The organism is Cohnella endophytica, assembly GCF_003628305.1.
Classification (GTDB): Bacteria; Bacillota; Bacilli; order Paenibacillales; family Paenibacillaceae; genus Cohnella; species Cohnella endophytica.
The window spans coordinates 173,014-230,684 of record NZ_RBZM01000009.1; the positions used below are offsets into that span (position 1 = coordinate 173,014).

The 57,671-nt window shown below is 53.6% G+C and carries 36 protein-coding genes (1 of these 36 running past the window's edge); 6 read left to right on the forward strand and 30 right to left on the reverse strand.

Features of this window, described 5'->3' with window-relative positions; all coding sequences use genetic code 11:
- The 13 genes from D7Z26_RS21040 to D7Z26_RS21100 form a co-directional block, all read right to left on the reverse strand.
- Positions 1-94, reverse strand: the 5' end (the start) of a protein-coding gene (locus D7Z26_RS21040) for a hypothetical protein (protein WP_233567092.1). It extends 704 nt beyond the left edge of the window; the window shows 94 of its 798 coding nt (coding positions 1-94); the start codon lies at positions 92-94; the stop codon falls past the left edge of the window.
- A gap of 67 nt (positions 95-161) precedes the next feature.
- Positions 162-1,406 carry an MFS transporter gene (locus D7Z26_RS21045; RefSeq protein WP_120979000.1) on the reverse strand — a complete coding sequence of 415 codons (1,245 nt, stop codon included), beginning with the start codon at positions 1,404-1,406 and terminating at the stop codon, positions 162-164.
- 99 nt (positions 1,407-1,505) lie between these two features.
- Complete coding sequence (gene gcvPB, locus D7Z26_RS21050; RefSeq protein WP_120979124.1) at positions 1,506-3,065, reverse strand: aminomethyl-transferring glycine dehydrogenase subunit GcvPB; 1,560 nt, start codon at positions 3,063-3,065, stop codon at positions 1,506-1,508.
- A gap of 31 nt (positions 3,066-3,096) precedes the next feature.
- Positions 3,097-4,494 carry an aminomethyl-transferring glycine dehydrogenase subunit GcvPA gene (gcvPA, locus tag D7Z26_RS21055; RefSeq protein ID WP_120979001.1) on the reverse strand — a complete coding sequence of 466 codons (1,398 nt, stop codon included), beginning with the start codon at positions 4,492-4,494 and terminating at the stop codon, positions 3,097-3,099.
- A 27-nt stretch (positions 4,495-4,521) separates the two neighbouring features.
- Complete coding sequence (locus D7Z26_RS21060; RefSeq protein ID WP_120979002.1) at positions 4,522-5,304, reverse strand: SDR family NAD(P)-dependent oxidoreductase; 783 nt, start codon at positions 5,302-5,304, stop codon at positions 4,522-4,524.
- Complete coding sequence (gene ebgA, locus D7Z26_RS21065) at positions 5,297-8,434, reverse strand: beta-galactosidase subunit alpha (protein ID WP_120979003.1); 3,138 nt, start codon at positions 8,432-8,434, stop codon at positions 5,297-5,299. Before ebgA ends, D7Z26_RS21060 begins: the two co-directional genes overlap by 8 nt.
- Before the next feature lie 48 nt (positions 8,435-8,482).
- Complete coding sequence (locus D7Z26_RS21070) at positions 8,483-9,295, reverse strand: carbohydrate ABC transporter permease (protein WP_120979004.1); 813 nt, start codon at positions 9,293-9,295, stop codon at positions 8,483-8,485.
- Positions 9,292-10,269 (reverse strand): carbohydrate ABC transporter permease, encoded by a 978-nt coding sequence (locus D7Z26_RS21075; RefSeq protein ID WP_120979005.1) that lies wholly within the window; start codon positions 10,267-10,269, stop codon positions 9,292-9,294. The genes D7Z26_RS21070 and D7Z26_RS21075 overlap by 4 nt, the downstream gene beginning before the upstream one ends.
- 21 nt (positions 10,270-10,290) lie before the next feature.
- Positions 10,291-11,571 (reverse strand): ABC transporter substrate-binding protein, encoded by a 1,281-nt coding sequence (locus D7Z26_RS21080; RefSeq protein WP_120979006.1) that lies wholly within the window; start codon positions 11,569-11,571, stop codon positions 10,291-10,293.
- 135 nt (positions 11,572-11,706) lie between these two features.
- Positions 11,707-12,924, reverse strand: coding sequence for a response regulator transcription factor (locus D7Z26_RS21085; protein WP_120979007.1), 1,218 nt, complete (start codon positions 12,922-12,924; stop codon positions 11,707-11,709).
- Positions 12,899-14,653: a cache domain-containing sensor histidine kinase gene (locus tag D7Z26_RS21090; protein ID WP_120979008.1), complete on the reverse strand. Its 1,755-nt coding sequence runs from the start codon at positions 14,651-14,653 to the stop codon at positions 12,899-12,901. Before D7Z26_RS21090 ends, D7Z26_RS21085 begins: the two co-directional genes overlap by 26 nt.
- A gap of 142 nt (positions 14,654-14,795) precedes the next feature.
- Entirely contained in the window at positions 14,796-16,499 is a 1,704-nt protein-coding gene (locus D7Z26_RS21095; protein ID WP_120979009.1) for an amylo-alpha-1,6-glucosidase, read from the reverse strand.
- Between the two features lie 228 nt (positions 16,500-16,727).
- Positions 16,728-17,615, reverse strand: a complete 888-nt coding sequence (locus D7Z26_RS21100; RefSeq protein ID WP_120979010.1) for an AraC family transcriptional regulator — start codon at positions 17,613-17,615, stop codon at positions 16,728-16,730.
- A gap of 111 nt (positions 17,616-17,726) precedes the next feature.
- Here D7Z26_RS21100 and D7Z26_RS21105 point away from each other — a divergent pair, with 111 nt between their 5' ends.
- The gene (locus D7Z26_RS21105) at positions 17,727-18,860 is read left to right on the forward strand and encodes a Gfo/Idh/MocA family protein (protein ID WP_120979011.1); all 1,134 of its coding nucleotides are present in this window, start codon (positions 17,727-17,729) and stop codon (positions 18,858-18,860) included.
- A gap of 6 nt (positions 18,861-18,866) precedes the next feature.
- Here D7Z26_RS21105 and D7Z26_RS21110 read toward each other — a convergent pair whose 3' ends face one another.
- From D7Z26_RS21110 to D7Z26_RS21145, 7 genes are all read right to left on the reverse strand, one after another.
- Positions 18,867-20,483: a response regulator transcription factor gene (locus D7Z26_RS21110; RefSeq protein WP_158602388.1), complete on the reverse strand. Its 1,617-nt coding sequence runs from the start codon at positions 20,481-20,483 to the stop codon at positions 18,867-18,869.
- A gap of 2 nt (positions 20,484-20,485) precedes the next feature.
- On the reverse strand, positions 20,486-22,225 hold the full coding sequence (locus D7Z26_RS21115) for a sensor histidine kinase (RefSeq protein ID WP_120979013.1): 1,740 nt from the start codon (positions 22,223-22,225) through the stop codon (positions 20,486-20,488).
- Positions 22,222-23,706 carry an extracellular solute-binding protein gene (locus D7Z26_RS21120; RefSeq protein ID WP_120979014.1) on the reverse strand — a complete coding sequence of 495 codons (1,485 nt, stop codon included), beginning with the start codon at positions 23,704-23,706 and terminating at the stop codon, positions 22,222-22,224. Before D7Z26_RS21120 ends, D7Z26_RS21115 begins: the two co-directional genes overlap by 4 nt.
- A gap of 143 nt (positions 23,707-23,849) precedes the next feature.
- Positions 23,850-24,686 carry a carbohydrate ABC transporter permease gene (locus tag D7Z26_RS21125; protein ID WP_120979015.1) on the reverse strand — a complete coding sequence of 279 codons (837 nt, stop codon included), beginning with the start codon at positions 24,684-24,686 and terminating at the stop codon, positions 23,850-23,852.
- 11 nt (positions 24,687-24,697) lie between these two features.
- Positions 24,698-25,588, reverse strand: a complete 891-nt coding sequence (locus tag D7Z26_RS21130) for a carbohydrate ABC transporter permease (RefSeq protein WP_233567094.1) — start codon at positions 25,586-25,588, stop codon at positions 24,698-24,700.
- A 52-nt stretch (positions 25,589-25,640) separates the two neighbouring features.
- The gene (locus D7Z26_RS21135) at positions 25,641-26,978 is read right to left on the reverse strand and encodes an ABC transporter substrate-binding protein (protein WP_233567096.1); all 1,338 of its coding nucleotides are present in this window, start codon (positions 26,976-26,978) and stop codon (positions 25,641-25,643) included.
- A 656-nt stretch (positions 26,979-27,634) separates the two neighbouring features.
- Entirely contained in the window at positions 27,635-29,899 is a 2,265-nt protein-coding gene (locus D7Z26_RS21145; RefSeq protein ID WP_158602389.1) for a DUF4832 domain-containing protein, read from the reverse strand.
- Between the two features lie 416 nt (positions 29,900-30,315).
- On the opposite strand from D7Z26_RS21145, the gene D7Z26_RS27340 reads away from it, so the two are divergent.
- Positions 30,316-35,847, forward strand: a complete 5,532-nt coding sequence (locus D7Z26_RS27340) for a DUF4832 domain-containing protein (protein WP_158602390.1) — start codon at positions 30,316-30,318, stop codon at positions 35,845-35,847.
- Between the two features lie 70 nt (positions 35,848-35,917).
- Here D7Z26_RS27340 and D7Z26_RS27545 read toward each other — a convergent pair whose 3' ends face one another.
- The 5 genes from D7Z26_RS27545 to D7Z26_RS21205 form a co-directional block, all read right to left on the reverse strand.
- Entirely contained in the window at positions 35,918-38,839 is a 2,922-nt protein-coding gene (locus tag D7Z26_RS27545) for a DUF4832 domain-containing protein (RefSeq protein ID WP_199731753.1), read from the reverse strand.
- Between the two features lie 576 nt (positions 38,840-39,415).
- Positions 39,416-40,465, reverse strand: coding sequence for a LacI family DNA-binding transcriptional regulator (locus tag D7Z26_RS21190; protein ID WP_325050467.1), 1,050 nt, complete (start codon positions 40,463-40,465; stop codon positions 39,416-39,418).
- Positions 40,466-40,507: 42 nt separating this feature from the next.
- Complete coding sequence (locus tag D7Z26_RS21195) at positions 40,508-42,043, reverse strand: glycoside hydrolase family 31 protein (RefSeq protein ID WP_120979019.1); 1,536 nt, start codon at positions 42,041-42,043, stop codon at positions 40,508-40,510.
- Positions 42,044-42,699: 656 nt separating this feature from the next.
- Complete coding sequence (locus D7Z26_RS21200; protein ID WP_233567098.1) at positions 42,700-42,918, reverse strand: cold-inducible protein YdjO-related protein; 219 nt, start codon at positions 42,916-42,918, stop codon at positions 42,700-42,702.
- 180 nt (positions 42,919-43,098) lie between these two features.
- Complete coding sequence (locus D7Z26_RS21205) at positions 43,099-43,938, reverse strand: AraC family transcriptional regulator (protein ID WP_120979020.1); 840 nt, start codon at positions 43,936-43,938, stop codon at positions 43,099-43,101.
- Positions 43,939-44,066: 128 nt separating this feature from the next.
- On the opposite strand from D7Z26_RS21205, the gene D7Z26_RS21210 reads away from it, so the two are divergent.
- Entirely contained in the window at positions 44,067-45,419 is a 1,353-nt protein-coding gene (locus D7Z26_RS21210; protein WP_120979021.1) for a glycoside hydrolase family 30 protein, read from the forward strand.
- Between the two features lie 14 nt (positions 45,420-45,433).
- Positions 45,434-47,632 (forward strand): beta-glucosidase BglX, encoded by a 2,199-nt coding sequence (gene bglX / locus D7Z26_RS21215; RefSeq protein ID WP_120979022.1) that lies wholly within the window; start codon positions 45,434-45,436, stop codon positions 47,630-47,632.
- 114 nt (positions 47,633-47,746) lie between these two features.
- Here bglX and D7Z26_RS21220 read toward each other — a convergent pair whose 3' ends face one another.
- The 4 genes from D7Z26_RS21220 to D7Z26_RS21235 form a co-directional block, all read right to left on the reverse strand.
- A complete protein-coding gene (locus tag D7Z26_RS21220; protein ID WP_120979023.1) occupies positions 47,747-48,706 on the reverse strand; it encodes an alpha/beta fold hydrolase in 960 nt (319 codons plus the stop codon).
- Positions 48,707-48,766: 60 nt separating this feature from the next.
- Positions 48,767-49,636 carry a sugar phosphate isomerase/epimerase family protein gene (locus tag D7Z26_RS21225; RefSeq protein ID WP_120979024.1) on the reverse strand — a complete coding sequence of 290 codons (870 nt, stop codon included), beginning with the start codon at positions 49,634-49,636 and terminating at the stop codon, positions 48,767-48,769.
- Positions 49,633-50,631 carry a Gfo/Idh/MocA family protein gene (locus D7Z26_RS21230; protein WP_120979025.1) on the reverse strand — a complete coding sequence of 333 codons (999 nt, stop codon included), beginning with the start codon at positions 50,629-50,631 and terminating at the stop codon, positions 49,633-49,635. Before D7Z26_RS21230 ends, D7Z26_RS21225 begins: the two co-directional genes overlap by 4 nt.
- A gap of 459 nt (positions 50,632-51,090) precedes the next feature.
- On the reverse strand, positions 51,091-53,139 hold the full coding sequence (locus tag D7Z26_RS21235; protein ID WP_120979026.1) for a Na+/H+ antiporter: 2,049 nt from the start codon (positions 53,137-53,139) through the stop codon (positions 51,091-51,093).
- A gap of 197 nt (positions 53,140-53,336) precedes the next feature.
- Here D7Z26_RS21235 and D7Z26_RS21240 point away from each other — a divergent pair, with 197 nt between their 5' ends.
- Positions 53,337-53,741: a CBS domain-containing protein gene (locus D7Z26_RS21240; RefSeq protein WP_120979027.1), complete on the forward strand. Its 405-nt coding sequence runs from the start codon at positions 53,337-53,339 to the stop codon at positions 53,739-53,741.
- A gap of 205 nt (positions 53,742-53,946) precedes the next feature.
- On the opposite strand, the gene D7Z26_RS21245 is transcribed toward D7Z26_RS21240, so the two are convergent.
- Positions 53,947-56,463, reverse strand: coding sequence for an S-layer homology domain-containing protein (locus D7Z26_RS21245; RefSeq protein WP_120979028.1), 2,517 nt, complete (start codon positions 56,461-56,463; stop codon positions 53,947-53,949).
- Positions 56,464-56,636: 173 nt separating this feature from the next.
- Here D7Z26_RS21245 and D7Z26_RS21250 point away from each other — a divergent pair, with 173 nt between their 5' ends.
- Complete coding sequence (locus tag D7Z26_RS21250; RefSeq protein ID WP_120979029.1) at positions 56,637-57,482, forward strand: DUF4362 domain-containing protein; 846 nt, start codon at positions 56,637-56,639, stop codon at positions 57,480-57,482.
- Positions 57,483-57,671: the final 189 nt, after the last annotated feature.

Genomic DNA, 57,671 nt, shown 5'->3' on the forward strand with positions numbered 1-57,671 from the left:
AACGGGCCAAGTTGACGATCGTCACGATGAGGCAAACGATTAGCAGAAGCAGCATTAAGCTAATCCACAATCTAACTCTAGTTATTTTCTCCATATCGTGGCAACCTCGTATCGCGATTCTCTTCTCTCCATCTTGAGTATAGTGAATAATCGCGTTAAGGTCACTCTCGAATACGGGAATCGTTCGAGCGGGATCCGGCCGAGAGACGAGGTCTTACCCAAAGAGAGTAAAAAACGAAAGCAAGCGACAGCGCGATCGCGGTCAACAAGAAGGGCGTCCGATAGTCGCGTCCGGCCAGAAGCCTCCCCGCAAGCAGCGTCGCCCCGGAGGATCCGACGCTTCGGAAAACCGAACGCATCCCCGCGAACAAATCCCTTTCCCGGTCCTCGAACGTCGACATCAATTGGCTATCGGCCAGATTGGACAGCATCGTCGTCCCTCCCCCGCGCATCAGGAACAAGAAGAGAAAAATCGTCGTCGGAAACTGACAGTAAAGTAGTCCGAAAAACAAAACGTTCCCGATAAACGCGAACGTCAGGGAAGCGCTCTGTCCGAATCGCTCGGAGACGTAGGGCGTAAGCAACGAGCAGAAAAACAGAATTAATCCGTTGGCCGCGAGGAGCAGCGACATTTTGTCGTCCGTCCAATCCAGCCTAAACTTGACGATGACGTTCAGGAACGATCCGGTTAACGCGAACGCACCGCCAAGCAAGGCTAGGAACGAGGAAAACAGCCAGATCGTTTTTCCCGGTAGCTTCCCCTTCAGCTTGAGCCTCTCCGTTTTACGTAAATTCGCTTTTTCAGAGGAAGTTCTCTTCTCGGAAGGTAGCCACAACCCCCGGATCGTTCCCAGAACCAATAGAACGAGACAAGCTAGCAGCAATTGATTCCGGTAGCCCCCTCCCGTTGCCATGACAACCGATATGTTCCCTGCCGCCAACGTCCCCGCCCCGGCAAACGCCGTAAATACGGCGAACATGAGCGAATAAGCTCTCGTCTCGTCTTGGCGCGACGAACAGTAATGAAACAGCAACTGGGTTTCCGTCGTTTCGACCAAAGTAAGGCCGACCGAGACGAGGGTTTGCGCCGCGAAAAAACCAAGCAGATTCCCGCTCGAGGCATAGAACGCATTGCCGGCCGCGATGAACAAAATTCCCGCGACCAATAGCCGCTTCCGTCCCATTCTTCGCGCCAGCAGCGAGACGGGAATCGCCGAGACTCCCATGATCAGAATGCCTACGGAAGCCAGCGTTCCGATCTCGTTCTCCCGTAACCCTTGGGACAGCAGATGCAAGTTGAGGACAAGCGCATACATGCCGATTCCGATTCCGTACAACGCTTCGGTCATGAGGAACCGGCGCACGCCGACCGGCAAGCGAAGCAAGTCGAGCAAATAAGCGGTCATCCGAATCCGTCACTCCTTTTCATGCTTCCAACGCTTCAAGGCTTCCTACAAATGCGAAAGGCTCCTCGCGGAGCCTTCCGATTGGCGATGTCGCCTTATTCAATTCGGTTGGGTTTTCTTCAAGTAGGATCGCCAAGTGATGCACCACGTCTTCGGATCGTCCAAGGACGACTCGTCGTTCCGATGCACGGTGCTGTTGTGCGGAGCGGATTTGACGATGTCCGGATTCGTGTAAGCTTCGTTTGAAATATGCTCCAAAGCTTGGATATACTCGTCCAAGTCCTCCTTGGAGTACGATTCCGTCGGCTCCAACGTAAACGGCTGAGGTACGATGTAAGGATGATGCGACGTCCAATAGTGAAGCCCGAAATCGCACATCCGGCGCGTAATATCCTCCGTCGTCACTCCCGTTTCCTCCGTAAGCCGCTGCCAGCTGTAACGGACCTGTTCGAGTCGCCGTCCTTTGATATACGGCGCGCTCGCCCCGCGAATCCGCAATATTTTGTGATACAAATAGTTATTGTTCAGCACCGCGATGCGTGCGACGTCCTTCAGCCCTTCCGCGCCCAGGCTCATGATCCAAGCGTAAGAGCGAAGCACCGTCTGCGCGACGCCGTAGAAGCTGCGGACTTTGCCGATGCTTTCGTGCGGTTGACCTTGGAGCTCGTATCGGCTGCCATCGAACGTCACGAGCGGACCCGGCAAGAAACGCTTGAACGGTTCCGCCACGCCGAGCGCTCCGGTCGCCGGACCGCCGCACATGTGCGGCGCCGCGAACGTCTTATGCAGGTTAAAGAAGCACATATCGAAGCCCGCTTCCTTCGCCCGGGTAATGCCGAGCAGGCCGTTGGCGTTCGCTTGGTCGTAATAGCAGACGCCTCCCGCCGCGTGAACGACGTCCGTGAACTCTCTGATCCGGGGATTGTAGATTCCCGTGTCCTCCGGATTCGCGACGACGAAACCGGCCGTGCGCGGGGATACCGCCTGTTTCAGCTTCTCCAGATCCGGGAAGCCGTCCTCGTCCGGATGCAGCGTGATAATCTTGTACCCTTTGACCGCCGCCGTCGCCGCTTGGGAAGGGTGGGAGAAAATCGTCGTGATGATCTCGTCCCGTTGATCGCCCTCTCCCCGCGAATCGTGATAAGCGCGTACGATCGAAGCCATCGCGAGCAGCGCTTGCGTGCCGCTGCTCGGTTGGAACGTGAAGGCGTCCATGCCGGATATCTCGCGCATTGCCAGATCCAGCTTGTGGAAAATTTCCAGCATGCCTTGGACCGTGCCCGTATCCTGCAATGGATGAAGCTCCATCATATGCGGTGTCCGGATGAGCATCTCGTTAATGCGCGGAATGTATTTCATCGTGCACGTCCCTTGCCCGATCTCCACGTTCAAGTCGGAGCCGAGCGTTTCTTGGGACAACCGCAAGTAATGCCGCAGAACTTTCGCTTGGCCGATCTCCGGCAGCTTGGGCGCTTCCGCTCGCCTCATGGACGCCGGGATCAAGCTCTCGCTTTCTCCCACCGCGCCCGCAATGCCCGCTTCCGTCCGAGGCGGAATAACGCCTCGCTCGCCCGGCCTGTGAAGCTCGAATACGACGGGTTCGTCCCACTTCGCTTGATGGAAGTTCCGCACCTTATGGTCCCTGCGGATACGCTTCATAGGAGTCGATTGTTTCGGCTTGTTCGAATCGTTATGCACGGACGATCCCCTCCATCTCTGCCGCAAGCCGGTCCAGGTCCGCTTGGGAATGAATTTCCGTTACGCAATACAGGGCGCATTGTCCCCATTCGGGATAACTTGCGGACAAATCCTTGCCTCCGAATATGCCGGCGTCCAGCAGCTTCGCGTTAATGTCCGCGACCGTCAGTCCCGTGCCGTTGAAGTCGACGACGAATTCCTTGAAGAAATCCGACTCGGGGAATCGCAAGGATACGCCCGGGATCGCCGCAAGCTTCTTCGCCGCGTAACGCGATTTCTGCATAATCGTCCCGCCCAGCTCGTGCATGCCATGCGGGCCCATTAAGGACAAGTACACGCCTGCCGTTATGCCCCATAGGGCGGTCTGGGTTCCGACCGACTCCTTCCCCTTCTCGCGAAGGGCGAAAGACGTACGTTCGTAAGCGACGTCGCCGAAGCCGTATTCGCCCTCGACTTCGGTCGGCACGATGCCGAACAAGCGGGACGGGTATTCCATGACGAACGTCTCGTCGTCGTGCGTCGCGATAAAGCCGGCTTGCCCGCCGCCGTAGTTCATGTGCATCCCGAGCGGCTGCAGATCCCCGCACACGATGTCCGCGCCGTAGCGGCTAGGCGGTTCCAATACTCCCAGCGAGATCGGATCGACTCCGACGATCGAGATGGCTTGGACGGAATGCGCCAGCTCGGAAATTTCGTTCCCGCGGTCTTCGATCATGCCGAGATAACTCGGCACCTCGAAATAGACGGCGGCAATATCGTCGGACAACTTAGCGCGCAGATCGGCCAAATCCATTTTACCGGTACGAGCATCGATCTCGACAAAACGAAGCTCCATGACCGGCGTGCAATAGTTATGAATGATCATCGCTTTATCGGGATCGACGGACTTCGGCAGTAACGCCACCGAACGGCCCGTAATGCGACCCGCCATCCGAATCGCCGTCGACGCGGCTTGCGCCCAATCGAAGGTCGGAACGTTAACGACGTCCATGTCGACCAGCTCGGCGACGAGGCTTTGGTATTCGAATAACGTCTGGAAGCGGCCATGATCTTCATAAGGTTCGCCCGCGTATGCGGTCACGAATTCAGAACGTTGATTAATCTCGTCGCAGATGGCGGGAATGAAGTGCTGCCAGCAGCCTGCGCCGAGGAAGTTAACGTAAGCTCCCGCATGCAGATTCCGGGCCAATAACCCTTCGACATGCCGACGAAGCTCGTATTCATCCATCGCGGCGGGGAGATTCATCTCCCGGTTCAGCTTCAGGCTATCCGGAATCGCGTCGTGAAGCTGCTCGACCGATTCGAGGCCGATTTCTTCCAGCATCGCTTGCCGAACCTCGGGAACCGTGTTCGGTATATAAGGATGGGCATAAGTTCTGTTCTCGGACATGGTAACGCCTCCGTTCCTCTAATCTCGTTAAGCAATGCCTCCGCCGTCGACGACGAGCACGCTGCCCGTTACCCATGACGACAAGTCGCTGGCCAGGAACAGCACCGCGTTCGCGATATCGCGCGGAGTCCCCAGTCGCTCCAACGGACGTCCGCTTGCGGAAGCGACGAGGAACGCCGCCTCGTCCTGCTTCAACTGCTTGGCTTCGTCGCGCAATAGCGGCGTGTCCGTGTCGCCCGGCGACACGCAATTCACGCGAATGTTTATCTTGCCGTGATCGATCGCCATCGCTTTGGTCAAATTCACGACGCCGGCTTTGGCCGCGCAATAGGCCGCCGCCCGATCGCCGCCTTTCAATCCCCAACCGGAGCCGGAGTTAATGATGCTTCCCCCTCCGCCTTGTTCCATGATCGGAATCACGTATTTGGACAGCATGTATACCCCTTTGAGAGTAACGTTCAGAACGAGATCCCAATCGCTCTCCTCCAACTCTACGACCGTCTGGCGACGGATGATTCCCGCGTTGTTGAATAGAATGTCGATCCGTCCGCATAACGCATGGATAGCGGCGGCAACGTGTTTGCAATCCGAAGACGAAGAGACGTCGCAGCGATAGAAGTCCGCCTTGCCGCCGTTTTCCCGGATTCGGGATACGGCTTGTTCTCCCAAGGTTTCGTTAATATCCAGCATAATGGCATGCGCTCCGAACGAAGCCAACAACTCCGCCGTAGCAAGGCCGATCCCGGAAGCTCCCCCGGTGACGACCGCTACTTTGCCGTTCAAATTCAACACATCAAACGAATTAAGCATCGCTAGTTCCTCCTCGTGTGCTGATTTGTTCCGCTTCAACTGCCAACCGGCGGCTCAATTTCTCCGGTGCCGAGTCTCCTGCCATAAAGGGCGTCATAAGAATACGGAATCGGAACTCCTCCGATGCGACCGCGTATGCCGGCAATTGCGCCGGTCCGCAGCTGTTGCTGCCCAAGCCGTTCTGACGGTAGTCCAGATTCAGCGTGACGAACTCTCTCGGAACGAGATCGCTCATATGCTTCGCCGTTTCCAGGTCGCGATCCGTATGTCTGCCGGCGCTGAATTCGAGCGTCGGCGAGCCTGCGGCCAGCAACCCGAGCCCGGATTCGTCCGTCATGGATACCCAGCGAACGTCGGTGCGGTTGCCGTTCTCCTGCGGATAGACGTAGGGAGTGAACAGCCCGTCGACGGAATTGACGTACACGCCGAACCGGCTAGCCTGCTTGCTGTCGGAATAGTTTTCTCCCGGACCTCGGCCGTACCATACGACCCGGTCCATATCTCCGGGCAATTCCATCTGCAACCCGATCTTCGGCAGCATCGCCGGCGGCTTGCCTTCCGGAACGCCGTGGACATCGATGACGATCAACCCGGATCCGGTGACGGTATAGGATGTCTCGCAACGGAAGCCCCAATCGTAAACCGGAGGAGCAACGCGCGACGTCCAGCTTGCCCGGACCGTCCCTTCGTCCAAGCGGCTCCAACGGAAATCGTCGATTCGCTCCGCGAGCTTGTCGAGATGAGCTTTGCGCCAGTCGGCCACGACGTACATGTCGTTGTCGATCGGCGCGCGCCAGAAGTTCAGCTTTGGGCCTGCGCTCAACAGCGACTTGCCGTTCATTCGCAGAGAGGCGATTCCCGCCCGCGATCGGTTGAAGGTCGCTTGAAACTCATCGTTGGAAACTAGCAACTGTCCATCGACTTCCGCGCTATTCAAACGTTTCCCGCTGACCCGTGCCCGTTCTTTCGACGCCAAGCCCAACCGTTCCGTTACGACCGGCAAAGCAAATTGAGCCCATGCTACCTCGTGTCCCTGCTCCGCCCAAGCGTGATCCGCCGCAAGCGAGAACGAGAGATTCAACCAGCGTTCCGGCGAATCGGAAGACTTGACATCCCCCGCTGCGTCAAACGAAACCTCTAACTCTGCATATTCCCCGGCAGCGATCGTAGGCAACGCCAGAACGCCGCTTCTAACAGGACGGCCGTCTTCCGTCACGCTCCATGTCGCGCGCAAGTGATCCAATGTGGCAAAATCGTAGCGGTTGACGACTTTCACTCGGCCTCCGCCGAGATGCTCGACCCGGACCGGCTCGATGATTTTCTTGTACTCGATCAGTCCCGGAGACGGCGTGCGATCCGGTCTCACGAGCCCGTCAATGACGAAGTTGCCGTTGTTCGGCTCGTCGCCGTAATCTCCGCCGTATGCGTAGTCGGAGCGGCCGTCCGCGCCCTTCGTCCGAAGGCCGTGATCGATCCATTCCCAGACGAAGCCGCCCTGCAAACGCCTGTAGGCGTCGAACGTATCGAAATATTCTTTCAACCCGCCGGGTCCGTTCCCCATGGCATGGGCGAATTCGCAAAGGATATGCGGCTTGGGATGATCCTCCATCCGGCCGAAGCCCTCCATCTTCTCGACGGAGGAATACATCGTGCTCACGACGTCGCACACTTCCGCTTCGCGGTCTTCCTCATAATGGATCAACCGCGTAGGGTCGGCTTGCCGGCACCATTCCGCCATCGCCCGGAAGTTGCAGCCGAAGCCGGACTCGTTGCCGAGCGACCAGAAAATGACGGACGGATGGTTCTTGTCCCGCTCCACCATTCGGCGCATGCGGTCGACGTACGCTTCCTTCCATGCGGGATCGTCGCTTAAGCGCGAGATATTGCCCAGAAGCTCGAAGCCGTGCGTTTCCAAATCCGTTTCTTCCATCACGTACAAACCGTACTCGTCGCATAGCTCGTAGAACCTTGGGTCGTTCGGGTAATGCGCGGTTCTTACCGCGTTGATGTTATGCCGCTTCATCATCAGAATATCTTCGGTCATCGCGGCCAGCGACACCGTCCGTCCCGTGTCGGGATGATGGTCGTGCCGGTTGACGCCCTTCAGCAAAATCGCTTTGCCGTTCACGAGGAATTGGCCGTCCTTCACTTCGACGCTTCGGAATCCGACGCGCTGCGCCACCGATTCGATCGTAAGCCCGTCTTGATCTAATAAACATAACGTCAGATGGTACAAGCGAGGCGATTCCGCGCTCCACAATGCGGGGGCGTCTACGGAAACCGCGAACTCCGCCAACGATCCTTCATTTGCACGCTCCGTCGTCTCGGCGATGCAGACTCCTTCCGCATCGAGCAGCCGGAGCCTTACCCGAGCTCCTACCTGCGCCGCCTCACCTTCCAGCTCAACCCGAACGGAAAGCACGGCGTTGCGGTAACTCTCGTCCAATTCCGTAACGACTCTGTAATCGGCGATGCGAACTGCGGACGGCTCCGCGATGAGATACACGTCCCGGAAAATGCCGCTCATCCACCACATGTCCTGGTCTTCCAAATAACTGCCGTCCGACCATTGATACACGCGAACGGCCATCCGGTTAATGCCTTTAACGATAAACGGCGTTAAATCGAATTCGGAGGTCAGCCGGCTTCCTTGGCTATAACCGACGAAGCTTCCGTTCACCCACAAATGGAACGCGCTATCCACTCCGTCGAATTTGACGGAAACGACTCTTTCGTCCCAAGTATCCGGCAATTCGAACTCCCGAACGTAACTGCCGGTCGGATTATCGTTAGGAACCCGCGGCGGATCGACGGGGAACGGGTAGTACAAATCCGTATAATGAGGATTGCCGTAGCCCTGTAGCTGCCAATGCCCCGGAACCTTGACGTCGTCCCACCCGGACGTCGCGTAGTCGTTCTCGTAAAACCGTTCCGGAGCCCGGTCAGGCCCTTCCGAGTAATGAAACTTCCAAATTCCGTTCAAGGATTTAAACCAAGGGGAGCTCCCCCGGTCATAGCTTAACGCCTCCGAACGATCGGAGAACGGGACGAAGTAAGCTCGGCTTCTCGCCCGGTTGCGCTCCAGCACCTCGAGGTTATCCCAATCACGCTCTATTTTGCCGCTGCGCATCGTTTCTCTCTCCTCTCGAATCTCTCTCTATTTTTCGCGATACCGAACCTATCCCTTAATTCCCGTACCCGCGATTCCCCCGACGATAAAACGCTGTGCGAAGAAGAAGACGGCCAAAGGAGGAATCGAGATCAAGACGGTGATCGCCATGATCGATTGCATATCTACGCCGTACATGCCTTTGAATTGCGACAAGCCGAGCGTTAGCGTGTATTTCATCTGGTCGTTCAGGAAAATGAGCGGTCCCAAGTAGTCGTTCCAGCAGTTCATCATCTGGAATACGGCTACGAGTATAAGCGAGGGTCCCATGAGAGGGACGATGATTCTCGCGAAAATGCCCATTTTGCTGGCTCCGTCGATCGTAGCCGCCTCGTCCAGCTCGCGGGGGATCGTCAGAATGAATTGCCTCAGCAAAAAGATAAAGTAAGCCGACCCGAACCATGACGGAACGATGAGCGGTTTGAGCGTATTGATCCAGCCGAGATAGTTGAACTCCATGTATTGGGGAATCATCGTGACTTCCCATGGAATCATCATCGTCGCCAGCACGACAAGGAACAGAAAGTCCCTTCCTTTGAACGCGAACCTCGCGAAGCCGTAGGCGACCAGAGCGCACGAGATCAGTTGGCCCAACGTGGACATCAACGTTACGACGACCGTGTTTCGCAGAAAGACGTTAAAAGGTTGAACCGTCCACGCCTCGGCGAAGTTGCTGAATTTCCAAACGGAAGGAATCCACTTCGGCGGAAACAGGTACAGCTCCGTCTGCGATTTCAGCGCCGTCGTGACCGCCCAGAACAGCGGGGCGATGAATAGAAGCGAGCAGAAAACCAACAGCGCGTACACGAACGGCTTTCTCATCCCGATCGCCTCCTAGCGTTCCGTTTCGGCTTGCGCTTCATTTCTCCCTCGTAGAACACCCAGGCCTCGGACGATTTGAATACGAGGAACGAAAGCCCGAGCACGATCAGGAACATAAACCATGCGTTCGCCGCGGAATAACCCATCCTGAAATACTTGAACGCGTTCTCGTACATGTACATCGCATAGAAATAGGTCGATTTCATCGGGCCGCCCCCGGTCAGCACGAGCGCCAAGGTCAGCTGTTGAAACGCCGCGATTATCGAAGTGATGAGGTTGAACAGGATCGTCGGACTGAGCATCGGAACCGTGATGCTGACGAACCGCCTAAGCGTGCCCGCGCCGTCGATCGAAGCCGATTCGTACAAGTCTTTGGGGATGCCCTTCAGTCCCGCCAGGAAAATCAGCATCATCGCGCCCTGTCCCCACAAGCTTGCAAGCACCATGGCGACCAAGGACCAGCGTGTATCGTTCAGCCAATCGGGGCCTTGTACCCCGACCAAGGAAAGGAAAAAGTTCAGAATACCGTATTCGCCGCTGTAAACCCATGACCAGATCATCGCCAGCGCGACTCCCGATATGACGGAAGGCAAGTAAAACGCCGTCCGGAAAAAGGCGTTGCCCCTGGTGCTCTGGTTCAGCAGGATGGCGAGTCCCATGGCCACGATAATATTGAGCGGAACGAAAATCGCCGCGAACTTAAGCGTAATTCCGAAAGACTTCCAGAACAGCGGATCTTGCGTGAACATTTCGGTGTAGTTGCCGAAACCTATAAAATGAACCTGGCCGACGATCGGCCAATCGAACAGGGAGATGACGAGAGAAAACAACAACGGTCCTAAAGTGAAAACAAGGAATCCGACGATCCAGGGGAAAATGAAGAGGTAGGGCGTTACCCTACCCCTTCCGCGTTTCCTTGCAGGCTTGAGGCTGGCCGCGCTTTCCCCCGCTTGGCGCGGGTATGTGTTAGCCATCTCTCTACCTTCTTTCTTGGTTTATTTCAAGAAGCGCTGGCTGTCTTTCACCGCTTCGTTTAAAGCATCCTGCGCTACGCTGCCGTGCACGACCGCTTCCACGGCCGCCGACAATTGACGGTTGACCTCGTTCCACTTCGCGTTCAGCAAGAACGCCGGCGTGTTGTCGGAACGTTCGAGCATCGTGTAGAAAGGCTTATACAAAGGATCCTGATCCTTCTTCAGCTCGTTGACCACGCTGACCCGAACGGGCAGATCGGCGGTGCGCATCTTGATCGCTTCGTCGGAGGCATAATATTTGATGAACTCCCACGCGAGCTCCTTCTGCTTCGAATCCTTGGCGATGGACAACGCGGACTCCGCGATGACGCCTTTGACCGGTTTTCCCGGGAACGCGGGCATTTCCACCGTACCGACGTCGATACCCGCCGCTTTGAACGATTCGAGCGGCCAAATTCCGCTCTCCCACATGGCCAGCTTGCCGGCTTTGAAAATATCCTCGCCGCTTTGTTGGCCTTTGCCTCCGACCAGTACCGCGGAACCGTTCTTCACGAGATCGCCGAACATCTGGATCGATTCGGCGGTTTCTTTGCTGTTCATGTAGCCGTCGATCGTCTTGCCGTCGTCGGAGATGAACGAGCTGCCGTTGCTCCATACGAAGCCTTGCAGGTCGTACGTATCGTTCGAAGCGCGAACTCCGAACCCATACTGCTTTTGGGCTTTGTCGGTCAGTTTCTTCGAAATGTCCTGGAAGTCGCTCCAGGTCCAGCCGTCCTTCGGATAAGGAACCTGCGCGGCGTCGAAAAGCTTCTTGTTGTAATACACGACGCGCGTCGTGAAGCCTACCGGAATGCCGTAAAGCTTATCGTCGATCTTGCCGTAATTGAATAGTCCGGAATAGAAATCGTCCATGTTGAGACTCGCGTCTTGCGAGGCATAGCTATCGAGCGGCTCCAAGGATTGGTGGTACGTCGGGAAATCCCACATGTACATCACGTCCGGAGGATTGGTGGCGCCGAATCCCGCGGCTAGCTTCTGATCGAAACCGTCCGCGTAAGCTTCCACCTGAACCTTCGTTCCAGGGTGATCTTGCTCGAACTTCTTGGCGATGTCTTGCTCGATCTTCAGGGCGTCGCCCGTATCCCAAGTCGCGAAGCGGATCGTCTTCGATGCCGCGGAAGTTCCGCCGGAAGAGCTCGCGGTCGCGGAAGGTTGCGCGCCATCGTTGTTGCCGCCGCATCCCGCCAACAGGCTAACGGACATGGCCGAAACCAGGACAAGCATGGAACTTTTTTTTCTCATTCGAGCAGCCTCCCCTAACTGTTTATGAAATAGATTGAACCGCTTTCATTGTTATTGTAGCTAACATGAAAGCGGTTCAAAACCGACAAGTATTCGATCATTTGCGCGTTTTTGTTAGGTTGCCGCCCCGGGGTGTCATTCTGTTCGGGACGCGCCGTCTTTTTGTTGCGCGCGGTAGTGGCTAGGCGTCGTACCCGTGCAGCGCTTGAACCATTTGCTGAAATATTTGCTATCGCCAAGTCCCGTGCGTTCGGCGATTTCCTGCATCGTAAGCGTAGTATCCTTAAGATAACCGTAAGCGAGCTTAAGTTTTCTTTTATATTGAAAAGCGACGAAGCTGTCTCCCACCGCTTTCTTGAACATGATCGAGAAATGGCTCCGGCTGAGCCCCACCTGACCGGCCACGTCGCTGACCGACCAGTCGGCCGCGGGATTGTCGCACAGCAGCTTCACCGCTTTCCGGATCGGACTTGGCCAATCGGTTAGCGATACCCCGTACGTTTTCTCCAATTCCGCTTCCCCGTGCAACGACGAGATCGCTTCCAGCCGGTCTTCCGGCCGAAGCAGTGGACCTCTCTTAGCCCAGTGCAGCAATGGAAATTGTCCCTTGTTTTCCACGAGTAAGCCGTCCGCCGCCTCCTTCATGGACTCCGGCACGAGCCAATAGCAGCGTTCTTCTCCGTAATCGATCATCGCCCCGTCCCGTCTAAGCCCATCCGCCCATTCCGCGCCGGCCACGAGCTGTTGCCAGGTCGTTCCGCTGCCTGCCGTCTTGATCAAGTACGCGTAAACCGGCTGATCGCCCCAATTCCAGCGATCTCCGGAGCGGCTCTCCATCTCGCGCGCGAATTTGTCGCTATGGCCGGTGAGCCACGCATAGAGCATGGTACCGCTCTTGTCTTCGGCGGATTCCGTTTCCGTATTCGGTTCGGTCGCCTGGATAGGAACGTCCCGGGAAACGGAAAGCTCCCTTTGGAACTTCCCGAGCATCACTTCGAGCTCGTCGTCCTCGAAAGCCGTCTTGAGCAAATAACCCGACGCTCCCAGCTTAAGGCCTTCCTTGGCGTATTCGAAATCCCGGTGACAGCTGAGCAGTACGATTCTCGTGTCGGGCTCCGCTTCCTTTACTTTGCGGGATAGCTCGATACCGTCCATCTCCGGCATTACGATGTCGGTAATGACGATTTCCGGCCGATGCTCCAAGAACGCCTCCCAGGCTTTGCGTCCGTTCGGGGCGTCCGCCACGACTTCCATTCCGTACGCGGCCCAAGGCACGGTAGCCTGCAGCCCTTTACGGACGATGCTCTCATCGTCGGCGATTAACACTTTAATCGGTTTCGTTATTTTCTCCATGCGGGGTCATCTCCTTCTTGGGCCATAGAATGACGATCGTCGTGCCTTCTCCCGGCGAGGATCCGACTTTTAACCCGTATTGTTGCCCGAAATGCAGTTTGAATTTCTGATTCGCGTTTTGTAAGCCAAGGCCTCCTCTGCCTTTACGCTTCGCCCCCGGAAGCAGAAGCCGTTTCAGCTTCTCCTGAGGAATCCCCGCGCCGTTATCGAACAGGGTAAGCCGAAGCAGATTGCCCGTTTCCTCGATTGTTAACTTTATGATGCCTTGGCCGTCTTCGAAGCCGTGGAAAAACGTATTTTCGAATAGCGGCTGCAACGTCATGCGGGGAATGAGGTAATGCTTCAGAGCCTCTTCGCAAGTCACTTCGTATTCGAAGACGGGTCCATAACGCACTTCCTGGATTTTGAGAAAATGCTCGATGATTTGGAGTTCGCGACCGAGCGGAACGAGCTCCTGCGTAATATCCAAATTGCCTTCCAGCACCATCGTCAAGTGGTACAGCATCTGGCGGATATCGTCGGCGCCCTGGAGCTTGGCCTTCCACTGGATGGAATTCAACGTATTGAACAGCAGATGCGGATTGATCTGGTAATGGAAAGCCTTAAGCTCCGCTTCTTTCTTAAGCCGTTCGTTTCTCTCGACCTCGCGAATCAACGATTGGATGCGGCCCACCATGTTATTGAAGCTAATATCCAAGCTGCCGAGCTCGTCTTTTGCTTCGACTTTCGTACGGGTGTGAAGCTTCCCGATGCTGACCTTCTGCATCGAATCCTTCAACCGACGGATTCGGGCGGTAAACCGGGAAGAGAACAAATAGGCAAGACCGAAAGCGAGCAAGCACGATGCGGCCGCGGCGATGATCGTATTGGACCTGATCATGCGGGACGAACGATAGAAGGCTTTGGCGGGCAGCCGGGCCTCAATGGTCCAAACGTTCGCTTTCAGCTTTCTGTTCCATACGATGTCGCTCTCGTGCGAAGAAAATTCGGACGCGGTTTCGTAAATGGAGCGCCCCGTCGAATCGCTGACGACGAGATGGGCTTGCGTATCGTACTCGAAAAGCCGAAACATCCGCAGAAGCTCGTCGGCATTTTCCTCGATTAGGATAGTGCTTCCCCGCAGCGCACCGTAAGGGTTATTGATCGGCACCGCCAAGCCTAGCACGGGTTGACCCGGGTTTTCCTCATCCGCTTCTTGAAGTCCGTGATTCTGCGAATAGAAACCCAGCCAATATTCGCCCGTGTAAGCATCGGGGATGGATCGCCATTCCGGAATGCGGTTCAGCTTGGCGACGTCGAGATTATTTTCCCCATAATAATAGCCGGAGCGGGTAATAATATAAATGCCGGACGTTCGTTCGGTTTTAAGCGCTTTCAGAAAATCTTCCAGATTATTCTTATCCAGGATTTCTTTATAAGTCGTTGGAATATCTCCGCCTAAACCTACGCGCGCCGGATCGAGCAAATACGAGTAGATTGTTTCCGTCGTTTGGTTCATCCGGTTGAGATAGGTGCTTGTTTGCTGTTCCAACTGCGCTACGGCGTTCTCTCCGTATTTGCCGAATTGCGAGTTCACGGTCTTCGCCGATTGATAATAAGACAAGGCGCCGAGAGACAACAGCGGAATGATCGTCACGATCAGAAAACAAACGAGCAGTTTGGTGCGAATGCTCCGGTAGGACCCGGACAAGAGACGGGCGGCTAGTTGCTTTAATGGCCTGAACTTCATGATCTTAAGCCTCCCCTCTTTCTCCGCCTAGCATAAGTACCTGAAGTGTATCATGAACAAAATCCGACATCCAATACGGCGAAACGGCAAAAGCGCTTCCCCTCCGGTTTTTTTGACCGAAAAGGAAAGCGCATATGCTGCTTTATGAACAATATTCGTTAGCCAAGATCAGAAAGACGCTCGAAGTCCACGTGAATGCGCGATCTCGCAGTCCTTCGCCCGTAAGCGCGTCGAAATTCTCGGCCATTCCGCTTCGGGATAACATGTCGCAGAAGCGAATCGACGCCTCCCGGGCAAGCTCGCGATCGCCGGCCGCCGCAACCCCTTCGACCAAAAGCATCGTCGAAGGCGCCCAAATGGGCCCCCTCCAATATCCGTCCGGCGTGTAGTAAGGACTCGCCACGCTTTCGGTCGCCCAGCCGTTGGCCGTCAGGAATCGGGTTTCGTCCCTTAGTCCTTGCAACAGCGCTTCGCGGACCGGTTCGGGCAATCGCTTGCCGAGAACGATCGGCACGAACATCAGCAAGCTATCGCCTTCGGACCGTTCATGCGTGCCCGACCGGCAAGCCTGGAACCGGCCGTTTTCCCAGAAGTGGGCAAGCATTTTCTCCAACGTATGTTCGGCAAGCCGTTTCCACTCCGCCGACTCATCGGCGAACCCGAGTTTCGCCGCGATGTCCGCCAAAACTTCCGTCTGCAGAATAAGGTACGCGGCGAGATCCGGGCTCTCTACCGGAATCCCGTTATTGAAAGCCGTGCTGTTATCCCAGCCGGAATCATTGCCGTGATTGTATTGGGGCATCCCGTCCCCGTCATCGTCGCGGTACCGGAACCACCAATTCGTCCACTTGGAGAGCGGTCCGTATACTTCGCGAAGCTGCGCTTCTTGGATGTACTCCGTTCTCTCCATCATCCAGGCGAGCGTCCATCCGTGGATCGGCGGCTTGTTGCAATTCCAAAGCTCGTATTTATCGTTAACGAAATCGGGGATCAGGCCGCTCTCGTCTTGCCGGTCGAAGAATAGCATGAATTGATCCCACGCAAGCCGAGGATCGTGGCGCACGAGCGCCATCGCGTTAAAGCAATGGTCCCAGCTCCAAATATTCGTCATCCAGTTCTTAGACATGTACATGGCCGGACGGGTCAGACAGCCTTCCGCCGGAACGAGACAGCTCCAAGTGATGTAGGCGGCCAGCTCGCGGGCATCGCTTAAGGAATTCGGCACCGAAAGGCTTCTGTCGCGCCATAAAGCGAATTCCGCTTGAACGCGCGCGATCGCATCATCGAACGGTTCCCATTCCGCTCTCGGTTCCCATACCGTTCGAAACTCCTCGACCGCGAATTCCGCGATTCCGGATGCCGGGTCCGGCGTGAACTCTGCGATCACATAAGAGCTCTTGATTTTGTCCCAGGGCACTTCCGTCCGTAGTTGCCCTTCTAGCCCGATGAGCATAAAGCGGCATTCGTGCGTAAAGCTGTTCACTTCCCAGCGGTTGGCGGCGGCTTCGTAGGCGTAATCGTAAGCGGCCGTTCGGAAGATTAGGCGCAGCCCGCAGCCGGAGGAGCGGAATCTGGCCGTGCTCCGATCGGAAAGGCAAATCTCCGCCCGGCCGGAAGCTCCGGCGTTCAGGCGAATCCGTTCGGGAGAAGCTTCCGCTTCGAACGGAACCGCCTTCCCTTGCTCGTCCAGCATCTCGATGCGGAACGCCTCGCCGAACTTGTCGTCGCCTCCGCGCACCGTGCGCAAATACAAGCCTTGCTCTCTATCTTTCGCCTCGGGCAGCAAAGAAATCGCCAGAAACGATTCCCTTCTGCTGAAAGGCACGATGTTCAGGTCGAAGTTCATGTGAAGTCTCCTTTGCGGTACGGAATGCGCTTGATAAGGTATGCGCTTTCATTGTAACGAATAGCGGCACGCGAAAGAACCGACGGTTGTTCTCGTCGGTTCGCGTTTCTGTTCTATGGAAACTTCTTTTCGTTTCAGGGGTGTCTTTTTGTTCGATCATTGTCGCGCTATTGTTCGATTACGGGGCTTGTATGCTGTCAATTCATTGGGATTTCCGAATATCCCCCGCTACTCGATGCGACTTCTTGCCTTCACGGATTTGGCGTATTCCGACGGGCTCATGCCGCTTATTCGCTTGAAGGCTTTGGAGAAATAGTGAACGCTGCTGAACCCTAGTAGGCTAGCGATTTCCGTAAAATTGTGCGTTTCCTCGCGAATGGACGCTTTGGCTTTCTCGATTTTCATGTTCGCGAAGTACTCCATGATGCTTTTGCCCGTACTTTTCTTGAACAAGTCCTTCAAATTCGATTGAGCGACATGAAAGGTCCGACCTATTTCCGCGATAGACAATTGCGCTTCGAGCTTGTCTTCCATGTATCGGACAATGGCGGATACCAATTGGTCGTTTCCTTTTTCTCTCGGCAGCCGGGAGAGCTTGAGGCCGCTTTCTTGCTGTGAATCCCTTCGCAGCAAAATGATAAGGAGCGTCTCCAAATAGTTTTTCAGCAATTGTTCGCCACCGAGCTGCGGTTGCTGCTTCCGTTCTAGCGGATAGCCGAAAGGAAAAGAGAATGCGTTCGAGCCTTCATGAATGATCCGGGCTAACAGGTCGCGCTCCTCGTCATGAAGCTGGATCACTTTGTCCGCGAATTTCTCCATCTCTATCGCATGACAATCAAACGTGATTACGATCACGTTCGGCGCTCGCCCGTGCATCGCGGAGAAACTATGAAATTCGTTGGGCTTATGAAAAATCAGAGTCCCTTGTTTAAGGAGGTGCCTATTCGTATCGGCAAGCACCTCGATTTCCCCTTTATCCACGTAAACCATTTCCCAGAAGTCGTGCTTCTCCCCGCTGAACACGTAATTTTTGTCGAATTCGAAATAAAACATCGTTATGATGCTACGAATATCGAATATGACGTTCAAATGAGTGCGCTCCAGCTCGACGAACATGCCTTTCACTCCTTCTGCAATGACAAAAAACGCGGCTTTCCTGACAAAGAAAATCTACTCTCTTCCCCTTATAATAGGAACAGTTCATCCATTGCTAAGGGGGAATATTCGATGAAGTTGGGTATTATCGGTTACGGAGAGCGTATTCGGCATGTCGTCAACGAAGTCATCAAGGAAGACTCCCGATGCGAGATCGCCGCGATCGTGGACATCCGTAATCAAGAAATTCAGCAGCAGCGGCAGCCGGGATTGGAACAGACCCGTTTCTGGGATACGACCGAGGAAATGCTCGCCAAGTCACAGTTGGACGGAGTCCTGATCGGAACGCGCTGCTTGCTCCATACCGAGATGGCTTTGAAGGTTCTGCCGACAGGCATTCCGCTGTTCCTCGAGAAGCCGGTAGCCACGACGATGGAGGATCTGCGCAAATTAAAAGCAGGCAGCGAACGGACGCATTCTCCCGTCGTCGTATCTTTTCCGCTCCGCGTGACCTCGCTCGTTCAACTGGTCAAGGAGATCGTCGATTCGGGTAAAATCGGAACGGTCGAGCATGTTCAAGCGATCAATAACGTCCCTTACGGCGGCGTCTATTTCCATAATTGGTACCGTGACGAAGCGTTAACAGGCGGATTATTCCTGCAGAAAGCGACTCACGACTTCGATTACATCAACTATGTTCTTCAAATGCAACCCGTCAGCGTGTGCGCGATGACTTCCAAGCAGATTTTCAAAGGAGACAAGCCTGCCGGTCTCCAATGCGCGGACTGCAGCGAAAATAGAACGTGCGAGGAAAGCACGGCTTTCGCCGCCCCGGAAATCAGAGATCGTTGGACGCACTGCAGCTTCGCCCAAGATACCGGCAACGAAGATTCCGGAAGCGCGCTGATCCAATACGAGAGCGGTATGCACGTATCGTATTCCCAAAATTTCTTTGCCCGTAACAAGGCCGCTTCACGCGGTGCCCGCTTCCTCGGCTACAAAGGAACCGTGGAATTCGATTTCTATACGGGCACGGTTAAAGTATTCATGCATCACACCTCAAGGGTAGAGACTTATGTCATCGATGCCGAGGAAGATCATTTCGGAGGCGATCGCGCGCTCGCCCGTAATGTCGTCGAATTGATGCAAGGACAGGGAACATCGGTCAGCTCGCTCGATGACGGACTTCTAAGCGCGTTGCTGTGTCTCAAGGCGAGAGAGTCCGCACAATCCGGCACGTTCCAGAGGATAGATTGGCAATCCTAATTTCGACTACAAGCTGTTCTTATACTCCTGCGGAGTTACCCCGAACTGCGTTTTGAACAATTTAATGAAGTATTGCGGCTTCTGGTATCCGACTTCGAGGGCGATTTGATTGATCTTCATCTCTTTATCCCTCAGTAGCTGAAGGGCTTTATCCATTCGCAAACGTAGAACGTAACCGGAGAAATTCTCGCCCGACTCTTGCTTGAACAGGTTAGAAATATAAACCGGGTGCAAATGGACGTAATCCGCGACGGATTGAAGCGTGACGTCTTTCAAATGCTCGCCCACGAAGCGGTATACCCGTTCCATCAGATCCAGTCGCAAATTATCGGAACGGCTGTCGCTGTAGGCCTTGAGCTGGCGGAAACTGCCGAACGCCCACTCCCTTAAAGGCTCCGCGCTCCAACTTGCGTCGGCCTTCAGCATCTTGTCGATATCTCTTCCGAATACTTCGAACATTCGCTTGCCTTTCTTGTGGACGAAATAAGAATACGCCTGGAGCAGCGCTACGTAGATTTCGAAGCCGTATTCATTGGTATTGTTCCCCTGTCCGTCCAGCTCCTCGAAGATCCGCGACAGCTTCTGCTCGAATGCCCCCCATTGCTCCACTTCGATGAGCTGCATGAGAGTCGGCGCCGCGTACAAATCGGCTAGCAGACGGATCTCCTCGAACTCTTTCTCTTGAACGACATTCAGAAAACTCTCGGTCTGATATCCGATGAAATCCGAATAGGTGGATAAGGCCGAATGGTACATGGCGGTCAGTTCTTGGGGAAATAATCCCTCCCGGCTAACTACGATTGAAACTTTAGTCTTCAAATACAGTTTGATCTGATGCTGAGCTAGGCGCGCCAAAATTTCCACGTCGGCAGCCGTTTCTTTGCCGGTATCGTTGGAAGTTTTCAACGGCTGAACAAGAAAGATCAAATAGTCATAGGGATCCTTGCAATGCCAAACATGAAAGCTCTTGGAGAAAACCTCTTCGGCAATATTGAACATCGCGTATTCAAGCAAAGAGACGCTATAAAGATCCGTATGGGAATAATCCTCTTCCACTCGGAGACAGATCAGAATCGTCGGCTCCTCCAGACAGAAAGGCAACTCATAGAGACGGATCTTATCCTTGACGACGGACAACGGAATATTTTTGCCCGACAGTAGATCATGGAAGAGAGATTCCTTGAGCTTAGGCATACTCTCGCGGAACAAATAAGAGATCTTCTGTTGGTTGATCAGTTGTTCGCCCTCTTGCTCCATGTCGGCGATTAATCCGCGGAGCGTTTGTTCCAATTCTCCATTGGACACCGGCTTCAATAAATAATCGCTAACCTGTTTCTGCAGCGCTTCTTTGGCATATTGAAACTCATCGTGGCCCGTCAGGATAACGGATTTGATGTTATTCCACTTCTCGTTAATATGCGAGATTAATTCCAGCCCGCTCATGCCATTCATCTGAATATCGGTGACGACGATATCGATGGCATGGTAACCCAGCAATTCCAAAGCTTCCTCGCCGGAATACGCTTTGTGTACCGCCGTGATTCCCATCCGTTCCCAAGGTAGACCGATTGCCAGACTGTCGACCAGATGAGTATGGTCATCCACGATCAATATTTCGTACACGGCTATTCCCCCGCTTCTCCTGATGGCTTCGTCTCCGAATTCATTTCGTATTTCCAAGTGAGCTCCACGCACACTCCGCCAAGCCGCGAACCGTAAAGGTGAAGCCCCGCACCCTCGCCGTAAAGCAGCTTTAACCGTTGATGAACATTTTGCAAGCCGGACTCGATCTCCTGATCGTTGGCGAGTCGGATTCTAGAGAGCATAGCTTCCATTAGGGGCGGTTCGATGCCAAGTCCGCTGTCCTCCACGGTCACTCGCGCCATCTCTCCGTCCAGCCACCCTCGAATCTGAATCATTCCGTATTCGGTTTGATTTTTGAAGCCATGAAGGATCACGTTCTCGACCAGCGGCTGCAGAATCAATCGCGGAACTTCCATCGGAAGCATGCTCGGATCCACGTCGATCTCGAACTCGAAACCGTCCATTAACGAATCATGGATTTGCAAATAGTTGCTTACCAACTCCAGTTCCTCTTCCAACGTAGCCATTTTCCGCCCCGTCTTGGTCGTATACCGGTAATATTTGCTCAAGTTCATCGTCATCGAGACAGCGGCTTCTTTCTCGTTCAGCTCTACCATGCTCTTGATATAAGCGAGCGTATTATACAAGAAATGGGGATTGATCTGGGATTGCAATTGCTTAAGCGTCGCTTCCTTGGAGCGCAGTTGCTCCTTGAATACGTCCTCGATCAACTCTTCGATTTTGGATGCCATAGAGTTAAAGCGGTCGTATAGAAAACGAAATTCCCCTTTGGGCTTATCCTTCATCCGGCTGGAATAGAGACCTTTCTCGATGAGATTCATGCTCTGCATCAGCCTTCTGAATGGGATTTGAACGTTCCGGTACAGGACGAAAGCCAGATACGCTCCCATGAATATCATCATGCCGCTGATCGAGTAAAACATCGTTTGGTTGCGTTGAATGGGCGCCATTACCTGCGTGATCGGAACATAATCGACAAGATACCATCCAAGCGAGTTTACCTTCTGATAGTGGACTTGATAATTCATTTTCTCTGCCTGCAGCAGGAGATAACCGCCGTCAAGCGAAGGCTCGTTCGTGAACCCGGCAAGTAATTCGTTGGTTAGAACCCGATTGGAGGAATTATTGTAGATGGGATCCGAACCGGGCTGATACAGAAATGGATCGCCGGAACCGTTCGTCTTGAAATCGGTCAAAGCGCTTCTCACTTCCGCCTCGTCCACCTTCAACACGACCCGCATATCCACATCGTTCGATTCCGCCGAACCGTCGGGGTAAGATAATACTTCCATGAAATACGCTCCCTTGGCGTCGGGATAATATTGCCAGAACGTGTCTTGTTTCGGCAATACGGGTGGAAGCGCATTCAAGTTGGAATTACTCTTGATCACATTTCCCACTCTTGGATACACGACCGCTATGACCGCCTTCCAGCCGCCGTATCCGGCTAAGCGGTTAATTTCCTCGGAAACCGTTCCGACGGTACGGAATTGTTGAAGATTATCGTTCAGCAAGTCGGGATAGGCCAAGTTGCGGACGTCCGTGCTTTCGTAAAGCATCTTCTTATACGTATCCAATTGAAAAAACATCTGCTCGATCTGGCCCGCAAAGGTCTCGATTTGAAACTTTTTCACCTTAATGATTTCATCCGTCAGGACTCGAGTGCTCGTTCGGTTCGAGAAGGCATACAAACCTAAAATCGGAGCTAACAGGAGAAGAAGCGTAATCGCCAATTTGGCAAAAGTTCCGACTTTAATCATTTGTCCCCCGCTGAAGCCTGAAATTCGGAATATTGTTTCTTGAGTTCCGCGAATACTTTGTCGTATCCGGCCTTCTTTAGGGAAGCGAGCGCTTCCTGAAAATTGTCGTCGTAATTAACGAGCCCCGTATTGATCGGCTCGAACCTCATCTTATAGACGGCCATTACCCGGGCCAATTCGCTCTTGACCGGTTCCTCATTAAAGTGGAAGCCGAATAACCGGGAAATCCGCGCGTTATCATCGTTGGTCAGCATATCTTCGATCACTTCGTCATCCACGTTGGTCGGAGCCGTAAAATAATTTTTGTTCCGCCACATCCACTCGTACATGAGTTGATCGTTGGTCAATAATTTAATTTTACCGTTTTCCAACCGATAGTCCTTTCCTTCGACGCCGTAGATGATGAAGGTGTAATTTTCTTTGTTTTTCAAAATCCAATTCATGAACATCATCGCGCGCTCCGGATTTTGGGCCGCGGTCGGAATCATGTACGCCTCATTGCTGGGCGCGAGAATATATTTCAGCTTCCCCGGGGCGAGATAATATTCCCGAAGCTTAGCGCGGGGATCCGCCTTTTGAGCGGTTTGAAGATTTTCCATTGCGCGCGAGACGGCGCCTACCCGGAAAAGCAGCTTTCCCGCGTTTTCCTGGTCGATTTTGGAGGCGGGATTACCGATCAGGTTTTTATCGATAATACCCTGCTCGACCCATGACTCTCTTACATGGGCAACTTTCTTGTAAAGATCGGTTTCCAGATAACTGATCATTTCGCCCGTAGCTTCATCCACCGCAAACAATTGGCGCTCATCCAAAGCGGTATAATTGTTGTCCGAAAGCTCGCGCCACAATACCTCTTGGCCTCGATCGGTTTCCAAATATCCGTAGTAGCTAGGATCCTTGGCATGCATTTTGGCATAGAAATCTTCCAGATCCTTGATCGTTCTGATTTCGGTCATCCCAACCGATTCGAGCAAATCTTGACGGACCATGACAGAGGTGAATTTGCCTGCCGACGTGAAGGCTTGGGAAGGAATCGCCCACTGTTTCCCCTCGATTTGATCCAGCTTGAAATTGTCGGCCGGAATGTTTTTCGTTAGATCCGCGCCGTATTTCGCTAGAAGCTCGTCAAGAGGCTGAATATAGCCTTTCGTTTTGTAGCCGGAAACAAAGGGGGTTCCATACCAGAAGAGATCGTATTTCTCTCCCGTAGCGAGAGCTAGTTCCAACTTCTGTTGATAGTTCGCCCAAGGGATGTACGTGAAATCAAGTTCCGTATTCAGATCTTTCCTGAGGCGCTCGTTCAATTCATTGTTGACGAAATCTCTCATCCGATCCGACTCATCGCCCGGCATGATCACTTTCAGCTTAACGATAGGTTTCGTCAATTCGGGAGAAGCAGGCTGATCTTGATCGTTGCTGCACCCGCTAACGAAACCGATTGCCAGAATAAGCAGTACTATCCCTAGCCCACGACGCCTCACTCTAGTAACCCCTTTCTCTCTCCGGCCGTTAAAGCTATTATCTACTTCAGTTTGTATCCTATCAAGATATAATGGAAATAAGGATGACGCTACCCCTAAAGGAATAGCGTCGGCTTGTACCGTCTATTTGAGTACTCGTAGGATTAGCCTTTATGCGCGCTGAAGGCCACGCCTTCGATAAATCTTCTTTGGAAAATAAAGAACAAGAAAATCATCGGAATAACGGCCATGATCGCCCCGGCCATCAGAACCGGGTAATTCGTTCCGAACTTGGATACCAGCGTGGCCAGTCCCGCCGATAAGGTCAGCTTTTCGGGAGAACTGTTAATGATCAACGGCCATTGCAGTTCATTCCAAGACCATAGAAGCTGGATGATGACAATCGCGACCAAAGCCGATTTCACCAAAGGGAGCATGATATGCCAGAAAATCTGGAACGGATTGCAACCGTCCAATATCGCCGCTTCCTCCAGTTCCTTGGAAATGCCGAGGAAAAACTGCCTGAGCAAGAACGTGGCGAACGGACTGATAAGTGAGGCGATCCAAAGAGCGGTTACCGTGTTTACCAAGCCCAACTTGTTCATCATCATATATTGCGGCGTGTAAAATACCGGATTCGGAACCATCATGACGGAGATGATGAGAAAAAAACAAATCGAACGTCCGGGGAACTGAATCCTGGCGAACGCGTAAGCCGCCATCGAGCTGAAGATGATGGGAAACAATGTTTTCATGAACGCCGAGAAAGCCGTATTGAAATAATAATACTGAAACGACGACTGCTTAAACGCCTCCGAGTAACTGTTCCATTTCAAGATGGAGGGGAAAAACTTGACCGGTATTTGGGTGGCTTCCATCGGCGTCTTTACGGATGTCAGGATCATCCAAAGAAACGGAATGATCATGACGGCTGAAATCGCGATCAGAACCGCGTGAATCACTAGATTCGTTCGCTTGGAAGATAGGGTATGACTCGTCATGTCGGGCCTCCTTAGTCGTAAACGACCCATTTCTTCTGGAATAAAAATTGAACGCCCGTCAGCACGAGATTCACCAACAATAATATGTTAACGATGGCCGCACCATAGTTTTGATCATAGTAAACGAATGCGTTCTGATAGTAAGCATAGACAAGCGAGCGGACAGCCGGCAGCGCTACGTTCGTCTTCCCGATCAGCATGTAAATCGAATCGAAAACTTGCGTAGCTCCTATCATCAATACGATGGTCGTAAAAAACAGCGTCGGCGTCAGCAACGGAAGCGTGATGTAACGGAACTTATTGAATCCAACCGCTCCGTCGATTTCGGCCGCTTCGTACAACGTTCTCGGAATGCCTTGCAGCCCCGCCAGAATGAGCAGCATATTAAAGCCGATCGCCGCCCATACTCCGACGATGACGAGCGAATACATAGCGAAACGAGGATCCGAAAGCCACGAAACATGCGTTCCCAACGCGTAATTGACAAGACCGTAATCCTGGGCGAACAGAACGACCCATACCATCGCGGCCGCAGCCGGCATGGTGACTTGCGGCAAGAAGTAAATGACCCGATAAGTAGATCGTCCCCTAATTTTCGCATTCAGCAATACCGCGAGAACGGTAGAGCATACAAGCGTCAGCGGCACGAACAGAACCATGTAAAATAGCGTGTTCCTTAAGTTTCTCCAGAATTCTTGATCCTTGAAAAGCTTCTCGTAATTTTGCGTTCCGACCCAATGATTAACGAGACCGAAGTTTTCGGACTTCAGAAATCCCAAGTAGATCGAGTAAACCGCGGGCCAACTCCAGAACAGCAAAGTTCCGATCAGAGTCGGCGCTATCATGACATATGCCCAGGCATATCTGCTCTTCGTATTCATGGCCATCACCCCTTCGTTCATCGAAGGCATTCCGCCGTAACGGAATGCCTTCGAATGGATCGTATAAGAATCGTTATTTGTTGTCGGCGATCGCTTGATTCATCATATCGGCTACTTTTTTAGCGGCATCCTCGACCGAGATCGCACCGCCCCATGCTTGAGACATAATTTCCGGCTCTTTGGCGAACCAAACCGGATACGCCTTCGTTCCGCTTGGATACGGGAACGCGTCGGCTACTTGATCGATGAAGATTTGCAAGTTCAAATCGGGTTTGGATTTCACCCATGCGTCTTGCGTACCGTTAAACGCCGGGATTGCCGCACCCATCTCCGCCGTAATTTCCGACGCGCGTTTGGAGCCGAGGAACTGGAGGAAGAGGCTCGATTCGTCTTTGTTCTTGCCCTTGGCGGACATTACGTTGCCGAGACCGTTAATAATGTTGCCGCGTTTGACTTTTCCTTTAGGAAGCGGTGCCCAGTTCCATTTGCCGTGAATGATTTCGCTGCTGTCGATGTCTCCGTTACGCCAAGAGCCTTCGAAAATCATGGCGAGCTTGCCGGATTTGAACATATCCGTCGAATCGGTGTCCGTCATTTGCTGGTGGGTCGGGGAGGATTTGTCGAGAGTCATTTGATAACGGAATTTCAACGCTTCGATCGAGGCTGGTTCGTCATAGCCCGATTTGGTCTGATCGTCCGAGAGAATATGACCGCCGTTGGCTAGCATATCGTTCCAGTAGCCGGTTTGCGTATCCATCTTGGCCGCGAAGCCGTAAATGCCTTTGTCCGGCTGGGATAACTTCTTGGCGACTTCCGCCAACTTGTTATAATCCCACGTGTCGTCCGGGTAAGGTACGCCCGCTTGGTCGAACAGCTCTTTGTTGTACGCGAGACCGATCGTATCGAAGTCTTTCGGTATACCGTAATTTTGGCCATCGAGCGTGTAAATGGAACCCAGGTTGGCCGCATAATTGTTCAGATCGATGATGCCGGATTGTACTTTATCCGTAATCGGTTCCAAGAAACCGCCGGTCGCGTACTTGATGAATTGTCCTCCGTGCATCCAGAAGACGTCCGGCAAAGTGCCTGCAGGCGCCGCGGCCGACATCTTCGTCCAGTAATCGCCCCAAGGAATGACTTCGACTTTTACTTTGATATTCGGATTCTGAGCCGTAAACTCTTTCGCGATCGCTTCCATTGCCGGCTGTTGGTTTTTATCCCAGATGGTATAGCTGATCGTGACGTCTTTCGCGGGTTTTTCACTTGCTTTCTCGCTTGCTTGCCCGTTATCGGCCGGTTTGCTCGCTTCGTTTCCGTTCTTGTCATTTTTGCTGCTGCACCCTGCCAAAGCCAAGGTCGCAACCAAGGACAAGCTTAATACCGAGGTAATCGTTTTGTTGCGGAACAACATTTCATTTCCCCCTCAAAGTTTTTGTGGCTGGCATCTCACTCAAAACTTCCGAAAAATTTTGCGCAAATTTTTCGAACTAGAATATCAAGTGCACTTTTGACATCTTCATCATAAAGCACGATGCCAGCGCAAAGAAATGCCACATTTTAAAGATATCCGCCCTATTCTTAAGATCATTATCTTGAGTTTGGGGAAGGTGAAGATCATTTTCTGTGAAAATCGTAAAATATAATAGCGCAAATTTTTTATTATATTTGCGCAAATTCAAGAAAAGTAACTTTCCATAGGGGTTATTGCATGCTATCCCATTTTGGGGTAAGTGAGTGCTGTTACGATGTTTTTCATCGCAAGAGGGATCAAATTCGGACTTTTTACCCTCCAAGCGACGTTCTTGCAATGTTTTTCATCGCATGCTATCCCATTTTGGGGAAAGCGAGCGCTGTTACGATGTTTTTCATCGCATGAGTGATCGAAATCGGGCCTAATAGGCTCGTATTGTCGTTGTTACGATGTTTCGTATTGTTAGGTCAAAACGAGAAATGGCGACGCAGGGATAACCTCCCTTCACGTCGCCACTTCTACTTATCAGCGCATTTTCGGTTCATGCGGGCTGTCCGCCATGCGAACGAACTTACTTCCGGCTAGCCCGACGCCGCTTATTTCCCCGGGTTCGATATTTTCACTTGGCCTAGCTTCAACCATCCGTCGGTACCCTGATCCTTATTGGCGAACATGAATTTAACGGCTTTGGAATTGAGCTTCTCAAGCGGATTAACAACGCGCATCAAGATCTCATAAGAGCCGTTCGCCAGCTTCGGATTTTGCGTGATCGACTGGAAAGCGGCGCTTTGATTGCCTTCGGAGTCATTCGGCAGCACGCCGCTGATTTTCCAGTTCACGACCCAAGTTTTAACGATTTTGCCTCCGGACTTCGCCGCGAGTTCTACTTTCCAATCGTAATAGAACGGCGCGACTCCGCGATTTTCGATTTCCACGCCGACCTTCAGCTTTCCTGCGGATCCGTCTAAGTAAGCTTTGGACACCTGGTACTCGTATCCAAGACTACGCGAGCCTTCTTTCGCCCTCTTAAGCGCATCCCCCGATAGCGGCACCTGGAACACGCCTTGGTTCATCAGGAACGAAGCATGCGTCAGCTTCAGGCTATCGTAATAATCTTCTCCTTGTTTGCCGTCGATCGGTTTCGCGGGATCATTGTAGCGAGGCGGGTCGTTGTTCCACATCGGAATTTGGATTTCCGGCCGCATCTCTCCGCCCATCGGCCGCTTCTTCCAGAAGTCGGTATCGCCAGCCGTAATTGCCCGGCCCCAGAAATGCCAGTCTTGACCTCCCATGCTAAGAGGGAGCGTCTCAAAGGCAAAAGAGTCGTCATGGTATCCGATGTCGTAATTTTTCGTCTGGAACGTATCGTTGGCTATAGGATTACGCACCACGAGACGAGTGTAATCGAACGCTTTGTCCATGGCATCGAGCACGCGTTTCTGGTTCGCTTCCGACGGCATCCAATTGGCTAAGCGAACTGTCTCGCCCTTCTCGTCCTTGAGCTCGTTTCCTTTATCGTCTGTCACCGGCGTCCAGCCGTCATACGGCCAAGTATGCCACTCTCCCCAGAAACCGATTAATCCGACCATGATGAATCCCACCCGCGTATCGCCGTCATAGCGTTTGCCCAAAGCGGCGGTGAAGCTTTCGAGAGCCGCGATCAGTTTCTGATCGTTCCAGTCCGGAGATACGCTGGTGGCTTCCTTGCCGTTGTCGAATTCCGTGTAGCTATGCGTCCGCAGCCCGCCATCCAGCAAGAACTTCGGTATGCCCGACGGTTTGTTCGGATAATCCAAGTAAAACCGGAATACCGCTTGATGCCCGCGGGATGCGATTTCGTTCAGTTGCTTGTCGAAGTGAGTCCAATCGAATTTGTTCTGACCTTTCATCACCTCGCTAAGAGGCTCGTAGAGAAACTCGAGACTGTACGGCATTTGGCTCGGACGGTCGCGCCAATCGTCGCCCTCCTTGTAGAAGCCCTCCTTGCCCGCGTCCAGAAACGGCAAAAACCCTTTCAGCGGATTATCGATCGGCGCTTGTTTGTAAGTTAGTTTATGAGTACCGGCGACAGTCGCCCATGATGGAGCTTTCGGCCCCGTCTTCGGAGCCGCAGGCACTCCGGGGTTACTTGTGCCGCCTGAAGACGATGAGGTTCCATAATACCCGACATCGTCGATCTGAATGATGTTGTTCGCATGAGCGGTTGGATTATATCCGAATTGGAAACCGGTCATTTTGCTCGGGTCCAATCGAGCGCCGCATTTCCCCTGGTCTCCTCCGCACTGCCATGCAGCTTGGTTAAATTGATCCCAGGCAATGCGTACTGTCCCCTTAAATCCTGCTTCGACATGAAGCGATCCTCCGTTGAATTTGACCGTTTCCCAACTGCCCTCCTTCTTCGATACTTGCGCCGCCCCATCCATTTTCAGATTAAACGCCCCATTGGCCGCGTTCGTCTTCGCTTCCATGCCGAGGTCTAACGCTTTACCGTCAGATGTGTCGTTATTCAGCCAGAAGGTCACCCCTTCGAACCCCGAAGCATCGCCGTTCGCCTCCGCAATGGGATGTAATATGTTCGCCCAAGTAGCCGAGGAATCCTTAACGGTCAGCTTCAGCGTTTGGCTGCCGCTTGCTTTGCCGATCCCAATGGCGACCGATCCCGGCTTATCCGACCAATCCAGCCTCCAAGAAGCCTGCAAAGCAGCGTCGTCCGCATAGCTTTCGTAGTCGTCGATAATCGGCGATACCGATGTGCCCGCCGCTTTCGCGGAGTAACTACCCGCCCCCGCTAGGGCGATTACGAATGCAAGCGCAATCGCGCCAGCTTTCTTGAGAAACAATCCTTTTCCCGTTTGCCGCATATCCTTCATCCTCCCGCATATTTCATTTTGCATCCAAACAAACCACGCGCCCCAACAACTCAAATTACCCCCTAACGCCTCCTTCTCCCATGATTTAAGCAAATATTTGCGCAATTATTTCAAGCGGATTATAGCATGTAAGCGCTGTTATTGTATAGAATGATTCATTTGAACTCCCCGTTTTCGAAAGGAAAGTTATTAAACAGGCATAAAGTAGCGTTGAAACTGTGAAAAAAGCAGTTATAATGTGGGTAAGTTGCGCAAATATTTTCTTTAAATCGCGCAATTTAGAGAGGATGGTTTTGTAAGGTAGGCTAATCGCATGCGAATCGGAAAATAAGGGGGTGAGGCGACCTTTCCGACATCATTTAGATGAGATCTTCATGGGAACTCAATAAAAACGTGGAGGTACGATGATGTTAAAAAAGAAGCTTCTCGCGACCTTGTTGACCGTTCTTCTGGTTACCGGCCTGTTGCCGGCTTATGTGGCTACCGCTGCCTCTTTTACTTTTAACCCCGATAACGCAAGCGTTTTCTCGAACCCGGAGCGAGGATATCATAACCGGTACGAGATTATCAACGATCCCTCCGTCAACGACTACGCCAGCTCCGCTACGAGCATCGCCGGCTTTAACCCGGACATGCTGGACCGCACCTTCGCCCGCGCCAAACAAGCCGGGAACACCCTCATTCACAGCTATATCCACCTAGACAAGTACACGAACGCGGATCAACTTCCTCAGGCTCTTCTCGACAACTTGTCCTCCGGTCTCGCGGCCATACGGGCGGCTGGATTAAAAATCGTCCTTCGCCCCGCGTACGCTTGGTCGGGATCGCCGACCGTTCCCGAAAGCCGCATCTTGGGGCATATTCAGCAAATCGACGCGGTCATATCGGCCAACGCCGATGTCGTTCTCCATCTGGAAGCCGGCTATCTCGGACCGTGGGGAGAATGGCACACGAGCCAATATACCGATCCGTTCAACCGAACGGATGCCGACACCCGCTTTCGCATCATCAAGAAAATTTTGAGCACGACGCCCTCCTCCATTCCGCTCGTCATTCGTTACCCGATTTTCATCAAAGAGGTTCTTGAGCTTCCGACTCCATCGGGGACAACCGCATTGACGCAAGACGAGAAGGACCGGGTCGGCTTCCACAACGACTGCTTCCTGTCCGATAGCGCGGATATGGGAACCTACGACAACAACTCCTGGATGGGCTGGTTCTATGTCGAACAGAAGAAGCAATGGATGTACGACCTGGCCACTTCTACAGGCGGAAATAAAATGATGGGCGGGGAAACGTGCGACTCCGCGGGTAGCAACGACTTAGCCGGCGTAAATGTCCAGTCGGAAATGAGCAAGCTTCATTTTACCGAGATCAACGAGGATTACGCGGCCGTAAACACCAACATCTGGAAGAACGCCAACCTGTCCGCTTCCGGCAACGATCCGGCGGAAACCGCTTTTACCCGGATCAAGCGAAAGCTCGGTTACAGACTGCGTTTGATCGACGCCAACTTCCCTACAAGCGCGAGCCCCGGCGGCAGCTTCAGTTTCTCCGCCAATCTGAGCAACGACGGCTATTCCGGCATCATCAAATCCCGCCCCGCCTTCCTTGTATTCGATAACGGAACGCAGCGCTATAACGTCCAATTGTCCGGCGTGGACGTACGGAAATGGTTAAGCGGACCCGTCGCTTTATCGAGCCAATCCGTTACCCTTCCGGGCAACATGGTCGCCGGAACTTACAAATTAGCCCTGTGGCTACCGGATGCGGACGCCAACTTACGCTCGCGGCCGGAATATTCCGTCCGGTTCGCTAATACAGGCACATGGGATGCCGCCAAAGGCTACAACGTCTTAGCAAATTCGATAACTGTCAGCGGGAACCCCGTCGCGCCCGAAGCACCGGCGAACCTGCAAGCTTCTCCGGGAAATAGCCAGGTTACTTTGACCTGGGACGTTTCCTCGGGAGCGAGCAGCTACACGGTCCTACGCTCCGTCACGAGTGGCTCCGGCTACGCGCAAATTGCCAGCGGCCTTACGTCCGCAAGCTATACGGATACAGGGTTGACCAACGGAACGACTTATTACTACGTGGTCAGAGCCGTTAACACCGTTGGAGCAAGCGGCAATTCGAACCAAGCTAGCGCAACCCCGGCAGCCCTCTCGATTCCTACCGCTCCCGCTTTGTTAACGGCGACGCCGGGCAATTCGCAAGCCGTTCTGGCTTGGGCCGCTTCCACGGGAGCGACTAGCTATACGCTTCTCCGCTCGACGACCAGCGGAACGGGATATACCCAAGTCGCCACGGGCATTACCGGCACCGCTTATACGAACACTGCATTGACGAACGGGACGACCTACTATTACGTCGTTCGCGCAGTAAACGGAGCCGGTAGCAGCGGCAACTCGCCTCAGGCGAGCGCGACCCCTTCCGCTCCGCAACCGGTAATGATCGATTCTTTCGCCAACCAGACGGCTTTTAACAACAAGAAAAACGATCTGAACCAAAGCTTCAGCTGGACGATGGACAGCTTGTATTACGGGTCGGACAGCACCGGAAACATCGTCCTGAACTCCGGCGGAAACGGACAATATTTGCAGGAAAACGTTAATCAAAGCTTGGCCGGAGCAGGTAATTTGATAATCCGGGCACGCGATTGGAGCGATACCGACACCGAGAGCCATTGGAATGTCGTGCTGAATGACGGAACAGACCACACGATAGGACCAATTAGCACTTACGGAAACATTACCGGCAGCTATACGGATATCACCATACCTCTATCCGCATTTAACGCTAATCTTGCCAATACTCAATACGTGCGCATCGTTCATCGAGACGCTACCTACGCCGTCCTTCTGATCGACGCGATCTCCGCCGATGGCGGAGGTTCCGGCGGAAGCGGCGGAGCGGATACGGTCGCGCCTTCCGTTCCGGCAAACCTCGCTTCCACGGGCAAAACGAGCAGCTCGGTCAGTCTTTCTTGGAGCGCATCGACGGACAACGTGGGTGTCACGGGTTACATCGTCTATCGCAACGGGACGCAAGTCGGCACGCCGACGGGAACCAGCTTTACCGACTCAGGGTTAAGCGCCGCCACCTCTTACAGCTATACCGTCAAAGCTACGGATGCTGCAGGTAACCAATCGGCGGCCAGTTCACCTTTATCGGTAACGACCGATTCGAACAGCGATACAGTCCCGCCTTCCGTTCCCGCCAACCTCGCCTCCACGGGTAAAACTAGCAGCTCTGTCAGCCTCTCTTGGAGCTCCTCGACGGACAATGTGGGCGTTACGGGCTACATCGTCTATCGTAACGGGACGCAAGTCGGCTCCCCGACGGGAACCAGCTTTACCGACTCGGGATTAAGCGCCGCCACCTCTTACAGCTATACCGTCAAAGCAGTTGATGCCGCAGGCAATCAATCGGCGGCCAGTTCGCCGCTATCGGTAACGACGGATGCGCCCTCCTCGCAAATTAGTTACGAGGCGGAAGCGGCCGGCAATACGTTAGCAAGCGGAGCCGCGGTCGCTTCGTGCAGTACTTGCTCGGGCGGCTCCAAAGTCGGTTACGTCGGAAACAACAGCGGCACCCTTCAATTCAATGGGGTGACTCCCGCTAACTCCGGCAGTCAGACGGTCAAAATCTATTATTTGAACGGAGACGCCAGCCGCTCCGCGCAAATCAGCGTGAACGGCGGTTCCCCCGTCACCGCGAACTTCCCGAACAGCGGCGGTTGGAGCACCGTTGCGTCGATTGACGTAACGCTATCCCTGAACGCAGGAACAAACACGATTAAGTTGTCGAATTCCAGCGGCTGGGCGCCGGATTTCGACAGAATTACGCTAAGCGCACCGCCTGACACCATCGCCCCCTCCGTTCCTGCCAACTTAACTTCAACGGCTAAGACAAGCAATTCCGTCAGCCTGTCGTGGAGCGCTTCGACGGATAATGTCGGCGTAACGGGCTATGTCGTCTACCGGAACGGAACCTCCGTCGGCACGCCGACGGGAACCGCGTTCACCGATACGGGACTTACGGCAAACACCTCCTACAGCTACACCGTCAAAGCAACGGATGCTGCCGGGAACTTGTCGGCCGCCAGTTCCACGCTCGCCGTCACGACGAACGCGCCGGATACGCAAGCGCCGACCGTACCGACCAACCTAATCTCGACGGGCAAGACGAGCAACTCCGTTAGCCTTTCATGGAATGCTTCGACGGACAACGTAGGCGTTACGGGCTACATCGTCTTCCGGGGCAGTACGCAGGTCGGAACGCCTTCCGGCACCAACTTTACGGATTCTGGTCTAGCGGCAAGCACCTCTTATACCTACACCGTCAAAGCAACGGATGCCGCAGGGAATGTCTCGGCAGCGAGTTCCCCGTTATCCGTCACGACGAATTCGCCGCCTCCGGGAGGAAACGCTTCGACCGTTCCGGGCGGAGTCCCTGTCAATCCTTACGCGGTAAACAGTCCGGATGCATCGCTTGCGGTTCATTCCTTGGCGAAGGGAACCGACCCGGTTACCAATCCGCTGAAAGGCTTCGCGATCTGGTTCTATCCCGGCGACCACGCGGATAAAACAGCGACGCAAGGCGGAGGGATCAACAACTCGATCGAATGGAAGTATTTCGGCTTAGGCGAATTGATGACCGGCACGAATTCATACGATTGGGAGCTCGTGGAGAAAGCGCTGGACGAAGTCGCTTCCCACGGCAAACAGCTTTCGCTCCGGGTCGCATCCTGCGAATCTTTCTCGAGCAAAGACATTCCGGACTTCCTCATGCCGCAAGTGCGCAACGGATGTATCCTGAACTACGATTCTCCGGTCGTTATGCAGGCGTTCCAGAACTTCATCGCCGCGTTCGGCGCCAAGTACGACGGCGATCCTCGCATCGCCTTCATCCACATGGGGCTCGTCGGCCGATGGGGAGAATGGCACACTTGGCCGAACGACGGCAGCAACGGCACCCAGAACTGGATGATGTCGGATGCCAACGCGAATATTATTCTCGATGCCTATAACGTGGCGTTCCAAAAAACGCGCGTGGAAAACCGCTATCCGCGGTCCGGCGGAGGAACCCATCTGACGACGCTCGCGCGCATCGGCTTCCATGACGATTCGTTCGCCTACCGCGAAATGGATCCCGCCCTCGGACGCGTAGGCAGTATGACGCTACCCCTGTCGATGAACGGCAAGTCGGATTCGCAGCTGACCCAGGCGTTGATCTTCGGATCGGAGAACAAATGGGCGACGGCTAGCTTCGGAGGCGAAGTGCGCCCCGAAGTTCAGGGCAACCTGTTCGACCCGGCTTCCGCTACCAAGGACGACGCGTTGACGGACATCGAAATGTCCCATGCGACCTGGATGATCTGCCAGAACTGCAAATACAACAAGAACGATCCGAACGAAGTGAGCGCGTGGCAGAAGATGGGGTACAATTTCTATGCGAAGAACGCCTATTTCAACAACACGGTGTCCGGAAATTTCAAAGTCGGGGTGCAGATCGAGAATACCGGAGTCGCTCCGTTCTACTATGGCCCGGACATGTACCCGGTCGAAATCGCTCTGAAGAACTCTTCCGGCGCGATCGTCAAGACATGGACAACCGATTGGGATTTACGGACGATCATGCCGAAACAAGTTCGCGCGTTCCCGGAATGGAACGTATCAGGCAATCCGACCTACGTTAATTTCGGCCAGCCGCAGTATTTCGACGCGACGGTGAACTCCGCGGGTGTCGCAGCCGGATCTTACAAATTGGTCATGCACGTGTATAACCCCCTCTGGAAAATCAAAGAGGCGGACGTGCGCGCCAAAGGCCATATGCCGAGTTACTTGCCTTGGAACAACCCGCTTCCGATCCTCTTCGCTAACCAAAGCCAAGGAGCGGACGGTTGGCTCGATCTCGGCTCGATTACGCTTCAGTAAGCATTCCAAGTAACCCAAAAGCAAAGAGCTTGGCGACAGACTCGCCAAGCTCTTTGCTTTTGTCTCCCGACTACTCAAATCTTATTTCGTCGATCCAGATCGTTCCGCTGCTGCCGTACCAGAACGCCATCGTCAATTGACCCGGCGCGCTCCGGTTCACTCCGTTCGCGACCAAATCGATCGCGATGTCTTTGTATGCCGTCGTTATCGTATTGCCGCTGAAGTCTCCGAACGTCTTCTCGACGCCGCCGAGCGTCAAGTGGAAGTGGCTTTGCTCCCCGCCGGCGGCTCCTTTGACGCGAACGATCATCTTCGTATAGCTGGCGATACTTTGAGTAACATCGCTTCCGAACCACCCATTGTTACTATATTGCAACTTGAGCGCTCCGTTCTCGATCACGCCCGCGTTGTTCACGAAGCCGTTAGCGCCTGCCCACTTGCCCAAGTCATTGCTCCCCGGCCACGCAGGAGAGTTATCGAAATTGTCCAGTAACAACGCCGTCGTGCCTCCGCCGGAACTCGTCGTATCCGAGACGGTATTGCTCGCCGCGGAAATATTGTTCGCGGCATCTTTAGCTTTGACGAAGTAGGAGTAGGCCGTACTTGCGGCCAGCCCCGTATCGGTATACGTAGTCGTCGTCGCAGTGCCGACATAGGATCCGCCCCGATAAATATCGTAACCGGTTACCCCGACATTATCCGTAGAGGCCGTCCAGGACAAGCTGATGCTCGATGACGTTTTGCCCGTGACGCTTAAGTTGGATGGGGCGGTCGGCGCTTGCGTATCTCCCGACCCGCTTCCGCCTCCGCTCACTTGAATCCGGTCGAAATCGGGCGCCCAGCCGCTTGAATTGGACAATTTGATCGTATTGTTGCCCGCGTTCAACTGCACTTGCGTTTGAACGGTTCCGACCGTGGTCCATCCTCCCGTGCTCGGGAATGTCACTGTAACCGCCGTTCCGCCGTTTACGCTCAGCTGCGCCGTACGGCTGGCATCGCCGTTCAAATACGAAATGGTAAGCGTAGCCGTTCCCGCAGTTGACGCATTAACTCCGTTGAACTGAAGCGTGCCGGCATTGTTGCCGACATACCCGACCTTCGAGCCGCCGGAGCAGGTGGAACATGCGCTTACCGCGGCTCCGCCTGCCAATGTATTCGCGGAAGCTTCCGCTTCGTAGGACACGGTTCCTCCTCCGCCTCCGGATGCGGATGTTGTTACGTTTAGTGTGTTGCTGGCGGGGGATACATTGCCTGCCGCGTCTTTCGCCTTCACTGTGTAGCTATATGCCGTGCTCGCGTTTAACCCCGTGTCCGTGTAGGACGTAGATGCCGTCGATCCTACTAGGTTGCCGCCGCGGTACACGTCGTACCCGGTCACCCCGACGTTATCCGTCGATGCGCCCCATGATAAGCTCACGCTGCTAGCGGTCGTGCCCGTGCTACTCAAATTCGCGGGCGCGGTTGGCGCTTGCGTATCCCCGCTGCCTCCTCCACCGCTTACACCGCCGTCATAAGCGCCGCTATTCAGGCTGTAAGAAAGCGTGTTGTCGGCTTTCAACCCGGCGAACGAACCCAGATTCTGATCGCTCGGATCCCCGCCGATTCCCACTTTGCCGATCGGCGTCCGGCCTCCCGAATAATAGTTCGTATTGGCGAATCTGACGCTCGGCTTCCAGCCTGATGGGTCCAAGATAGATAAGGCTAGAGTATACGTTCCTGCAGCCAGGTTAGAGGGAATCGTGAACGCTCCCGATACGGCGTTCGATGCGGGAGCATTGCTATAGGTTCTCGTTCCGGCATTCCAATTCGTCCCCGGAAGCCATTGCCTGACATCGGCGTTGAATAACCCTTTCCAAGCAACCGATTTGTCCGCTCTCAGCAAGCTCGCTTCTACCGGCCAATTGTAATAGAACGGAGATGATCCTTTATTCGTCACGTTAAACGATACGTTCATCGTTCCGCCGGGCTGTACGTTTCCGGAGAAAGTAGCCTGGTTAATGACGAAACGGTAACCGAGCACCTTCTGCATGGCGGTCGCCCCCGCTTCGACGGCGGAGTTGCCCGCGTTGTATTCCGCGATCCAACCCAAGCTGGACGTGTGCGTCTTCATAATCCAATCGATAACGTAGTTCGTATTATTCGTACTTCCCAGAGTGCCGTCCGGGCTGCCGCCAAGATTCGATTGGTCTCCCCAGTCGTAGGCAACTTCCCCGCTGTTGATTTGCGTCCTCCAAGTGTCTCTCGAAATCTCTCCGTTACCTCCCGCCGCGTCGTCCGGCAAGGCGAAGGAATCCCACTGGATACCGAACGGATAGGCGGTGAAAGTTTCAGGATACCGGACCATCACTTTCTTGTTATGAAACGCGTTAACGTAAGCATCGCCCATCGCTTGCTGGAAGCTTAGCGGAATACGGTCCGTTCCGTCGGCGAACTTATTGGGGTAAATATGCTGCTCGCCCCAATTCCCGAACAAACCGAATTCGACGGCGGCCACGCGGGGATCGTTGTCCCAAGCTTGTCCCAGCTTGTTGATAAACGCGACCATCCGGGTTTTGTAGGTGTCCGACAACCACTGCTGCGCGGGATCCCCGTGCGGGATTCCATCCGGCCAATATTCCCCTACGTTCGGGTAGACGATCACGACGCGCGGGACCACTTTGATATTCCGGTTCTCTAATCCAGCCCAAGCCGTATTGCTCCAGTCTTTTATTTTCTGTACGGAGTCGGACGCCGCGTTCTCGAGGCTCGTGTAAGGAATGTATTGCTTGTAGATCGTGGTATACTCTTTGTCCGGGAAGCTGTTGCTCCCGATATAGACCGAAGGCCTGAAGCCCATGTTCGGATTTTTGAACGCTTCGGACGTCTCGGACAGGTTGACGGTAATCGGTCCCACGGCCGCATGGACCTCCTTGTTCGGCAAGCCCGCGTTCAATGAAACGGACAATAGCGCGACCGCCAATAAGATGTATAACTTTCCGAGTTTCAACTTCATCCCTTAAATCCCTCCAGTTCGAATTGTCGCCGTTCATGACAGCGCTTCCATAATTCGTTCAAAAAAAAGGAACTCCTCCAGGTTGATCATGATGAAAATCGAGTTATTATTCAGGAAACTAATTTGCGCAAATATTTTCCTGAGACTTATATTAAAGAGAATTATGCTAGGTGTCAATCCCTATTCAACCAGCCAGCATAAACGATAGCCCTAAGCGAATATGGCGATGAAAAATTCGACAACTACTGCTGTTGGCGGCACGCGACGATTCCCTAGAACCGTAGTTTAATAAATTGGAAAAAATACAGCTAATCGGAGACTATTGGCTGAAATTCGGTCATCAGTTGGAGAAAGTCCACTTAATTCCACTATCGGAGGCGTTGTTGCTCATTAAGGAAAAAATAGATGTACTTTTTCCAACTAATACGATCAGCTAACCGAACGACGGAAAATAACTGTCCTCTTTCCAACTAAATTCTCTCGCATCTCGGTGAATCGACTGAATTTCCTACTTTCCGAACTTGCAAAAAAAAGGGCTATTCCAGCAACGCTTGGAATAACCCTCTTAACTTGCCGCTATTCTTCTCTAACCGTAACCTTGGCGCACGATTCCCGTTCGATAAGCTCCGTCTTCAAGCTGATGTTCACTTCCGAAATATTTTTGTTCGTAATCAACTCCGTCAGCATCTTGACGATCAACTGACTGATATCGTATCGGAATCTCCGGACGGTCGTCAGAGGCGGCATCATGAACTCGGATAACTTCAAGTCGTCGAAACCGATAAGCGAGACGTCTTTCGGAACGCGCAGCTTCAGCTCCGCCAGCCCTTTCATGGCCCCGAAGGCGATGATGTCGTTAAACGCGAATATCGCGGTAATGTCCGGCTGCTCCGCCAGCATTTTTTTCACGGCTTGATGTCCGTGCGCGGGATCGAAGGCGCCCATCAGGACGTTCGACTCGTTCCAAGGCATTCCTAATTGAAGAAACGCATCCCGGCATCCCCGAAGCCTATTTTCGTTAACCAAGTGCTCGCTTGGGCCCGCGATCATTCCGATCCGCCTGTGCCCTAAACCGTACAAATAATGAATGACGTCATATGCGCCTTTGCGGTTGTCGTAATCGATGTAATTTTGCGCGGCATCGTAGTTTCTGCCATTGGTGATCAAGTAAGGAATTCCCCGGTTCATGAGTTCTTCGACGAGACTATCCCCCACGAAAGGGTCGAAAATGACGGCCGCATCGATCTTTTTCTCGTTCAAGAGCCGATAAGCCGACGAAGACGGGGTTAAATCCGCCGTATGCGTTGCCATATGGAATTGATGTCCGTAAGACTCGAACTCTTCTTTCAGATCGTTCAAATCCGCGGAGGAAGAAGGATCGTTATCGAAAAAATCGTTCACGTCGGGCACGAATACCGCGATGCTATAGGAAATGCCGACCATTCTGGAAGGAGTGATCCCCGGCTTCAAATAGTCATTGGCGATCTCGAGCACCTTGCGGCGGGTATCGTCGCTGAAATTTCCCTGATTGTTAATAATGCGGGAAACGGTACTGATCGAAACATTCGCCTTTTCGGCGATTTCTTTGAGCTTAATGAGTGCCCCCTCCAGTCTGCTATAGCCTATATGTTCATCTTAATGAGGACAACTCTTAGAGTCAAACGTATTTCATTGGCGTCGATACCAAGGCAAACGGGATAGCGGCGCTTCTACCGTTCGTTCGCACGGTCCTTGCACGTAGCTTTCATCGTCGCCCAACCATTTCCCTTCGGGAAAAACGATTACCCGCTCCTTCGCCCCTTTGGCGAGAACCGGGGCAACGAGAATGCTGTCTCCCAGCATGAATTGATCCTTAACCCGCTCGCAGCCTTGGCCTGGAAAAACGAATTCCATCGCGCGCAGGATCGGAGTTCCGAGCCGACCGGCTTCTTCCGCCAATCGAAGCAGCTCCGGTCCCATCCGAAGTCGTAGCTTCACGGCATCCAAACAATAGGAAACGAACTCTTCATTTAACGCCTTCCAAGGGGCCGTAGAAAACTGCATCATCGGGAACAAAGCAGCGCATTGCGCATAACGGACGAACAGCTCCGGATCGAACGGGGTGGCTTGCAAGTCTCCGTCCCATCCGCCCCCCACCATATCCGGGCAATTAAACGCAGAACCGATCAGCCCTTGCGCAATCGAATTGGGAATGAGCGAACGAATGCCGTCCTCCTCCCAGCTATGCGGTTTGTCTCTCAATCGCTGCATTAACGGCGCGCCGCCCATTTTCCAGCTGGCGCGATATTCGCTGAGCGGATAGTGCAGGCCCAAGCGTCCATAGGCCGCGCAATCTTCATTCGGAATCGTCGTGCCCTGCCAGCGGAAGGAGGTCGCCCATACCCAAGAGGAGTCGCCGGACGGGTCGCCCGCATCGAACTTGAAGCCGTCGATGCCATATCGGTTAACGAGTTCGTCAAGCGTAGCCTTGAACCATTCGAACGCTTCCGGCAACGTATAGTCGAGCACCGCGCTGCAGCCGTTCCACCAACGCCGGATGGCCATTCTTCCTTCATCGTCCTTGACCAAGAAGCCTTTCTTATCCAGCATTCTTCCCTTGAAGCTATCCGGGCTGACATAGGGACATACCCACAGCATCACTTTGAATCCCATTTCATGCAGCGTCTCCATCATCGCTTTCGGATCGGGGAAACGCGCCGAATGAAAAGCCCAAGTCCCGTAATCCTCCATCCAATTATCGTCGATGATCAGAACGCCCGGAGGAAAGCCATGGCTTAATATTTCGCGCGCGTAGGCGATCGTTTTGTCCTGGGTCGGCTCGTAATGCATTTCCATCCACGTGCAATATTGCGGCGCCGTAAAAGCGAGCGGATCCGGATAACGTCCGCCAGCGGGGAAAAACTCGTTCGCTCCATCATGAAATGCCCGAGGCAAATCCGCGAAGCTGCCCGCAAGCACGATATCCCCTTCCTCGTATTCGATACGTATCGATCCGGTACGGAAGGCAATGGAGAACGGACGATCATGCCAAATATACCTGCCGCGGTTCGACACGAAAAAGGGGGCTCCCGAGTTTTCTAGCAAATTCGTTAAATCCAAAAGAACGTCGTCCGCCCCGTAAGGCATTCGTATCCCGTCATGGATCGCCCCGCCCCACCAAAGCTCTCCCGGCAATGTTTGTATCTCTTTTATTAAGCGTTCCATATCGTCATCTCCGATTGAGGAAAATATTTGCGCAACTTTTTATTATCTTATTCTCTACTCCCTTTCCTCGTCAACAACAAAAAGCTCAGTTGTGCGCCGTAGTTGGGGTTAGTCACACTATTTGTGTGCTGAGTGTGCCTCTGGTGCGCCTTAGTTGGAGTTAGTCAAACTATTTGTGTGCTTAGTGTACCTCTGGCGCGCCGTAGTTGGAGTTGGTCAAACTATTTGTGTGCTGAGTGTGCCTCTGGGGTGCCGTAGTTGGAGTTGGTCAAACTAATTGTGTGCTGAGAGTGCCTCTGGTGCTCCGTAGTTGGAGTTGGTCAACCTATTTGTGTGCTGAGAGTGCCTCTGGTGCTCCGTAGTTGGAGTTAGTCAAACTATTTGTGTGCTTAGTGTACCTCTGGCACGCCGTAGTTGGAGTTAGTCAAACTATTTGTGTGCTGAGTGTGCCTCTGGTGCTCCGTAGTTGGAGTTGGTCAAACTATTTGTGCGCTGAGTGTGACTCTGGTGCGCCGTAGTTGGAGTTGGTCAAACTAATGACGTTCTAGGAGGGGCTGTGGTGCGGCAAATGGGTAATGGCTCTCATCCGAGGAAAAACAAAAAAGCCGCACGAATGCGGCTTTTCCACTTATGATGCTTACGACTCCATACTATCGCTACGCCTTGTTCCTAGGCGCGGATTTATGTTTATGAATGAGCTTCGGCAAATGCTTAATGCCGCGAATCATTTTTCCTTTGCACATCGGGCACTCCGGCGTGTCGGAGGCAGCCATTTCTTCGCGAACCCATACCTTGCATTCTTTGTCTACGCATCTCCAGATCGGCACCGCCGTCAAATCAGCTTTATCGGAAACCTTATCCGAAGTTTTTTCCAAAACCGTTCCCACCCTTAACACTAATAATTTACCCTGAAGTAACGTCCATCATTTCGGCCGCTTATCCGCCTCGTTTAGACTCTTCAAAATCCGGAATCGCCTTCGGTGCATCTCTGTATATTGCTCTCGTTCGCTGTCTTTTGTCAACGCAAAATACTACCAATAAAGCATGCTTTTCGCTCATTCCCGCAACTGCGTGTTTTGCTTCGCCTCTTTGATCTTTGCAACTTGCCGTTTCCTGTAAGTGCCGGGAGAAATTCCGTATGTCGAGCGAAATACCCGGTGAAAATACGTATAGCTTCCGAGCCCCGACTCCGATGCGATCTGCTCCAACGACATGACGCTATGATCGAGCATCGCTACCGCGTGAGATAACCTCAATTGCTGTACGTATTGCATCGCGGACATGCCGAAATGCTCCTTAAAAAGATGCACCGCCCGAGACACGCTAAGACCCGCGTTCGCCGCGATATCTTGCAAACGCACGACGGAGGCGGCGTTTTTCTCGATATAATTGCGCATTTTCAGCGCATGGAACGCGGAAACGGATTGCGTGGGGGGAGCTTCCTCGATCGCGCGGTCGAGCAATAGCAGAACCGACCTAACCAGCAGCGCAATCAGCTCCGAATGGCCTCCGTCGAGCCTTCTCGTTTCTTGAATCAATTGCTGCCACAGCCCTTTGATCCGCTCGTCCTCGACGAGCTTCGTGATCGTCGGCCGGCTCTTGCGTGCCCACCATTCATCCATGCCCGGCCCCGTACCCATGATGAAATAATCCCCGTTCGGCTTCATCGGTTCTCCCGGAGTTCCTATGTTCAACTCGTACATGTCCCCGGGCTCAAACAGCAGCAGATCGCCCGGCATAATCTCCACGACCTCGCCCCCGATCAGCGCCTTGCTGAAGCCCTCTACCTGCAATCGGATAATATAGGTATCCAAGCCATTCCTGTAATCCTGCCTAAACGGCTCGATATGTCTAGAATACCCGCACAAATACACGCTTACATCCCCGACTTCCAACACTCTCGCCTCCGCGGGTTATTTATAACACGACCAGATCGTATAGGTATTCAATCAATTTGTTTCTACATAAACCTTCCCTAAACCTTCTATAATAATGACATAAATAATATTGGAGGTTAATGAATATGAGCAAACGTACGATTCGAGTGATTCAAACCGAACAACATAGCGGCGACAGATTAACGGAAAAAGCCCCTTTGACGCTGCAACCCGACTCCAAAGGCGTCGAGAACCAGCTTCTGAACGTATACGACGACCTGGAATACCAACGCATTATCGGCTTCGGCGGCGCCATCACGGAAGCCTCCGCGGTTACCGCGGCCAAGCTTAGCGATAAGATCAGCAAGGAAATCATCGACGCTTACTTCGATAAAGAGAACGGTATCGGCTATTCGATCGTCCGTACTCACATTAACAGCTGCGACTTCTCCGAAGGCAACTATACTTACGTAAAAGACGGAGATGCGGCCTTGGAAAGCTTCGACATCAGCCACGATAAAGAAGCGATCATCCCGTATATCCAACAAGCCAAACAAACGGCCGGCGAGGAATTCGTCCTGTACGCTTCCCCGTGGAGCCCGCCGCCGTGGATGAAAACGAACGGAGAGATGAACAACGGTGGCAAGCTGAAGCCGGAATATCGCGATGCATGGGCCAGATACTATTTGAAGTTCATCGAAGCGTACGAAGCCGAAGGCTTGCCTATCTGGGGCTTAACGGTACAGAATGAAGCTAAAGCCGTTCAAATCTGGGATTCTTGCATCTACACCGCCGAAGAAGAGCGCGACTTCGTCCGCGATCACCTCGGGCCCGTGCTTCACGGCGCGAATCGTTCGGACATTCGCCTCATGATCTGGGATCACAACAAAGAACGCGTTTACGACCGCGCGAACACGGCTTTCAACGATCCCGAAGCTTCCAAGTACATCTGGGGTATCGGCTTCCACTGGTATTCCGGAGATCATTTCGAGGCGCTTACGGCTACTCACGATAAGTTCCCGGACAAACAGCTCGTCTTCACGGAAGGCTGTCACGAAGGCGGCGTACAGCTAGGTTCTTGGAAGAGCGGCGAACGTTACGCGCATGACATTATCGGCAACCTGAACAACTGGATGTCGGCGTGGACGGATTGGAACATCGTGCTCGACGAAATCGGCGGTCCCAATCACGTCGGTAACTATTGCGACGCCCCGATCATCGCGGACACGACGAAGGACAGCCTGACTTACCAAAGCTCTTACTACTATATCGGGCATTTCAGCAAATACATCCGCCCGGATGCGGTTCGCGTAGGATCCTCCAAGTTCACGGACAAGCTCGAGACGACGGCTTTCAAGAATACCGACGGAACGCTTGCGCTCGTCGTGCTGAACCGTACGGACGAAGATATCGCATACATCGTTCGCAATCGCGACGAAATCGCGGAAACCGTCATTCCGGCGCACGCGATCCAAACCTTGTTATTCCCTTGCCCTTGAGAGGAGCCGCATAGATGACGAAGCATCGATGGACGACCCCCGAAATACGCAAGCAAGCGGAAGCGATTCTCGGCCGAATGACCCTCGAAGAGAAGGCCGGCCAGATGACCCAATACGATTGGGGATTTAATCCGATCAACCCGGATACCGGACTCTCCCAACGGGAGGTTATCGCCGATCAGATCGAGCAAGGTCTCGTCGGTTCCGTATTTAACTTATCCGGAGCGAAGGAATCCGACGAGCTTCAGCGCCTCGTTCTCGATAAGACCGCGAACGGAATTCCGCTCCTGATCGGACGGGACATCATTCACGGATACCGGACCGTATTCCCGATTCCGCTCGCTCAGGCTTCCGCATGGAATCCCGAACTGGCGGGCAAGACGGCCGCCGCCTCTTCCCGTGAAGGGCTTGCGGACGGAGTCGCATGGGTATTCGCGCCGATGATCGACGTGACCCGCGATCCCCGTTGGGGAAGAATCGCCGAGAGCATCGGCGAAGATCCTTATCTCGCATCCGCCTACGCCGAGGCGTGGGTCGAAGGCGCGCAGACGGACGACGGGCCGGGTTCCGCAGCGGCCAGTTGTCCGAAGCATTTCGCCGCTTACGGTCTTGCTGAAGCCGGTCGCGATTACAATACGGTCGATCTCTCCGACCGCATGCTGCGCGAGGTCATCCTTCCTCCTTTCCGCAAAGCCGTCGAGTCGGGCGCGCTAAGCATCATGGCTTCGTTTAACGAGATTAACGGGATTCCGGCTTGCGCCAACCGTTACTTGCTAACGACTATATTGCGGGAGGAATGGGGCTTCGAAGGTGTCGTGGTCAGCGACTACGGCGCGCTTCAGGAGCTAATCGTCCACGGTATCGCCGCGAACGAGGAAGAAGCGTGTTTGTTAAGCATTCTGGCAGGCACCGACATGGATATGTCCTCCGGCATTTACGTTCGTTACCTTCCGAAGCTTGTTCGCGAAGGCAAAGTGCCGGAAAGCCTGGTGGACGAATCGGTTCTACGCATTCTCGCCTTGAAAATCAAGCTTGGCCTATTCGAGCGTCCTTTCGTGAAATCGAGAGAATACGCTACGGACGTCGCCTTGCCGGAAGCCCATGTCGCGCTTGCCCGCCAATCGGGACGCGAGTCGATCGTGTTGCTTCGCAACGAACGTCAAACGCTGCCGCTTCGCAAGGACGTTGCCTCGATCGCGGTCGTCGGCCCCCTCGCCGGTAGCACGAAGGATCCGCTCGGATGCTGGTCTTTCGACGGGCGGCCTGACGATGTCGTCTCCGTGCTGGAAGGCGTTCGCCATGCCGTAGCGTCCTCGACGACGCTGCACATTGCGCAAGGCTGCGAAGTCAACTCCGATGCCGACTCGGAAGAGGGCATCGCGGAAGCGGTAGCGGCGATCGCAAAAGCGGACGTTGTCGTTCTTGCCCTTGGCGAAGCGTTCGATATGAGCGGGGAAGCCCGTTGCAGAACGGATCTCGACTTGCCCGGAAACCAGCGGAAGCTAGCGGAAGCCGCCGCCAAGCTCGGCAAGCCTGTCGTGGCTTTGTTATTATCCGGTCGACCACTAGCCATTCCTTGGCTTGCGGATTATGCCGACGCCATCATCCAAGCTTGGCATCTCGGCGTTCAAAGCGGCCATGCGATCGCGGACGTTTTGTTCGGGGACTACAATCCGAGCGGACGGCTTACGGCCACGTTCCCGCGCAACGTTGGACAAGTTCCGATCTATTACTATCGCAAGAAGACCGGACGGCCTCCGGGCGGCGTGTACACTTCCTACTATATCGATTCGACGACGGAGCCCTTATATCCATTCGGTTATGGCTTAAGCTATACGACAATGCAATACGGCACAATCCGTCTCGCGGGCGCGACGATCGGCCGGCAAGAAGATCTCGACGTCTCCGTCGAAGTCTCCAACGTCGGAAACCGTTCGGGCGAAGAAGTCGTCCAAGTGTATATCCGGGACGAAGCCGCGAGCGTCACGCAGCCGCTCAAGAAGCTCGTCGCCTTCCGGAAGATCCGGCTTAACGCGGGAGAAACCCAAACCGTATTCTTCCGCATTCCATCCTCTTCGCTGGCGATTATCGATGCGGAGATGAAAGTAACGGTCGAGCCCGGAACGTTCACGTTATGGGTCGGACCCAACTCCTCCGAAGGCGAATCGGTTCGCTTCTCCGTCGAAGGACCGGCTGACGTCAGCGTCGGTTAACGCCATTAACGACGGTTGTTGCTGGCCTTGCACGCAACAAAAAAGCCTACAAATCGATCGGCAACCAACGCCGGCAGGTTTGTAGGCTTTTCGTATTGAAGCTAACAATATCGCTTAGGACTTCAAGAAAAACTGAATCGTTTTGTCCGTCGATCCGGGCAGGTGCTCGTGCCCGAAGTCCGGATAGATGACCAACTGCTTCGGAGCGGTCATTTTATTGTACGCCGCGAATTGCGTGGATGGCGGGCAAATCGGATCCATTAGGCCGACGAAGAACAGTACTTCTCCGCGAATCCGGTTGGCCAGGAATTGAAGATCGATATAGCCGAGCTTCTCGAATATCTCGTCCTCGCGCTCGTGCAACGGATCGAAATGGCGGAAAAACGTACGCAATTCTTGGTACGCATCCTTCGCCAAATCCATCAACCAAGTCCGTTTGTAGTCGCACAGGAACGGGAAAACGGGAGCTAGTTTCTTAATCCGGGGCTCCAGCGCGGCGCAAGCGATCGTGAGAGCTCCGCCTTGCGAGCCGCCGTGGGCGTATACCCGCTCCGGATCCACTTCCGGCAACCCGATCGCGATGCCTGCCAATTGCGCCGTATCTAAGTAAATATGCCGAAATAGCAGATTGTCCGGATGATCGTCCAAACCGCGGATAATGTGACCTTGATGCGTGTTTCCTTTAACGCCGCCTGTATCCTCGGAGGAACCACCTTGGCCGCGGCAATCCATGGCCAATACCGAGAAGCCCAGCGAAGCGAAGGCCAGCTTATCGTTCCAATCGCCGGCATTGCCCGTATAACCATGGAATAAAACGACGGCTGGGTGTGGCTCGGATACGTTCCTTGGTCGAACGTACTTCGCATGGATTCTGGCTCCGCGCACACCCGTGAAATACAGGTCGAAGCACTCCGCTTGCGGCGTCTGGAACGCGCTTGGCACCATTTCCACTTGCGGGTCCACGGCGCGCATCTCCGCGATCGCCCGATCCCAATAAGCATCGAAATCGGCGGGGCGGGGATTAATCCCTTGGTATTCTTTGAGTTGCTCAAGAGGCATATCGACTAACGGCATGAACGAACATCCCTTTCAACGATAGTATGTAAACGAATAATCTCATCCTACCATAATTCTTTAGCGAAAGTATTGCGCCAAATGGGCCGCCGCCTTCGTAATTCCTTGCCGCTCCGCCTCGAGCGATCCCCAATAACGATGGTCTTCCAATTCGATGCTGACCGCGCCTTCGTACCCGATCCTCTCGAGACGCGCGGCGACGCTCGCCCAGTTCACGTCCCCGTGCCCGGGAATCGTATACCGCCAGGAGCCTTCGGAGAACCCGTACTTCGCCCCGAAGGTCGCCGGAAGAATGCCGCATTCGTACAGTTCGTCCGATAACATTTCCGTATCTTTGCCATGGCAGTGATTCACGCGCTCGCCGAATTCGGACAGCGCCCGAAGGTAATCGATGCCTATCCGCACCAAATGGGACGGATCGTAATTCAGTCCGAAATGGGGAGACGGGATCGCCTCGAACATCGCCCTCCACATCTCGGGCGTGCACCCGAGCGTGGAATAATGCGGCGCGGGACCCGGCCATCCCTCGATCGCGATATAGATTCCTCTTGCCTCGGCATGCTTAACCAGTTCCGGAAAAGTATTTTTCCAGATCGCGAAGCCTTCTGCCCGAGGTAACGTATGATCTTCCGGAACTAGACACATGAACATGATCTTGCCGCCAAGCTCCGCCATCCCGTCCATCTGCCGTTTAACGGATTCCGAAGCCGCCTCGCGCACTTCGTCTTTCCGGCTTAATAATTGACCGACGCCTTGAGCGTCCACCGATCCGATGCCGATGCCCGCACGATCGCAAGCCGATTTGATGTCCGGAGTCAGCGCCGGAACGTCGAGGACGTCCAGCCCGGCTTGCGCGGCCCAGTTCGCCGTCGCTTGCATGCCTTCCGCTCCGATCTTCGGAGGAATCCTCATTCCCAAGTTCAAGTTCATGCGCCGACTCCCCCTTCTTGATCCCCTTGCATGAGCGGGGAGTACCCCGCGGCTTGATAGACCATCTCCGAGAACTTCACGACTTTATAAGCGAACTCCCCGCTGACGGCCACTTCTTGCCGCCCTAGAATCGCATCTACGAAGCTCTTATCCTGGTTGGTCGTTCTCTCCGGAAGCTCCGGTACGATAACCTCTTCCTCCCGGAAGCGCCGGATCGTGATCTTGCCGTTATCGTAGAAGATCCCCCCGTCCTCCCCGCAGAATACGTACGTCTCGTGCCAGCATGGCGCGTAGCCGACGAGATTCAATCCCGCGACCGCACCTTCCGCGAAACGAATCGAAGTAAAGGTATCGATCTCGACCGGAGATCCGTGCTGATGCAGTTGCGGCTTCACTTCGATCGGGGTGAGCCCCGTCGTCCACAGCAGAACGTCGATGATGTGACTGCCGGAGTCCATGAGGAACCCTCCTCCCGACAACGCCGGGTTCTGGCGCCAGGTTCCCGGCGTCCCCTGCCTCCACTCTTGGTATAACGAAGCCGTAATCGAAGTCAGCTTGCCGATCTCCCCTCTGGCGATCGCTTCCTTGATATATAGAAATTCCGGTTGAAAATGACGCTGATAGGATACCTGCAAAATTTTCCCGACCGATCTTGCCGTCGCGATCAAGCTTTCGGCTTCCTCGGAAGAGCACGTCATCGGTTTCTCGATCAGGACGTGCAGCCCCTTGTTCAGCGCATCCGTCGCTTGCCTGAAATGCAGCGTATGCGGCGAGCAGATAACGACGGCGTCCAGATCGACCTGCTCCAACATGGTTTCGTAATCCTCGAATTCACGAACGTCCGTTAAGCCGAACTTGTCGAGAAACGTTACCCTGCTCTTCTCGCTCGTATCCGCAATCGCGACAATCTCGACTTCCGAAAGCTCCGACAATTGACTTCCATGCCATGCGGCGATACCGCCCGTTCCGATCATACCCATACGAATCGTGCTCATTCAGGCCTTGCCTCCCCTAGATTGAGATGAGATTCAGACAAGATCAGGTTAACAAAAGGAACTCGCTACGAATATCCAAATACGCGACATTCGTTTGCGGATCGACTATGATTTCGCGACGTGGTAGCCGAAGCCGAGCATAGTGAATAGCCCCCGTTTATGTCCCTGATAAACGGAGGCTATTCTGGACGACGACTATTCATTTATGAACTTCCAACCCTTTCTTGCCACGTTCGGTTTGAATTCGTTCCGGTTCATGTTTATTATTGCTTTTGCTTTCTTGCATCATTCAGGCGAGTTCCCGCATGCCCGCGGTTCCCGGGATAAGCCGTCACTCGCTATCCCGATATCGTCCCGGTTCTAGCATGCTTCGCTACTATGCTCCAATGGACTATCCCCTTCCGTCTTGGAATACTTCCTATTACCCCTTCGTTAACCTCGTTAAACACGAAAACCCTTTTATCCTTCAAGAAGTCCCGTCCAACTGCTATCCATCACCTCCGCCTCGTGCATGCTGATCTGGAATTGCAGCTTGCTTAATTGCTGCTTGCCGATGCTCCCTTGCTGGTATTGCTCCTGCAGCGCATCCCGCTCGGCTTGAATGGAAAGCATCTCCAACGCATGGACTTGCTCCTCCGTCATCTCGTCCGCGTTCGGGTCGCTCAGTTGATTGTTCAGCATGTTAATCATTTGTTGATAATGCGCGCAGACGCGGGAGACGGTCGTTCCGGAACAAGTCTGATTCGTCTGAATCGCGTTGATCGCATACTTGGCGGTTGTCATCCTTAACGCGATAAACTTTCTTCGGTCTTCCGGTTTCAGGTCGGAGTAAGGACCGCGGCGCTTCGGCAAGAACGTGGCGACCACTTTGTTCACGACCGAATAGAGTAACAAGTAGAAAATATGGAGTCGATTCGAGTACACCATCTCGATCCGGTTGTAAATATTTTGCAGCACGGTGGCTTCCTCCGGCTTGATCTCCCCATTTTCCCGCAACAGTTGGACGCACTTTCTCTCTTCGGCGATACCAAGCTGGCGCAAACGCAATTCTTCTTCGCGAGCTTTCTTGGATAGACTTTCGTATTTGCTCCTCTTGATATCCGTGAGACGCTGATCGTTATTGGCGATAACCGCGGCCGCGGCTCGGTTATTCGTTCCGTCGATCGCTTGCCTTATCGCCAGATTAGCCGCTTTGATCGACTCGATCTGGGCTTTGAACTCCGCTTCGCGCGCCAACGATTCCTCGCTCGCTCCCGTGCCCCGGTCGGCGAGCAACGGCAACGCGATGCTGGCCAGAATCAAGGAAACGAGAATAACGCCCGCGCACAGGAAAATGATCAAATCACGTTCCGGAAACGGCCCTCCGCCCCCTACGACCAGCGGGATCGTGAAAGCGCCGGCAAGCGTCACCGCGCCCCGTACTCCGGATAATGAAGTCAGCCATATCGATTTCCAGCTTACGTTTTCCTTGTCGTCCTTCAAACGGAAGAGCGATCCGGCCAATCGGCTATACAAGGTCAGCCAGCCGAATCGTAGCGCGATCAAGAGCAGGTACAAAAGGAACACATAGCCGATAACGATCAGATTGTCGTGGGCCACGTCGTGGAAAATCGTCTTCGCGATGGCGGGAATTTGCACGCCCAAGAGCACGAACACAAGACCGTTCAAGCTGAACAAGATGACCGACCACGTGATTTCGGATACGAACTTCTGCTCGATCGAAGTGAACCTGGAGTGATCCTGCTCGATCGCCATCATGACGCCGCCGGCAACGGCGGCCAAAATTCCCGACAAACCCAAATGCTCCGCAACGTAAAACAGGATAAACGGGGTAAGGATTTGAATGAGCACGTGTACCGAAGCGTCTTCGATGCCGAATCTGCGCAACGCCGCTCTCGCCCAGATGATGAGAATCGCCAGCACGCCTCCCGCGATCAGACCTCCGATCGCGATCAAGAAGAAGCTCCACGTCGCGTTCCACAAGGAGAAGGCGCCGGTTACGGCCGCCGCGATCGCGAACTTGAATGCTACCAGTCCGGAAGCATCGTTCATGAGCGACTCGCCTTCCAACAAGCGGTGAATCTTTTTCGGAAGATGGACTTTAGAGGCGATGGCGGATACGGCGACCGCATCCGTCGGAGACAGAATGGCGGCCAAACCGAAGGAGGCGGCCAACGGGATCGATGGAATAAGAGCATGAATGAAATATCCGCCCACGAGGACGGTCACGAACACAAGACCGACGGCAAGCAATAGAATCGGCGTCCTTAGCTTCCATAATTCATCCCGCGGCGTGCGCCTGCCGTCGTTAAACAATAGAGGGGCGATGAAGAGCAAGAAAAACAACTCGGGTTCCAACTCGACATGGAAATGCCAGGGGAACAATACGACCGCGGCTCCCAGAGCGATCTGAATGATCGGGAGCGGAACGTAAGGAAAGATCCGTTGAACGACCTGCGAGAAAGCGAGCAATAATAATAAGACCAATACGGCTAAAAATAATTCCATGACGTTCACTCCAACGTTTAGTCTTCTTGTTCGGGACTCGGTCAAAACCTTCGACTTTCAGGATGCCCAACGTCCGGCATTTCCAACGGCAACATCGGAAAGCCATTTTAACTAGTCATTTCCAATGCGGCAACGGTGTCATTTATGTTTTAATATAGATATAAGGATCGAAATTGGCTCGAAAAGGAGAGATTACAGTGGAAATCAGATCATTCTTGTTACCGAAAAGCGAAGTATCCTATCTCAAGACTTCCGCGTCCATGAAAGAAGCGATGGATCGGCTCGAGGCGTGGAAATACACGGCTATCCCGGTCATCGACGACGAAGGGAAATACGTCGGCACCTTATCCGAAGGAGATCTGCTATGGAAGCTGAAATGCACTCCCGGTCTCCATTTCGATAACTTGCACGAGGTTCCCGTGACCGATATCAAGAAACGGATTTATAACGAATGCGTAGCGATAACCGCGCATATGGAGGACATGTTGGCGCTGGCCGCCGATCAGAATTTCGTTCCGGTCGTCGACGACGATCGCGTCTTCCTCGGCCTGATCCGTCGCAGGGATATCATTGAATATTACACGAGAAATATAACAGACTAATCGGGCCCGAAGAGTAAGCCGCGTAGTCCTTCCAACTTTCTCCGCTTCGCTACCGCGGCCCATTCATTCCGATAAGCCTTCGATTTTATCATCGGTTATTCTTCGAATAAAGTCCAGCGAACGCGGAGAAATGCTTTTATAGGCAAAATAATCGCAAAGTAGGAGCATGGCCCGATGCGCCATGCTCCTACTTTGTTTCTGCGTTCTATTTGAGCTTGCCCAGCAGATTCAGAATAACCGTAACGGCTTCCGCTCTCGTCGTCATTCCGCCGGGCGCGAATTTACCCTTGCCGTTTCCTTGCATAAGGCCCCCGTCCTTAACCGCCGTGACCGAGCTTCTCGCCCATGCCGGAATTTCTTTGTCGTCCGCAAATCCCGTTTCGCTTGAGGATGCCGCCTCTAGATGCAGGGAATTCGCGATCATGGCCGCCATCTCCGCGCGCGTAATCGGAGCATTCGGACGGAACGTGCCGTCCTTATAACCTTTGACGATGCCCGCTTCTACCGCCTGCGCTACCCCCGCCTGCGCCCATGCCGCGATCTTGTCCGCATCGGCGAACGTCGGTTTTCCGCTCGTGGCCTGCGGTTTGAGCGCATTCGTCAGCATGACCGCGAACTCGGCCCTCGTCACCGTTTTCCCCGGCTTAAAGGTTCCGTCCTGATATCCTTTGACCACGCCGATCAGGACTGCTTTGCGGATGCTAGCTTCCGCCCAATGGCCGGTAATATCGCTGAAGACGATCCCATCGGGCGTCGAGGTGTCGGGTTGTCCGTTCGCTACGGGCAAGTTCGTGGCCGAATCGACGACAAGCACCGCGTACTTCGTCAAGTGATCGGCTTCCGCTACGATGCGATTCCCTTCGATTTTGCCACCGGATACTCTTACCCATTCCTTCTTACTTTCGTCGAAATAGAATATCCCTACCGTCCGATTGCCGCTTAATACCGACGTATCGAACCGGAAATTCAGCGTGATCGGTTTCTGGAAGTTTTCCGGGAAGTTCTTCAAGATTTCGAAGATCGGGCTTGCCAGCAACTCCCCGCGAGGCAGCAGTCCGGTCGTATCGGCTATTTTATCGATCGACAGCTGGAGATCCTTGACCGTTGAGTTCGCCGGAATCGTAAGCATAATGTCGTCTCCCAGGCTCGCCTCGCCGATCTGGCCCGAAGGCAACGTCAAACGGCCGTTCGTCGATTTAACCGTCGTCGGACCGCTGCTTCCGCTTCCCGTCCGGATGGGCGGAGATACGTTAATCGTTTGGATTTGTTCGTTTCCCGCCTCATCGCGTACGTATAAGGTGTATGCCCCGTAAGCGGCCGCAACGAAACTGGCCTTAAAGGATTCCCAATCGATCCCCTCCCATTCGTCGAAGCAATCGTCCGGGTTCTCACAGAGAGAATCGGGTTCCAACCACTCGCCGTGAACGTCAAAATAGTCCGCGTTCCGCTCCCCCGGCGCCCACATCGCGCCCCACACTCTGCTGCCCGTCCCGTCCAACGTTACCGTTACCTTAACCGGAAGCGCGCCGAGGAGGGACGTTTCCAATCGGATCGTCGGCTTTGCCTTGTCGATCTGGTACACTTCAACCGTCTTGACGGACTCGTTACCGATCTCGTCCTTCGCATAGACCGTGTAGATTCCGTTCGCGGTTACGGTAAAGCTTCCGTTTACCAACGCTTGACCGCCGGCGGCGAAAGCCTCAGCCGTCAAATCCCCCGCCGCCCACTTCGTTTCGGCGACTCCGCTTCCCGTATCCGTTACGTTCGCGGTGACGATAACGTCTTCTTTAGTCATCCCTTGAGCGGAAACGGACGTTCCGATCGAAGGTGCCGTCTTATCGAACACGACCTTCGATCCGTCCGTCGTCGCGTTAGCGGGTAGCCGATACCCTTCTTCCGTAATCAGCATAACCGATATCGGAATTTCTCCTTCGGCTTCCGTGCCGTCCAAGAGAAGCGTCGCTTTCCAATGCTTGCCGTCGATTTGCTCCGTGACGGCGCTTTTGCCCGCGATCGTTGCCACGGCGCCGACAACATCTTCATCCGACGCGATATTCAAGGTAATCGTATCGGAAGGTTTGGCCAAACTAGCCGACGCCGCGTCGTTCGACCCGATCTTTACTTCAATGATTTTGGGCAATGTCAGACCCGTATCGTAAGAAGCGAATGTTTCGTCGTGGCTATGGAAGCTCCAGCCGTCGGTAGAGCCGGCGAACGTTCCCCATACCGCATACGCGGGTATGCTATCTCCGGTTAAAACATGTATTCCATCCAGGCTATATCGATAGACTTGCCCGCCGATTTCGGGATGAAACGACGTGGTGTCGATTTTATATCGCGATATCGTCGCCCATCTCGCGTTCGCCGGAATCAAAAGCGGATTCGCGACTTCCTGAATCTGCGTCCCGTCGCTATAGAGATAATAGGCATCCGAGCTCGTATTGTACCATCCTCCGTCAAAAATCTCCTTCGCGGTTACCCATTTTGCCGAAGTCGGCGCCGTCGCGCTTTCCAACACGCTCGTTCCGTCGCTATACACGTAACTCGTAACGTATCCGCTGTAAACCGCGTTGCTAGTAAACAGGTAGTTTTTCAATACCTGCGCTTGAACCGTCCCCGTATCGGCATAGGCCTTCTCCCGTGGTAGTACGATCATATTCCCCAATAATAAAACGAAGGATAAAAGGCCGATTCCGATTTGTTTCCACTTTAACCGTTGCATTCGATTAGCGCTCCTCTTTTTCTACAATAAATTCGATTATACCATATTTTACTAGATTACTCTCTCACTAAACTGAAAAGGAAGCACTTCATGTCAAGTTATACTCGATAGAACGCTTAGCTTTACTGGAACATTTTTACTGAACGACGCGTCTTCCTAATCGGAGGTGTTTCATGATCAAGTCCGTTGTCGCCGGAATAAGCATCTTTATTATCGTTGTTCTACTGTCCGCCTGCGGTAACCGGTTGTCGGGTCTCATCGGCAAGCCGAACTCCGCAAGCAACGAAAAAAGCGAAGTTATCGACATGCACGGGAATATCGAGCACCTAGATAAAATGGACGAGTTCGTGCGGAAAGCCGAGAATCGCGAGAAGGCAAGCGTTCGAATCGTTCATTACACGACCGAGGGCGACCCCGTTTATCACGATTTGAACGTAAAGGGTGCGCGGATCGTGATGACCTACGATACAACCGAGGATTCGTTCGGAAGCGGCCGCGTCATGAAATACGAATGCGACAAAATCGAGAGAACGGCATCGGATACCCAACTGTTATATACCGTTAAAGGTTGCTCCGGCGAGAATAAGGAGTTGAACGTGCTAGGCGTATCTTTCGACGTTCGGAAGCAGGATTATTTCGGCTTCATTCTAAAATACGGCCTTGCGGAGAAAAACGAAGTGAATACCGTGGACGAAAAGCTGGCGAAGGACCTTCAGAACGGGGATACGGCCGTTATCGACGATTATCGGCTTACGACCGATGAACTTCAGACCATTTATAAGTCGATGGTTTTGTCCAATTATCTTGGCGAGAAGAAGCTGGAGCTTGGTTGCAACCGAGATCCCCACGCGACTTATTACTTAAAGGTACTGATCAATAGCGGGAGCCGCGAATACCGCTGGTCGGAATGCGATACCGGCGAAGACGGGCAAGCGATGAAGAAAATCGTGAACGTGATTAAAGAAATCGTCATAAACCGGGCGGACTACAAGCGGTTGTCGGATGTTAAAGGCGCGTAGAGCTAAGGTGCGATGCCGGACAGAAAGACTAAGCGGCAGGCAAACCTGTAAATTGCGCAGGTGTTTTTTCTAGTATTACGCGAACGGGCAGAAGCACCTGCAGAAAGTACAGGCATTTGGAGCAAACTCTGGAAAATTGGCCTTTATCGCACAATTCGCCTGTAGGAAATGCAGGTGAACTACCGTTTT

Coding starts and splice junctions, on each gene's coding strand:
- D7Z26_RS21245 (WP_120979028.1), bottom strand. CDS start 56,463: ATGCAACGGTTAAAGTGGAAACAAATCGGAATCGGCCTTTTATCCTTC.
- D7Z26_RS21060 (WP_120979002.1), bottom strand. CDS start 5,304: ATGCTTAATTCGTTTGATGTGTTGAATTTGAACGGCAAAGTAGCGGTC.
- D7Z26_RS21085 (WP_120979007.1), bottom strand. CDS start 12,924: ATGGAGAAAATAACGAAACCGATTAAAGTGTTAATCGCCGACGATGAG.
- D7Z26_RS21250 (WP_120979029.1), top strand. CDS start 56,637: ATGATCAAGTCCGTTGTCGCCGGAATAAGCATCTTTATTATCGTTGTT.
- D7Z26_RS21115 (WP_120979013.1), bottom strand. CDS start 22,225: ATGATTAAAGTCGGAACTTTTGCCAAATTGGCGATTACGCTTCTTCTC.
- D7Z26_RS21195 (WP_120979019.1), bottom strand. CDS start 42,043: ATGGAACGCTTAATAAAAGAGATACAAACATTGCCGGGAGAGCTTTGG.
- D7Z26_RS27340 (WP_158602390.1), top strand. CDS start 30,316: ATGTTAAAAAAGAAGCTTCTCGCGACCTTGTTGACCGTTCTTCTGGTT.
- D7Z26_RS21235 (WP_120979026.1), bottom strand. CDS start 53,139: ATGGAATTATTTTTAGCCGTATTGGTCTTATTATTATTGCTCGCTTTC.
- gcvPA (WP_120979001.1), bottom strand. CDS start 4,494: ATGTCCGAGAACAGAACTTATGCCCATCCTTATATACCGAACACGGTT.
- D7Z26_RS21095 (WP_120979009.1), bottom strand. CDS start 16,499: ATGAACTTCGACCTGAACATCGTGCCTTTCAGCAGAAGGGAATCGTTT.
- D7Z26_RS21130 (WP_233567094.1), bottom strand. CDS start 25,588: ATGAACGAAGGGGTGATGGCCATGAATACGAAGAGCAGATATGCCTGG.
- D7Z26_RS21100 (WP_120979010.1), bottom strand. CDS start 17,615: ATGTTCGTCGAGCTGGAGCGCACTCATTTGAACGTCATATTCGATATT.
- D7Z26_RS21075 (WP_120979005.1), bottom strand. CDS start 10,269: ATGGCTAACACATACCCGCGCCAAGCGGGGGAAAGCGCGGCCAGCCTC.
- D7Z26_RS21045 (WP_120979000.1), bottom strand. CDS start 1,406: ATGACCGCTTATTTGCTCGACTTGCTTCGCTTGCCGGTCGGCGTGCGC.
- D7Z26_RS21090 (WP_120979008.1), bottom strand. CDS start 14,653: ATGAAGTTCAGGCCATTAAAGCAACTAGCCGCCCGTCTCTTGTCCGGG.
- D7Z26_RS21220 (WP_120979023.1), bottom strand. CDS start 48,706: ATGCCGTTAGTCGATATGCCTCTTGAGCAACTCAAAGAATACCAAGGG.
- gcvPB (WP_120979124.1), bottom strand. CDS start 3,065: ATGAAGCGTATCCGCAGGGACCATAAGGTGCGGAACTTCCATCAAGCG.
- D7Z26_RS21230 (WP_120979025.1), bottom strand. CDS start 50,631: ATGAGCACGATTCGTATGGGTATGATCGGAACGGGCGGTATCGCCGCA.
- D7Z26_RS21210 (WP_120979021.1), top strand. CDS start 44,067: ATGAGCAAACGTACGATTCGAGTGATTCAAACCGAACAACATAGCGGC.
- bglX (WP_120979022.1), top strand. CDS start 45,434: ATGACGAAGCATCGATGGACGACCCCCGAAATACGCAAGCAAGCGGAA.
- D7Z26_RS21135 (WP_233567096.1), bottom strand. CDS start 26,978: ATGTTGTTCCGCAACAAAACGATTACCTCGGTATTAAGCTTGTCCTTG.
- D7Z26_RS21125 (WP_120979015.1), bottom strand. CDS start 24,686: ATGACGAGTCATACCCTATCTTCCAAGCGAACGAATCTAGTGATTCAC.
- D7Z26_RS21105 (WP_120979011.1), top strand. CDS start 17,727: ATGAAGTTGGGTATTATCGGTTACGGAGAGCGTATTCGGCATGTCGTC.
- D7Z26_RS27545 (WP_199731753.1), bottom strand. CDS start 38,839: ATGAAGTTGAAACTCGGAAAGTTATACATCTTATTGGCGGTCGCGCTA.
- D7Z26_RS21225 (WP_120979024.1), bottom strand. CDS start 49,636: ATGAACTTGAACTTGGGAATGAGGATTCCTCCGAAGATCGGAGCGGAA.
- D7Z26_RS21070 (WP_120979004.1), bottom strand. CDS start 9,295: ATGAGAAAGCCGTTCGTGTACGCGCTGTTGGTTTTCTGCTCGCTTCTA.
- D7Z26_RS21145 (WP_158602389.1), bottom strand. CDS start 29,899: ATGCGGCAAACGGGAAAAGGATTGTTTCTCAAGAAAGCTGGCGCGATT.
- ebgA (WP_120979003.1), bottom strand. CDS start 8,434: ATGCGCAGCGGCAAAATAGAGCGTGATTGGGATAACCTCGAGGTGCTG.
- D7Z26_RS21080 (WP_120979006.1), bottom strand. CDS start 11,571: ATGAGAAAAAAAAGTTCCATGCTTGTCCTGGTTTCGGCCATGTCCGTT.